The sequence below is a fragment of the Armatimonadota bacterium genome (genome assembly GCA_031081585.1).
GTDB classification, from domain to species: domain Bacteria; phylum Sysuimicrobiota; class Sysuimicrobiia; order Sysuimicrobiales; family Humicultoraceae; genus Geohabitans; species Geohabitans tengchongensis.
The window spans coordinates 1-56,084 of the sequence record JAVHLY010000009.1 but is presented as its reverse complement, the minus strand read 5'-3'; the positions used below and the strand labels follow the sequence as shown (position 1 = coordinate 56,084).

Annotated in this window: 55 protein-coding genes, 1 pseudogene and 1 riboswitch (1 of these 57 running past the window's edge); of the genes and pseudogenes, 6 read left to right on the top strand and 50 right to left on the bottom strand. The window is 72.7% G+C overall.

The genetic code is table 11. From position 1 onward, the window contains the following. The 7 genes from RB146_05150 to RB146_05120 all read right to left on the bottom strand — a co-directional run. Positions 1-339: the 5' portion of a sigma-70 family RNA polymerase sigma factor gene (locus RB146_05150; GenBank protein ID MDQ7828367.1), read on the bottom strand. The gene continues 252 nt to the left of window position 1, outside the view; only the first 339 of its 591 coding nucleotides appear in the window; its start codon is at positions 337-339; the stop codon falls past the left edge of the window. 53 nt (positions 340-392) lie between these two features. Beyond that, a complete protein-coding gene (locus tag RB146_05145; protein ID MDQ7828366.1) occupies positions 393-764 on the bottom strand; it encodes a hypothetical protein in 372 nt (123 codons plus the stop codon). Between the two features lie 111 nt (positions 765-875). Then, positions 876-1,352 (bottom strand): tetratricopeptide repeat protein, encoded by a 477-nt coding sequence (locus RB146_05140; GenBank protein MDQ7828365.1) that lies wholly within the window; start codon positions 1,350-1,352, stop codon positions 876-878. Positions 1,353-1,360: 8 nt separating this feature from the next. Next, positions 1,361-1,666: a hypothetical protein gene (locus RB146_05135; GenBank protein MDQ7828364.1), complete on the bottom strand. Its 306-nt coding sequence runs from the start codon at positions 1,664-1,666 to the stop codon at positions 1,361-1,363. 110 nt (positions 1,667-1,776) lie between these two features. Further along, complete coding sequence (locus RB146_05130) at positions 1,777-3,447, bottom strand: AMIN domain-containing protein (protein ID MDQ7828363.1); 1,671 nt, start codon at positions 3,445-3,447, stop codon at positions 1,777-1,779. Continuing rightward, positions 3,416-4,111, bottom strand: coding sequence for a hypothetical protein (locus tag RB146_05125; GenBank protein MDQ7828362.1), 696 nt, complete (start codon positions 4,109-4,111; stop codon positions 3,416-3,418). Before RB146_05125 ends, RB146_05130 begins: the two co-directional genes overlap by 32 nt. Before the next feature lie 213 nt (positions 4,112-4,324). Continuing rightward, entirely contained in the window at positions 4,325-5,071 is a 747-nt protein-coding gene (locus RB146_05120; protein ID MDQ7828361.1) for a prepilin peptidase, read from the bottom strand. 261 nt (positions 5,072-5,332) lie between these two features. On the opposite strand from RB146_05120, the gene RB146_05115 reads away from it, so the two are divergent. Then, a complete protein-coding gene (locus tag RB146_05115) occupies positions 5,333-5,986 on the top strand; it encodes a hypothetical protein (protein MDQ7828360.1) in 654 nt (217 codons plus the stop codon). Between the two features lie 78 nt (positions 5,987-6,064). On the opposite strand, the gene RB146_05110 is transcribed toward RB146_05115, so the two are convergent. The 13 genes from RB146_05110 to RB146_05050 all read right to left on the bottom strand — a co-directional run bounded on the left by RB146_05110 (position 6,065) and on the right by RB146_05050 (position 20,826). Next, positions 6,065-7,057, bottom strand: a complete 993-nt coding sequence (locus tag RB146_05110) for a sensor domain-containing diguanylate cyclase (GenBank protein MDQ7828359.1) — start codon at positions 7,055-7,057, stop codon at positions 6,065-6,067. Positions 7,058-7,268: 211 nt separating this feature from the next. Further along, complete coding sequence (pilO, locus tag RB146_05105) at positions 7,269-7,907, bottom strand: type 4a pilus biogenesis protein PilO (GenBank protein MDQ7828358.1); 639 nt, start codon at positions 7,905-7,907, stop codon at positions 7,269-7,271. Further along, complete coding sequence (locus RB146_05100) at positions 7,904-8,464, bottom strand: PilN domain-containing protein (GenBank protein ID MDQ7828357.1); 561 nt, start codon at positions 8,462-8,464, stop codon at positions 7,904-7,906. Before RB146_05100 ends, pilO begins: the two co-directional genes overlap by 4 nt. Continuing rightward, positions 8,461-9,546, bottom strand: a complete 1,086-nt coding sequence (pilM, locus tag RB146_05095) for a type IV pilus assembly protein PilM (GenBank protein MDQ7828356.1) — start codon at positions 9,544-9,546, stop codon at positions 8,461-8,463. The genes RB146_05100 and pilM overlap by 4 nt, the downstream gene beginning before the upstream one ends. Positions 9,547-9,847: 301 nt before the next feature. Continuing rightward, positions 9,848-11,830: a hypothetical protein gene (locus tag RB146_05090; protein ID MDQ7828355.1), complete on the bottom strand. Its 1,983-nt coding sequence runs from the start codon at positions 11,828-11,830 to the stop codon at positions 9,848-9,850. Between the two features lie 20 nt (positions 11,831-11,850). Continuing rightward, on the bottom strand, positions 11,851-12,759 hold the full coding sequence (locus RB146_05085) for a prepilin-type N-terminal cleavage/methylation domain-containing protein (GenBank protein MDQ7828354.1): 909 nt from the start codon (positions 12,757-12,759) through the stop codon (positions 11,851-11,853). Positions 12,760-12,770: 11 nt separating this feature from the next. Then, a complete protein-coding gene (locus RB146_05080; protein MDQ7828353.1) occupies positions 12,771-13,340 on the bottom strand; it encodes a prepilin-type N-terminal cleavage/methylation domain-containing protein in 570 nt (189 codons plus the stop codon). A gap of 197 nt (positions 13,341-13,537) precedes the next feature. Beyond that, on the bottom strand, positions 13,538-14,035 hold the full coding sequence (locus RB146_05075) for a GspH/FimT family pseudopilin (GenBank protein MDQ7828352.1): 498 nt from the start codon (positions 14,033-14,035) through the stop codon (positions 13,538-13,540). 36 nt (positions 14,036-14,071) lie between these two features. Beyond that, positions 14,072-16,090: a hypothetical protein gene (locus tag RB146_05070; GenBank protein ID MDQ7828351.1), complete on the bottom strand. Its 2,019-nt coding sequence runs from the start codon at positions 16,088-16,090 to the stop codon at positions 14,072-14,074. A gap of 58 nt (positions 16,091-16,148) precedes the next feature. After that, positions 16,149-17,231 (bottom strand): prepilin-type N-terminal cleavage/methylation domain-containing protein, encoded by a 1,083-nt coding sequence (locus RB146_05065; GenBank protein MDQ7828350.1) that lies wholly within the window; start codon positions 17,229-17,231, stop codon positions 16,149-16,151. Positions 17,232-17,234: 3 nt separating this feature from the next. Then, a complete protein-coding gene (locus RB146_05060; GenBank protein MDQ7828349.1) occupies positions 17,235-17,870 on the bottom strand; it encodes a type II secretion system protein in 636 nt (211 codons plus the stop codon). A 243-nt stretch (positions 17,871-18,113) separates the two neighbouring features. Then, positions 18,114-19,985 (bottom strand): DUF4900 domain-containing protein, encoded by a 1,872-nt coding sequence (locus RB146_05055; GenBank protein ID MDQ7828348.1) that lies wholly within the window; start codon positions 19,983-19,985, stop codon positions 18,114-18,116. 4 nt (positions 19,986-19,989) lie between these two features. Continuing rightward, positions 19,990-20,826 (bottom strand): prepilin-type N-terminal cleavage/methylation domain-containing protein, encoded by an 837-nt coding sequence (locus RB146_05050; protein MDQ7828347.1) that lies wholly within the window; start codon positions 20,824-20,826, stop codon positions 19,990-19,992. A gap of 229 nt (positions 20,827-21,055) precedes the next feature. Between RB146_05050 and RB146_05045 the strand changes: the two genes are divergently transcribed. Both RB146_05045 and RB146_05040 read left to right on the top strand, forming a co-directional pair. Further along, entirely contained in the window at positions 21,056-22,318 is a 1,263-nt protein-coding gene (locus RB146_05045; protein MDQ7828346.1) for a hypothetical protein, read from the top strand. A 2-nt stretch (positions 22,319-22,320) separates the two neighbouring features. After that, positions 22,321-23,616 carry a hypothetical protein gene (locus RB146_05040; protein ID MDQ7828345.1) on the top strand — a complete coding sequence of 432 codons (1,296 nt, stop codon included), beginning with the start codon at positions 22,321-22,323 and terminating at the stop codon, positions 23,614-23,616. On the opposite strand, the gene RB146_05035 is transcribed toward RB146_05040, so the two are convergent. The 4 genes from RB146_05035 to RB146_05020 form a co-directional block, all read right to left on the bottom strand. Further along, a complete protein-coding gene (locus RB146_05035; GenBank protein MDQ7828344.1) occupies positions 23,549-24,295 on the bottom strand; it encodes a glycosyltransferase family 2 protein in 747 nt (248 codons plus the stop codon). The genes RB146_05040 and RB146_05035 overlap by 68 nt on opposite strands. Further along, the gene (locus RB146_05030) at positions 24,286-25,494 is read right to left on the bottom strand and encodes a phospholipid carrier-dependent glycosyltransferase (GenBank protein ID MDQ7828343.1); all 1,209 of its coding nucleotides are present in this window, start codon (positions 25,492-25,494) and stop codon (positions 24,286-24,288) included. The genes RB146_05035 and RB146_05030 overlap by 10 nt, the downstream gene beginning before the upstream one ends. A 36-nt stretch (positions 25,495-25,530) precedes the next feature. Then, positions 25,531-25,791: a hypothetical protein gene (locus RB146_05025; GenBank protein MDQ7828342.1), complete on the bottom strand. Its 261-nt coding sequence runs from the start codon at positions 25,789-25,791 to the stop codon at positions 25,531-25,533. An 82-nt stretch (positions 25,792-25,873) separates the two neighbouring features. After that, positions 25,874-28,474, bottom strand: coding sequence for a transglutaminaseTgpA domain-containing protein (locus tag RB146_05020; GenBank protein MDQ7828341.1), 2,601 nt, complete (start codon positions 28,472-28,474; stop codon positions 25,874-25,876). A 301-nt stretch (positions 28,475-28,775) separates the two neighbouring features. Here RB146_05020 and RB146_05015 point away from each other — a divergent pair, with 301 nt between their 5' ends. Then, entirely contained in the window at positions 28,776-29,354 is a 579-nt protein-coding gene (locus RB146_05015) for a hypothetical protein (GenBank protein MDQ7828340.1), read from the top strand. On the opposite strand, the gene RB146_05010 is transcribed toward RB146_05015, so the two are convergent. From RB146_05010 to RB146_04935, 16 genes are all read right to left on the bottom strand, one after another. Further along, a complete protein-coding gene (locus RB146_05010; GenBank protein MDQ7828339.1) occupies positions 29,351-30,352 on the bottom strand; it encodes a DUF58 domain-containing protein in 1,002 nt (333 codons plus the stop codon). The genes RB146_05015 and RB146_05010 overlap by 4 nt on opposite strands. Beyond that, positions 30,339-31,325 (bottom strand): MoxR family ATPase, encoded by a 987-nt coding sequence (locus RB146_05005; protein ID MDQ7828338.1) that lies wholly within the window; start codon positions 31,323-31,325, stop codon positions 30,339-30,341. Before RB146_05005 ends, RB146_05010 begins: the two co-directional genes overlap by 14 nt. A 76-nt stretch (positions 31,326-31,401) precedes the next feature. Continuing rightward, positions 31,402-31,875, bottom strand: a complete 474-nt coding sequence (locus tag RB146_05000) for a GtrA family protein (GenBank protein ID MDQ7828337.1) — start codon at positions 31,873-31,875, stop codon at positions 31,402-31,404. Between the two features lie 23 nt (positions 31,876-31,898). Further along, positions 31,899-33,293, bottom strand: coding sequence for an O-antigen ligase family protein (locus RB146_04995; protein ID MDQ7828336.1), 1,395 nt, complete (start codon positions 33,291-33,293; stop codon positions 31,899-31,901). Between the two features lie 64 nt (positions 33,294-33,357). Beyond that, positions 33,358-34,122 (bottom strand): glycosyltransferase, encoded by a 765-nt coding sequence (locus tag RB146_04990; GenBank protein ID MDQ7828335.1) that lies wholly within the window; start codon positions 34,120-34,122, stop codon positions 33,358-33,360. Then, positions 34,119-35,672 (bottom strand): glycosyltransferase family 39 protein, encoded by a 1,554-nt coding sequence (locus tag RB146_04985; GenBank protein ID MDQ7828334.1) that lies wholly within the window; start codon positions 35,670-35,672, stop codon positions 34,119-34,121. The genes RB146_04990 and RB146_04985 overlap by 4 nt, the downstream gene beginning before the upstream one ends. Beyond that, positions 35,669-37,318 (bottom strand): glycosyltransferase family 39 protein, encoded by a 1,650-nt coding sequence (locus RB146_04980; GenBank protein MDQ7828333.1) that lies wholly within the window; start codon positions 37,316-37,318, stop codon positions 35,669-35,671. Before RB146_04980 ends, RB146_04985 begins: the two co-directional genes overlap by 4 nt. A 64-nt stretch (positions 37,319-37,382) precedes the next feature. Beyond that, positions 37,383-37,808: a prepilin-type N-terminal cleavage/methylation domain-containing protein gene (locus RB146_04975; GenBank protein MDQ7828332.1), complete on the bottom strand. Its 426-nt coding sequence runs from the start codon at positions 37,806-37,808 to the stop codon at positions 37,383-37,385. A 243-nt stretch (positions 37,809-38,051) separates the two neighbouring features. Next, positions 38,052-39,275, bottom strand: a complete 1,224-nt coding sequence (locus RB146_04970) for a type II secretion system F family protein (GenBank protein MDQ7828331.1) — start codon at positions 39,273-39,275, stop codon at positions 38,052-38,054. A gap of 4 nt (positions 39,276-39,279) precedes the next feature. Next, positions 39,280-39,486 carry a Uma2 family endonuclease gene (locus RB146_04965; protein ID MDQ7828330.1) on the bottom strand — a complete coding sequence of 69 codons (207 nt, stop codon included), beginning with the start codon at positions 39,484-39,486 and terminating at the stop codon, positions 39,280-39,282. Between the two features lie 13 nt (positions 39,487-39,499). Then, positions 39,500-39,685, bottom strand: coding sequence for a hypothetical protein (locus RB146_04960; protein MDQ7828329.1), 186 nt, complete (start codon positions 39,683-39,685; stop codon positions 39,500-39,502). 159 nt (positions 39,686-39,844) lie between these two features. Next, positions 39,845-41,041 (bottom strand): type IV pilus twitching motility protein PilT, encoded by a 1,197-nt coding sequence (locus tag RB146_04955; GenBank protein ID MDQ7828328.1) that lies wholly within the window; start codon positions 41,039-41,041, stop codon positions 39,845-39,847. A gap of 99 nt (positions 41,042-41,140) precedes the next feature. Next, a complete protein-coding gene (gene gspE / locus RB146_04950) occupies positions 41,141-43,033 on the bottom strand; it encodes a type II secretion system ATPase GspE (GenBank protein ID MDQ7828327.1) in 1,893 nt (630 codons plus the stop codon). A gap of 24 nt (positions 43,034-43,057) precedes the next feature. Then, entirely contained in the window at positions 43,058-43,324 is a 267-nt protein-coding gene (locus RB146_04945) for a hypothetical protein (protein MDQ7828326.1), read from the bottom strand. Between the two features lie 64 nt (positions 43,325-43,388). Continuing rightward, complete coding sequence (locus tag RB146_04940) at positions 43,389-43,742, bottom strand: helix-turn-helix domain-containing protein (GenBank protein MDQ7828325.1); 354 nt, start codon at positions 43,740-43,742, stop codon at positions 43,389-43,391. A 44-nt stretch (positions 43,743-43,786) separates the two neighbouring features. Further along, positions 43,787-45,466 (bottom strand): DnaB-like helicase C-terminal domain-containing protein, encoded by a 1,680-nt coding sequence (locus RB146_04935; protein MDQ7828324.1) that lies wholly within the window; start codon positions 45,464-45,466, stop codon positions 43,787-43,789. Between the two features lie 297 nt (positions 45,467-45,763). On the opposite strand from RB146_04935, the pseudogene RB146_04930 reads away from it, so the two are divergent. Then, a pseudogene (locus RB146_04930) lies at positions 45,764-46,138 on the top strand (tetratricopeptide repeat protein). Positions 46,139-46,453: 315 nt separating this feature from the next. Beyond that, complete coding sequence (gene gspE / locus RB146_04925; GenBank protein ID MDQ7828323.1) at positions 46,454-48,169, top strand: type II secretion system ATPase GspE; 1,716 nt, start codon at positions 46,454-46,456, stop codon at positions 48,167-48,169. A 53-nt stretch (positions 48,170-48,222) separates the two neighbouring features. Here gspE (RB146_04925) and RB146_04920 read toward each other — a convergent pair whose 3' ends face one another. From RB146_04920 to RB146_04875, 10 genes are all read right to left on the bottom strand, one after another. Next, positions 48,223-49,509, bottom strand: coding sequence for a hypothetical protein (locus RB146_04920; GenBank protein MDQ7828322.1), 1,287 nt, complete (start codon positions 49,507-49,509; stop codon positions 48,223-48,225). A 65-nt stretch (positions 49,510-49,574) separates the two neighbouring features. Continuing rightward, a complete protein-coding gene (locus tag RB146_04915) occupies positions 49,575-50,243 on the bottom strand; it encodes a hypothetical protein (GenBank protein ID MDQ7828321.1) in 669 nt (222 codons plus the stop codon). 118 nt (positions 50,244-50,361) lie between these two features. Continuing rightward, entirely contained in the window at positions 50,362-50,796 is a 435-nt protein-coding gene (locus RB146_04910; GenBank protein MDQ7828320.1) for a type II secretion system protein, read from the bottom strand. Beyond that, positions 50,796-51,272 carry a GspH/FimT family pseudopilin gene (locus RB146_04905; GenBank protein MDQ7828319.1) on the bottom strand — a complete coding sequence of 159 codons (477 nt, stop codon included), beginning with the start codon at positions 51,270-51,272 and terminating at the stop codon, positions 50,796-50,798. Before RB146_04905 ends, RB146_04910 begins: the two co-directional genes overlap by 1 nt. A 120-nt stretch (positions 51,273-51,392) precedes the next feature. Then, positions 51,393-51,746 carry a roadblock/LC7 domain-containing protein gene (locus RB146_04900; protein MDQ7828318.1) on the bottom strand — a complete coding sequence of 118 codons (354 nt, stop codon included), beginning with the start codon at positions 51,744-51,746 and terminating at the stop codon, positions 51,393-51,395. A gap of 3 nt (positions 51,747-51,749) precedes the next feature. After that, positions 51,750-52,601, bottom strand: a complete 852-nt coding sequence (locus RB146_04895) for a sigma-70 family RNA polymerase sigma factor (GenBank protein MDQ7828317.1) — start codon at positions 52,599-52,601, stop codon at positions 51,750-51,752. A gap of 213 nt (positions 52,602-52,814) precedes the next feature. After that, positions 52,815-52,892, bottom strand: a riboswitch (cyclic di-GMP riboswitch). Between the two features lie 131 nt (positions 52,893-53,023). Further along, positions 53,024-54,076: a hypothetical protein gene (locus RB146_04890; GenBank protein MDQ7828316.1), complete on the bottom strand. Its 1,053-nt coding sequence runs from the start codon at positions 54,074-54,076 to the stop codon at positions 53,024-53,026. Further along, a complete protein-coding gene (locus RB146_04885; protein MDQ7828315.1) occupies positions 54,076-54,849 on the bottom strand; it encodes a hypothetical protein in 774 nt (257 codons plus the stop codon). Before RB146_04885 ends, RB146_04890 begins: the two co-directional genes overlap by 1 nt. A gap of 17 nt (positions 54,850-54,866) precedes the next feature. Continuing rightward, a complete protein-coding gene (locus tag RB146_04880; GenBank protein ID MDQ7828314.1) occupies positions 54,867-55,628 on the bottom strand; it encodes a hypothetical protein in 762 nt (253 codons plus the stop codon). Between the two features lie 41 nt (positions 55,629-55,669). After that, positions 55,670-56,084: TAXI family TRAP transporter solute-binding subunit (locus RB146_04875; GenBank protein ID MDQ7828313.1), on the bottom strand; the 415-nt coding region annotated here is incomplete at its 5' end.

Here is a 56,084-nt window from a genome sequence, read left to right as displayed (position 1 = left end):
GCCGGCCGGCAGCGCGCCCTCCGGCAGGTCGTCCAGGGAGAAGACCTTGCGGCGCTCCCGCCGGGTTCGGTCGAGGAACGTCGTGTAGAGGATGCGCATGAACCAGCGGTCGAACCGCGTGCCCGGCCTGAACCGGCTGAAGGCGAGGAAGGCTTCCTCCGCGGCCTGCTGCATCAGCTCCTCCGCCTCGTCGGCACGCCCGGCCAGCCGGTAGGCGAACCGGTAGGCCTGCGGCCAGTGCCGCGACAGCAGGGCGGCAAAGTCGCGGGGCGTCGCCTCTCCCGCCGCCCCTCCGGCATCCTCCGGCACCGGCCGCGCCCGCGCCCAGGCGTCCTTCACCGACCGCCCACACGAGGGTGGTGGGCGCGGCGGACCCGCGCCCACCCGTCACCTCACTTCAGGATCGTCACCGTCACCGCCTCGAAGCCGGCCGGCTTGTACTCCCCCGCCACCCGGAGGAGCTCTCCGGCCTTCAGCGCGCTCTTGTTCACCGCCTTGCCCTTCAGCAGGAACCGGGTTCGCGCGCGCTCGGTGATGGTGAGGTGGTCCCCCACCTTGACCCCGGTGCCGCCGATGACCTTCGTGACGGTGATCTCGAAGGTGTCCCCGGAGACCTTGACGACCTTGCCCTCGACCACGAAGGACCGGGGCCGGGGCTGCGCGGCCGCCGGGGCCTTGGTGGCCGGGGCGGCGGCCAGGGCGGACGGGACGGCGAGGGCCAGGACAGCCACACCGATCACGGAGAGCACGAGCGCATGCCGCATCGGTCATCCCTCCTCGCAGCAGGGTCTCACCCTGCAAGCGCGCGAGGCGGGCAGGGAGTTCCCGGTGGGAAGGGCGGTGAGGTCGGGTCGAGTCGGCCGGTCGCTGCCCGCTCAGGGCCGTGCGGCCGGACGCGTCCGGTCGAGGTAGGTCTGCAGCACCCTGGCCGCCTCGTCGTGCCGCTCCGCCATGAAGAGGGCGTCGTGGAGGACCAGGTAGGCCGACAGCCAGGCCGGATCGCGCTGCACCGCCTCCCGCAGGGACGCGATCGCCCGGGGGAGGTAGCCGGCGGCGTAGGGAGCGAGGCCGGCCCGCCAGAGGCGGTAGGCGTGGAAGTAGGCCACGCCCAGCCAGTAATGGGCGCGGGCGTTGGCCGGGTTGGCGGTGATGGCCGCCTGGTAGGGCTGGATGGCCTGCTGGAACGCCGCCTCGCTGGCGTAGACGCGGCTGGTGTCGAAAGGCGGCACGGCGGACGGCGCCTGAGCGGCGACCCGCCCGGCGGCGAGGGGAAGGAGCAGCAGCACGAGGAGCGCCGCGTGGGCGGAGCGCACGGGCCGGCGGGTCCCGGGCAGCACGGCGAGTCGCCGCACCGCTCCGTCTACTGCACCGCGAAGGTCCACGACGCGCTCCACTGACGACCCCCGTTGGTGGCCGCCGCGGCCACCCGCCAGCGGTACGAGGTGGCGCAGGCCAGGATGAGCGTCGCCGTGGGCGCGTCGGCATCGGTCTGCGCCGAGGTCACCAGGGCGCCGCTGGTGGCGTTGTAGACCTCGATGACGTAGTGGTTCGCATTGGTCACGGGGCTCCACGAGAAGGCGAACGTCGCGCCACAGGGCAGCGTGGCCCCGCTGGGCGGGGAGATGAGCTGCGGCGCCTCCAGGAGCCACCCGGTGCCGAGTCCCACCAGGCTGCACGCGGAGAGCGTCAGGGCGAGAGTGGCAGAATGAAGGTGTGACGCCAGGAGCTGTGCATGGGTTGAACACCACCTCGGAGAAAGCTCCGGCCACGGCCGCCTCAGGGGCGGGGCGCCGGCGGGTCGACGACCTGCGGGGTGATGATGAAGATCACCTCGGTCTCCGTCCGGTCGGTCGTGGTGCGGCGGAAGAGGGAGCCGATCACCGGGATATCCCCCAGCAGCGGCACCCGCACGATGGTGCGCCGCTCCTGGGCGCTGATCAGGCCGGCGATGACGATGGACTCGCCGCTGCGGGCCTGCACCACCGTATTGGCCCGGCGGGTGGAGAGGCGCGGTACCGGCCCCGCGGCGGTCTGCAGGAACTCGATCACCGAGCTGACCTCCGGCGTGATCTGGGTCGTGATGATCCCGTCGCGTCCCAGCCGCGGCGTGATCTCCAGCACGACCCCCACCGGCTTGAAGGTGAAGGTGATGCGGCCCTGGGCGTCCACCTGGGGGATGGGGATCTCCTCGCCCAGGTTGACCATCCCCTTGTTGCCGTCCAGGACGGCCAGCCGCGGCGCGGTGATCACGCGGGCGCGCCCGTCGCGGATGAGCGCCGTCAACCGGCCGAAGATGTCGAAGGTGGAGACGCCCACCGTGATCTGGTTCGGGAAAACCCCCTGGATCTGGGTGATCGGCACCCCGGTCAGCCCCCAGTCCAGCCCGGCGTCCCGCAGGACGGTCGTGCTGATGTCCACCACGCGGGTCTCGATGAGGATCTGGGCGATCTTGATGTCGAGGCTCTGCAGGATCTTCTGCACCTGCTCCTGCTGGCTCGGGGTCCCGAAGACCACCAGCGCGTTGGTGCGCGGGTCGATGGCCACGCGGATCCCCGGCACCGCCGCGGCCACCGCCGCCCGCGCCTGATCGGCGTTGGCGAAGCCCAGCATGTAGACCACGGGCTCGGGCGCCTCCGGGGGCGGGGCCAGCTTCTCCGCCGACATGACGATGAGGTTGCGTCCCACCCGGCGGAAGCCCAGGTTGTTCGCCTCCAGGATGAAGCGCAGCGCCTCGTCGCAGGTGACCTCGACCAGCCGGACGGTGATGGTTCCGCGCACGGAGGCGTCGGTGACGATGTTGAAGCCGCACAGCTTGGCCAGCGCGGAGAGGACGTCGGCGATCTCGGTGTTGCGCAGGTCGAGGGTGATGCGACCGCCCTGGGCCGGCGGGGGCGGCTGCTGCGCCGGGGCCTGGGCCAGGCGCGGTCCGGACGCCGCGGCCACAGCCTGCCGGGGCGCCGTTGCGAGGGCGGGCGCCCGGGTCCCCGCCGTCGGGCGCGGGACGGCCAGGCGCGCCACCACGAGCCCCGGCCCCAGGGCCCGCACCTCATAGGCGGTGGGCGCGGCCAGGTCGACGGTGATGCGCACCACCGGCGGGGTGCGCTGCCACTGCCCGCTCCGCACCCGCCGCACCGGCCCCTGACCCACCTCGACCACGGCCGGCACGCCGTGGGCCAGGACCGCGCCGGGGAGGTCGACGACCAGGCGGGTGGGGGCGTCGAGCGTGGTGGTCGTGAAGGTCAGCCGCCCCGTGGCGCTCACCGCCACCTGGACGATGCCGGGGAAGGCTTTCACCGTCACCCCGGTGACCCGGGCGGCCGCGGCCTGGGCCGGCCAGGCCGGCGCACCGATCAGCAGCGCCAGCGCCAGGCAGGCCACGGCGAGGCGCGTGCGGTGGCGCGTCGTCAGGAACCCCTTACGAGCCACGGACCAGGGAGTGGGCGACATAGGGTGGGTTCACCTCTTCGGCACGCAGTTCGAAGTTCTCGCCGTCTTCCTGCAGGATGACGATGCCGTTGGTCGCGTCGATCTTGATCACGCGGACGCGGTCCTCGATCAGCTCGCCCACGGACACGATCCACGTGCGGTTGCTCACCCGGATGATGGCCACACCCCCGCCATCCCCCAGCACGCCGACGAGCTCCGCCCCGGCGGCGAGCCGCTGCGGAGACGGCGGGGCAGTGGGAGCCTCAGGGACGGGAGCCGGCGGCGACCCGGGCGCCGCCGGCGGCTCCGGGCTGGGGAAGAGCGGCGGGGGCAGCGGTGCCGGCGGAGGGACCGGTGCCGGTCGCACGGGCGCCGCCGCGGCCGCGGTCTGCGGCTTCACCAGCGGGGCGAAGGGGTCGGCCCGCCCGGCCGCCTGGGGAGGCGGCGGCGGTGGGACGGCCGCCGGTGTAGGCGGCGGCGGCATCACGCCGCCGCCGGGGCCTGGGGAAGCAGCGGCGGGTGCAGGAGCCGGCGCGGGGGAGGGCGCCGAGCCGACCACGGCCGATCCCCCGGTGGGCGGTTGAGCCCCGCCGGTCAGCAACAGGTAGGCGATCCCCACGACGAGCACCCCGATGATGCCCGCCATCGCGGGGTTGCGCCGGACGTAGGAGAGTAGGCGATCCATCAGGCAGGCTCCTCTGTCGACCGAGTGGTCGTGACCCCGGCAGGGGGCTCGGGGCGTCTCCGGCTCTTCGTGACCGGGATCACCCGGCCACCGACAGCCGTGGCGGTCCGTGGCCGTACTCGTTCCCGCGATACCCAAAAGTAATTCGGTCTAGACGCACTGTGATCCTGCATTTGACGCCTCTCCGCACGCGGTTCCCGCTCTTCCGCCGTCTCACCCGAAGTACCACCGGACGAGGGAGGCCCCCCAGAACAGCCCTGCCAGGCTGCCGAGCGCGAGGAAGGGGCCGAAGGGGATGGCGTCCTTCCGCCGGCGTAGTCCCAGCAGGATCAGGGCGATGCCCACGAGCCCCCCGGCGAGGAAGCTGAGGAAGAGGGCAGCGGCGATGGTCGGCCATCCCAGGAAGAGGCCCATCACGGCGGCCAGCTTGACGTCACCGCCGCCCATCCCGCCCCGGCTGACCACAGCGACGGCCAGGAAGAACGCTCCGGCCCCCACGCCGGCCAGGACCCGCTCCGCCAGGGCGGCGGGGCCGTCGGGCAGCGCCAGCAGCAGGCCCGCGGCCATCCCCGGGTAGGTCACGGCGTTGGGGATCAGCCGGTGGTCCAGGTCGACGAACACGACGACCACCAGGATCAGCACGAAGAGGGCGGCGCGCAGGCCCTCCCAGGTGGGGCCGAAGGCCCGCCAGACCGCCACGAAGAGCAGGGCCGTCAGCGCCTCCACCAGCGGGTAGCGCCACGAGATGGCCGTCCCGCAGTGGCGGCAGCGGCCCCGCAGCAGGAGGAAGCTGAGGAGCGGCACGTTGTCCCGCGCGGCGATGGGGTGGCCGCAGGCCGGACAGCGCGAGCGCGGGGCCACCACCGACTCCCGGCGCGGCACCCGATAGATCACCACGTTGGCGAAGGAGCCCACCATGGCTCCCACCACCGCCGCCACCAGCCCCTGCACGGCCGTCATCCGTCCTTCCGGTCCTCCTTTCCCATCGGCCCGCCCGGGCCGGTTTGCGGGTGTCGCCGCGCCCCTCCCGAGCCCGGGCCTCCCCTCCCGCACCGGGGCCTCCGCCAGCCGGAGGGGCAGGAAACCGCCTCAGCCGACACGAAACGGGGCACATACATCGATGGTGCAGGGTACGGGCCCCGGACTCGTGCCCTGTGACGACGGACCGCTCGATCCGCAGCCCGCGCGCGCCGGGCTGCCCGACGCAGAGGAGGCTCACCCGTGCGACTCGCCGCTGTCGGTCTTGCGATCGGAGCGATTCTCGGGGGTTCGCTCCCCCTCCTGGCCCAGCAGCCGCCCGTCGCTCCCTCCCCCGTGCTCATCGTGCCCGGCCACAGCGTGGCCGGCGTCGTCCTGGGCCGCTCGGTGCGGTCGGTGATCGCCCGGCTCGGCCCGCCGGCGGAGATGCGCACGGTGCGGGAGGGGACGCTCCTCCTCTTCACCCGCTTCGGCATCACCGTCTACGCCGACGGGGACACCATCACCGCCGTCTCCGCCTCCAACAGCCTCCTGCGCACCCCGGAGGGGATCGGGCTCGGGGTGAGCGAGGCGGAGGTGCGCCGGGTGTACGGCGCGCAGTTCAGCCCGGCCGTGGTCGAGGGCCTGGCCGGCATCGCCTACGACCACCTGGGCCTGGCCTTCGGCTTCGAGCGGGGCAGCGTAGCCGTCATCCTGGTCTACCCGCCGCGCACCGAGGCGCACGCGGCCTTCGTCTCGCTGCCGCGGGTGGAGACCCTCAAGCCCTTCTCGCCGGAGACGCGGTTCATGTCGCTGGCCGGGTACCTGCGCTACCTGGTCTTCGAGCAGAGCGGCATCTGGCTCTCCTACGCCGAGGCGGGACGGATCATCCGCGAGCAGGCGCAGGTGCGGGGCTGAGCGTCGGGGCCTGGGGGAGCCTCTAAGCCCCGGCAGGCCGCCAGGTTGCTGCGCCGCTCCCGCGGGAGCGGCGCGAGGTTACTCCGCCAACAGGAGGCGTCCGCTGCCTGCGCGCTTCGCCTCGATGAGGGCGGCGTCGGCTTTGCGGATGAGGTCCTCCGGGTCCACCCCGTCCGCCGGGAACTGGGCGATCCCGGCGCAGACGCTCAGGTGGACGGGCATGCCGTTCCGCCCCACGAAGGTCTCGTCGGCCACGGCCCGCTGCAGCCGGGCGATGATCGACGCCGCCGGGCCGGCCGGCGTCTCCGGCAGGATCACCACCACCTCGTCGCCCCCGTAGCGGGCGGCGACGTCCACGGCCCGCAGGTTGCGCTGGATCACCCCCGCCACCTTGGCCAGGACCTCGTCCGCCACCAGCAGCCCGTGGCTGCGGTTGAGCTCCTTGAACCCGTCCAGGTCCAGCATCACCAGCGACAGCGGCTTGTCGTAGCGCAACGCCCGCTGCATCTCCTCACGCAGCCGCAGGAAGAAGTAGCGCCGGTTGTACAGCCCGGTGAGCTCGTCGGTGATGGCCAGCCGCCACATCTTGGACATGAGCTCGAAGTTGGCCAGCAGCCAGGCCAACTGGGCGGCCACCACCGAGATGACCTGGAGGTCTTCGGGGGTGAAGTCGCGGGCGCCCGAGAGCTTCCCCAGGTTGAGCACGCCGATGACGCGCTCCCGGCTGCGGATGGGGATGATCAGCGCCGAGCGGGGCCGTGGGGTCGCCCGCGGCGACGGCAGCTCGCCGTAGAGGAGGCGCGGGGTGCCCTCCGCCGCCACCTCGCCCGCCGGACCCTCCTGCAGGCCGATGCGCATGCCCGGCGTGACCTCGGCGCTGAGGCCCCGGGCGGCCACGAGGGCGAGACCATCCCCGTCCCGCAGGAGGATGGACCCCTGCTCCGCGTCTACCCACTGGAGGAGGCGGTCCAGGTAGCGCTCCAGCGTCTCCTCCAGGTCCTGCCCGGGAGCGACCTCGGCGGCCGTGTCGATCAGCCAGTTCAGGGTGGCGTGCAGGCGCACCGCTTCCATAACCATTTCCCTATGCCCGGGCCCGAGCCGGCTGAGACCGCCCGGCAGGAGGCCGCGGGCGACGGATCGCGGGCCGCGCGCTGGCCTGCCGACGGCGGGACGACCGCTCCCTGAACCGGCGGCCGGGCACCCGCCCGGAGCGCGGACTGACAGAACGGCGCCGGGCGGACCCACCCGGCGCCGTCTCCCCGGGACATCCCGGCCTCCGGCCCTACGGCCGCGCCTCGGGCAGGACGAAGGTGTTGGAGACGACGTTCAGTCGCAGGCGGGGCAGCGGCTGCTGGGGCGAGATGGCGAGCTGGGTCATGGCGATGAAGCGGGGGAAGTTCTCCAGCCGGCGCAGCATGCTGAGCAGCGTGTCGTAGGTCCCCTCGAAGGAGAGCTCCAGCCGGAACTGCTGGTAGGGCGGGGCGGCCGGCTGGGCCTGCTGCCCCTGCCCGGAGGCCGGGGCAGGGGCGGCCGCGGGCGGCTGCCCCTGTCGCGGCCCGGCGCCGGCCTGGCCGGTGGGGGCCTCCAGGGCGCCGGGGCGGATGAGGTTCATCTTCACCCCGACCTCACTGGCCACCGCCTGCATCTGACGCAGCAGCGTGGGGATCTCCCGCGCCGGGGGCAGCTTGGCCTCGATGGCCTGGATGCGGTCCTGCAGGGCCCGGTACTCCCGCTCCAGGTCCTCGCGCTGGGCGGCCAGCTGCTCCATCTCCGCCACCTGCTGCTGCTTCTGGGTGAGCTGCGCGCTGAGGCGGCGGATCTCGTCCTGCTTCCCCGTGTAGACGAAGAAGTAGAACCCGGCCGCCAGCGCCAGCGTGACGAGCACGCTGACGAGGAGTCGCTCGCGTGGGCTGGTCTTCATCGGCTGCTCTCCGGGGTGGCGCCGGGCTTGACCAGGCGTCCGGTCACCTGGAAGCGGACGACCTCGACCTCGCCCACCCGCTCACGCTCGGCGGAGCTCAGGTCGAGGCCGTCGAAGAGGCGGCTGGACTCCAGGTTGTCCATGAGCCGCGCCACCGCCACGAAGCTCATGGCCATCCCGTCGATGGTGAAGGACCCGGTGTCGGGCACGTTCAGGGTAGTCATCCAGACGTCCCGGGGGATGAGCACCCGGATGTTGGCCAGGATGGAGGAGGCGGGGAGCTGGCTGGCCAGCAGCTGCGCCAGCAGGTCCTCCTTGCGCCGGGCCTCCTCGATCTGCCGCTTGAGCGCCTGGACCTCCGCCACCTGCGGTTGCAGCTCGGCGATGCGCGCGTCGGCCCGGCGCAGCTCCCCCTGCAGGGCGGCGAGGCGGGCGGAGAGGCTCAGGTAGACGACGACGAGCACGACGAGCACCGCCACGGGCAGGGCGACCGCCAGGAGCGCCCCGCCGGGCACCTGGCGCCGCGGCCGCCGCGGCAGGAGGTTGATCCGGATCATCGCTCCTCTCCCCCTCTGAGCGCGAGGCCGACGGCCACCGACATCACGGGGCCGGTGGAGGCCAGGACGTCGGGGCCGAAGGCCGCGCCGTTGACCTCCAGGTGGGCGAAGGGGTTGCCGACCTCGACCGGCAGGCCCAGTTCGGCGGCCAGCACGCGGTCGAGGTTGCGCAGCCGGGCCAGCCCGCCGGTGAGCACCACCTGCGAGACCACGGCGGCGCGCGTGCGCGTCTGGTAGTAGTCCAGGGAGCGCCGCACCTCGGTGATCAGGTCGCCCACCTGCGGGGCGATGGCGTCGTGGATGCGCTGCACGGTCAGGTCGTCGGGGATGGCGTTCTCGTCCAGGATCTCCCCGCGCTCCTCCAGCAGCTGCCGGGCCGCCCCCTCGTCCAGGCCCATGGCCTCCTGGACGGCGTGCACGAGCGAAGTGCCGCCGATGGGGATGTTGCGCGTCAGCCGCAGGCGGTCCCCCTCGGTAATGACGATGTCGCTGGCCTCGGCACCCAGGTCGATGAAGACCACGGTGCGCTCCGGCGCCTGGGCGGGGCGCAGGGCCCGCAGCACGGCGAAGGACTCGACGTCCACCACGATGGGGGTGAGGCGGGCCGCCTCCACCGTCTCGATGATGCGCTGGACCACGTCCTGGCGCGTGGCCACCACGACGACGTCCAGCATCTTGCGCCCGTCTTCGGTGGACTCCCCCAGCACCTGGTAGTCCATGTAGACGTCCTGGATGTTGTAAGGGAGGTAGCGCTCCGCCTCGTAGCGGACCGCCGCGGTCAGCTCCTGGGCGGTCATGGGCGGGACGCGCACCTCGCGCACCGTGACGTTCTGGCCGCCGGCGCCCACGACGACGCGGTCGGTGCGGATGCCGGCCTTGTCGAAGAGCGCCCGCACCTGCGCCCCCACCTCGTCGGGGGCGACCGGCACCCCGTCCCGGAAGGCGCCGGCGGGCGAGGGGAGCGTGGCCATGCGGGCCAGCCGGTAGGTGCGGCCGGCCCGGACCAGCTCCACGACCTTCAACCGGTCGCTGCCGATGTCCAGCCCGACCAGGGATCCGGAGGAGAACTTGAACAGGCCCATGTAGACAACCGCCTCTGGTGATCTCGGACGTCCCGGCTCCGCTCCCAGGAGTGTTATCGGCCGGGAGGCGCCGGAGAACAGGGCGGGCCGACGACGTGGCGGCGGCCCGGCCGTCCGCGTATTCGACGCGAGCCCGCCGGGCCCTGCGGCCGGCTGCCTGCCTCGGTGCCCTTATGCCCGTTTGGAGGATCCTTCAGGCGCGCCTCATGCGGGAAGGCGGCAGGCTGCCCGGTGGGGGAGGCGGGGCGACGGCCGGGCCGGGCGGCGCCGGGGCCCCGAGGAGCGGCCGTTCGGGGGCCCCTCAGGGCGCGCCCAGCTCCATCCAGCGGGGGCGGTCGTAGAGCGAGTCCTCCCGGCCCACCCCGGGTCCCCGGCGGGCGGCGTAGACGCCGGTGAGGGGGAAGAAGGGCGGGGAGATGGCCGAGCGCAGGCGCGGGTCGTAGGTGAAGTCGCGGCCGTAGCCCTTCGGGGGTGAGGTGATGGCCCCGAACTCCCCGAACCGAAACTGGACGACGCTGCCGAGGAAGTGTACCGCGCCCTTGTCCGGCACCGTGTCCCACCCCTTCACCCAGAACTGCCCGTTGGGGGCCAGGACGGCCGCATCGACGTACAGGTCGCGCGGCGTGACGAACCCGTCGATGGTGATCCGGCCGCCCAGCGACCACAGGCCCAGGACGTTGCCGGGCAGGTCGAGCGGGTCGGTGACGACGGGCGGGCGCTCGTAGACCAGGTGGTCGGTGATGTGGATGTCGCCGCTCGCGGCGATGGTCAGGCGCGTGTCGCGCTGCACCGTCCCCCACAGGCCGCCGGGGTTGGCGGGATTGGCCGAGTTGCTGCGGATCTGCCCCTCGACGTAGACCATCCCGTTGAAGAGGGCGGTGTAGGTGGTGCAGGTGGCGAACCCCGGCCCCTGGCAGGCCTGGATGCGCGTGCCGGCGGGGTCGAGGACGATCTTCCGCGTGCGGGCGGTACCGCACCCGGCGGTGCAGGCGCTCTCGACGATGATGACCTGCCGCCCGCTCTCGACGCGCAGCTCGAGGGCCTGCACGTCCCCCTGGATGTAGAGGCCCCCGCACCCCAGGCTCCCGCAGGTGTCCATCACGTAGATCCCCGGCGGGGGCGGGCCGCCGACGTCGGGCAGGTCGCTGGTGCCGCGCCGGATGGCCGCGGGGCCCGGCGGACCGCCCCACAGCGGGGTGTCGCCGACCGCGGCCCGGGCCGGGTGGACCGACCCGGGGCCGGTGAGGGTGGGCGGCGCGAGCGGGGCCACCCGGCGGATCACCGCCCCCTGCACGGCGTCGCATGGGGCGCCGCCGCTCGTGCCGCTCGACTGCTGCGGCAGGAGCGTCACCGGGCGGTCCTCGGTGAACCCGCAGTTGTGGTAGCGGATGTCCGCGTCCACCTGGGTGGTGCTCGGGTCGTTGAACGTCGGCCGTCCCCAGATCTGGAAGCGGCTGTTCGTGTGCACCGGTCCGGTGAAGACGCTCGTGGTGTACATCCAGGTGGCCGAGTCGGCCGGGTCGCTGCTGAGGATCCCCAGCGCCCATTCGTGGTAGGCCGCCCGCTCGATCAGCATGGGGAACCCGGTCCCGCTCCCCGTCCATGCCGCGGTGGGGGGCTCCCAGGCGTCGCAGGGGACGGCCCCGGTGGGCGGACCGACCAGGCAGACCGTCCGCTGCGCGTTCCCGGCCGTCCCTGTCGCCACGATCCGGTAGTCGAACCACATCAGGTAGCGCTCGGGGGCGAGCGGGCCGCCGACCTGACAGACCACGCCCGTCCGCCGGGTGGGCCGCAGCGTCACCGTGGCGTGGAAGCGCCCCAGCGAGCGCCCCGCGGGGCTGTCGGTGAGCTGCACGGGAGCCGCGGGCGTCCCCACCGCCAGCCGCACCTCGCGGTTGGCCGCGTCCTCGACCCAGTCCGTGCTGCCCAGCGTGAGCGGGTAGGCGAAGTCCCGCACGATCTGCCAGGCACCGGCCCCCGGAGTGCCGGTCTGTTCGGCCGTGCAGGGGGCGAGGAGCTGGCTCTGAGCGGCACCGGCCACGCGGACGTTGAGATCGACGGCAAAGCGCTGGCGGAGCTCCCCCAGCGCGTAGTAGGCGCCCGCTTCCGCAGCGGCGAGGGCCTGGACGCTGCGGAGCTGGTCTGCGGACATGGTGCGCTCGCCCATGGTGGTGAGGGCCATGACGCCCACGAGCAGCGTGAGCACGAGGATGGTGGCCAGGGCGGCCATGAGCGCCACCCCACGTTCGTCGTCGACCAGGTGCACGAGGAACCGGACCGGCATCGCGCCTCGAACCTCCCTGCTCACCGCGGCGGCGGGGGCGTCGGCGGTGGTGTGGGTGTGGGTGTCGGCGTCCGTGTGGGGGTGGGCGTCGGCGCGGGCGTCGGCGTCCGCGTGGGGGTGGGGGTCGGGGTCGGCGTGGGCGTCGGTCGTGGTGTCGGCGTCGGTGTGGGCGCGGGCGTTGGCGTCGGAGGCGGAGTGGGTCGTGGGGTCGGCGTGGGCGTGGGCACGGGCGTGGGGGTTGGCGTGGGTGTGGGCGGCGCGATCGCCCGCCCGGGCGTCGGGCGCCCCGGGACCGTACCCCCTCCCCCGCTCCCGCCGCCCGCCCCTGTGGGGGCCGAGCGCAGGAACAGGTCGGTGCTCACCCGCCACAGGCCGAACGGCAACCGGGTGGAGCGGCGTACCCCCACGCGGGCCTGCAGCCTGACCACGTCCCCCGGCGCGGGTGAGGCGGTCGGCGTGCACCCCCCGGCCGCGTCGCAGTACTCGACGTGAAACTCCTCGATGCGCGCCGCCAGGACGATGGCCCCGGAGGTCACCGGGCAGCCCGGGCCCGTCCCGTCCACCAGCTCGCGCCGCAACGTCGGCGGCGTGCTCGACCCGTCGTGCCGGAAGCGGACCCGGTAGCGGCACCCCGGGAAGATGGGGTTGTCCGGCGGGACCTCCACCGTGACCCGGTCGGGGCAGAGACTGCCGGTGCACCCCGCATCGGCCACGACCGCTTCGGCCCAGCGGACCTCCTCGGCCAGATGGTCCATCCCCCGGCGCGCAGCCTGCTGCGCCTCAAGGAACTCTCCGCTCACCAGGACCCCTGAGGCAGCGCTCACCGCCATCGCATAGAGCCCCACCGCGGCGATGGCGAGGACCGCCAGGGCCACGACCACCTCCAGCAGGGAGAGGCCGCTGGCCATCAGCCGGCGAGACCTGGACACGCCCACCGCCCTCAACTCCGCCACCACATCCCGCGCAGGATCGCGGAGGAGAGTTCGGCCCGCAGCAGGCCGTCGTGGTAGACCCGCACGGTCACCCACTTGACCAGGTTGCTGTCCGTGGCGGCGTTCCCCGTGATGGGGCACGGGGGCCCGGTCGGGTCGCGGGCCACGCGGCAGGGCACCGGGGCGGACGCCATCGCCACCTGGTCCACCAGGATCTCGTAGGCGTAGGCCCCGAAGGGCGGGGCGAAGGGGGTCGGGCCTTGCGAGGTCAGGGCGTCCCAGGCCGCGGTCCACTGCGCCAGGGTGGGCTGGGCCTCGACGCGCGCCCGCACCTCCTCGAGCGTGCGGGCCGCCAGGTTCGCCGCCACCGTCGCGCTGCCGCTGCGGTTGGTCACGACCAGGATGGTGGCGGCAGCACGCGCCGCAAAGAGCAGCGCCAGTGCCGCCAGCGTGAGGGCCACCACGACTTCCAGCAAGGTGAGGCCGCGCTCGGCCCATCGTCCCTGCCCGCGGCGCGGGATCCGGGTCGGACGCGCACGGCAGGGAGGGTGAGACAGGTTTCCAGGCGGCCAGGGCACGAGACGCCACTCCCTCCACTCGGCCGTGAGTGCTGCAGCGACAAGGGTTGTCGGCTGGTCTGTGAACACGGGCTCATTCGACGCCCCTGGCGCGCGTCCCTCGTTTCGCTACATTTGCTGACATTTGGTCGCAGGGGGATGGACGGGAGCGTGCCGGGAGTTTGGCCTGAACGTCCGGGGAAGTTCTCCCGATCCGGCTATGGGGCGAGCTCGACGCGGCCGCCCACGTTCACCACCACGCGGCGCTGCCCCCCGCCGGGCGTGCGCAGCACCACGGCCCCCGCGTTGGGGTTGCCGAACGGCGAGACGGTCATCGTGTTGCCCGCGAAGGAGGTGCTGGCCAGGTCGATGCGCGAGGGCAGGGTCACGGCCCGCAGCGGCTGCCAGCCGGTGGCCGGGCACCCGGTGGTGACGTCCCACGGATCGGTGGTGAACTGCAGGGTGTAGGCCTCGCCGGCCGGGTCGAAGGTCACCCGCCAGCAGCGCCGCTCGGTGCGGGCCCGCTGCTCCACCAGGCGCAGGTCCCCGACCAGCGTGCGGGCGGCGCCGGCCAGCCGGCGGTCGTCGATGAGGCTGCGGCCCCCCAGGCTCAGCGCCAGGAGGATGCCCAGCAGCACCACCACCACGACCACCTCGACCAGCGAGAGGCCCTGCTGGTCACGGCCCGGTCCAGCGGAGGAGCGTCCCATCGCCATCCCTGTTCCGTCCGCCTCCGCCATGCCCCTGCCGGCCTAGTCGCGCACCAGCTCCTCCCAGATGGGGCGGTCGTAGAGGAGGTCGACGCGATCGCGCGGGTCGGGCATGTTGGGCCACAGCAGCGCGGTGAACTGCGTGGTCAGCGGGATGAACGGGGGGGCCGTGTTGTAGAGGAAGCGCTGGTCGAAGGCCATCTCGCGCCCGTACCCGGTGATGGGATCGAAGCCGCCGAACTCCCCGAAGCGCTTCTGGGTGGCCCCGCCCAGGAAGTGGAGGGTCCCCTTGTCGGGCAGCCTGTTCCACCCCTCCACCCAGAACTGTCCCCACGGCGCGAGCACCCCGGCGTCGATGTAGAGGTCGTTGGGGGTCATGTCCCCCACGACCGTCACGTCCCGGGGACGGATCCGCGGCGCGTCGTCGCGCGGGTTGCTCGCGTCGCAGGAGGACGGGTCGCCGGTGCGGGGGCTGGAGCACCAGGCGTACAGCCCGAGCACGTTGGCCACCGGGTCAGTGGGCCCGGTGGGCGGCTGGGCGTAGACCAGGTGGTTGGTCACGCGGATCTCGCCGTCGGCGGCGATGGTCAGGCGGGTGTCGGGGTGCACGGTGCCGTACAGGCCGGTCCGCGGGTCGCGCGGATCGCTCAGCACGCTGCCGTTCACAAAGAGCATGCCGTTCCACTGCTTCCCCGTGTCGACGCAGGCGGCGTCGTTCCAGGCCACGGCCCCCGGACAGACGCGCACCGCTCCGCCCGGCAGGAGGACGAACTTCTTCGCCGGGACCGCGGGGTCGGCGTGCACGACCACGATCTCCTGCAGGCCGGCGCGGCAAGGCATCGCCGTGCACTGCAGCACCAGGTTGCGGACGTCCCCATGGACGAAGATGCCGCCGCAGGTCGCCGCGGCGCACTCGTCCATGAAGTAGATGCCCGGGGGCAGCCGCACGCCGTTGATCGTCTGGTTGCGGGCGGCGACGTCGATGGCCGGGTCGGTGGTGCGGCTGCGCACCTGGGCTTCACTGGGCTGGAGGGGCCGCGTGGTGGGGGCATCGCCGATGACGGCGCGGAAGGGGCTGTAGTCCCCGGGCGGGTTCAGCACCTGCACGTTGTCGGCCGGCCCGCGCGCCAGCGGCGCGCCCTGGTAGGCCGGCCGGTCGCAGGACGGGTTGCTGTCCGCGGCGAGGAGCTGGGGCGTGCCGCAGTTGCCGAAAAGCACGTTGGACAGGACCTGGCTCACCGTGGAGCGGAACGTCGGGGCCCCCCAGATGGCGAAGCGGCTGTTCGTGTGCACCGGCCCGGAGAAGACCGTCGTGTCCACCAACCAGACCGGGTTGGTCGCGTCGAACGCCGTGTCCAGCGTGGCCGAGGCGAAGCAAACGTAGCAGCGCAGCCCGATAACCAGGGGGAACCCCTGGTCGCTGTCCCATCGCGGGTCGCCCTTGTCGGGGGCGGCCAGCCAGGCGCCGCAGGCGGCGGTGTTGGCCACGGACTTCAGGCAGATGGTGCGGCGAGCCTCCTGGGTGACGCCGGTGGCCACGATGAAGTAGTCGAGCGGCATGCGGAAGTACTGCGGGGGGAAGGGCGGCGGTGGCTGGCAGTCGTTGGACCCCGGCCCCGGGGAGTTGTCGGCCGGCCGCACGTAGACCGTGGCGTACCACGCGCCCACGACGTTCCCCGCCGCGTCGCGGACCTCGATGGGGACGGCCGCGCTCCCCAGCGGGAGCCAGGCGTAGCGCTGCGCGTCGTCCTCCTGCCACTCGCCGGGGTCGCCGGCGAAGGCGGCCACCACCTTCCACGCCTGGCCGCGGTTGGTCTGGCACCAGGTGCGCAGGAGGTTGCCGTCGGCGAAGGTCACGCGGGCGGAGAGCTGGTTGGGGTGGCGCAACCGGTAGCGCAGCTCGGCCAGCGCGCGGTAGGCGCCGGCCTCGGCCAGGTGGAGCGCCTGGGCGCCGCGGCTCTGGGCGTAGGAGAGACCCGTCTCGCTCATCGTGGCCATGGCCAGCGCGGCCACGACGATGGTCAGGACGATGACGGCCAGAACGGCGCTCAACAGGGCCACGCCTGCCTGATCGCGACCGAGGGCCTTCCACATCGTCGAGGTCACCTCTCCTCCTGGCTCAGCGGCCCCGCGGCGTCGGCTTGGGCGTCGGGGTCGGGGTCGGCGTCGGGGTCGGCGTCGGCCGCGGGGTCGGCGTCGGCCGCGGGGTCGGCGCAAGCGTGGGGGTGGGTGTCGGCGCCGGGGTCGGCCTGGGCGTCGGGGTGGGCGTCGGGGTGGGTTTGGGGCTCGGTGACGGGCTCGGTGTCGGCAGCGGGGTCGGTGGTGGCGGTGGCGGCGTGGGTCCCGGCGTGGGCGTCGGGGCCGGGGTGGGCGCCGGCGTCGGCGTCGGCTGGGGGGTCGGCGTGGGACTCGGTCGTGGCGTGGGGGTCGGTGTCGGCGCCGGGGTCGGGGTGGGAGGCGGGGTGGGCGTCGGCGTGGGGGTGGGCGTCGGGGTCGGCGTGGGGGTGGGCGCGCCGGCGCCGAGCGTCACGACCGGGCGCGGCGGCGGCGTGCCCGCCACCGGGGGAACAGGGATCCCGGGCGTGGCCACCGCGCGGCGGAGGAAGACATCGCTCTGCACCGCACCCTCCAGGAGCCCGGCCCCCTGGGCCGGCGCCAGCCCGGCGGGGCGCGTCAGCCGCAGGTCCACCTGGATGCGGACGACGTTCAGGGGGATCGTGGTGGGCGCGTTCGCGGCGTCGAAGTAGCGGAAGACCACGTCGCTGACCTGCGTCGCCAGCACCGTGGTCGTCGTCGCGACGCCGCGCTCCTCCACGCGCTCGAGCTGCTGGCGGGCGGCGTTCAGCCGAAAGGTCACCCGGTAGGCGGTGCGGGTGAGCGGGTTGTCAGCGGGGATGGCGAGGGTGACGCAGTCGGGCGCGAGGGCCGGCGCCGGACAGGCCAGGGTGGCCACGTCCACGCCGGCGGCCCACCGGGCTTCCTGGGCGATGCGCGAGAGGCCGACGCGGGCCTGCTGCTGCACCTCCATGAAGGCCTCGTTCACACTCGCCGAGCGCAGCGACTCGCGCACCATCCCGTACAGCGACCCGACGACGATCACCAGGACGGCGATCCCCACGAGGACTTCGAGCAGGGTGACGCCGCGCGTGGCCCGCGGTGGCGGCCAGCGCCGCAGCGTGGGGATGGGACCGCGCCGGCGCATGGGCTAGCGGTGGTACGCCCCCCGCAGGATGGCCGTCGTCATGCGCACGACGCAGATGGCCTCGTCGGGCAGGGCTGCAGGGTCGAGCTGGCAGGAGACGTGCGGTGGGGGCCGGCGCGTTGTCCCCTCGCCCGGCACGGGACGGGCGCGGAAGTAGACCTCGACCGTCACCCAGCGGACCCGGTCGTCCACCGAGGGGTCCTCGTCGCGCGCGCAGTCCGGGGCGTAGGGGGAGGCGCCCGGGAGGCTCGGCTCGACGTTCCAGGCCGGCAGGAGGAGCGCCTCCTGGCCCGCCCGCGCCGTCACCGCCGCCTCGTTCACCAGGATCCGGTAGCTGTACGCCCCGAAGGGCGCCGCGAATGGGATCGGGGGATCGCTGGGGTTGGGCGGGGTGTTGGCGATGGCGCAGAAGGCGTTCCGCCAGCCCACGCGGGTCGTCTGGGCCTCCACCGACGTGCGCAGCTGCTCCAGTTGACGTGCCGCCAGTCCCGTCGCCACCGTCACGCTCCCGCCCTGGGCGGTGACGCTGAGGATCGTGAGGAAGGCCCGGGTGATCAGGAGGATGACGGCCGCCAGCAGCGACAGCGCCACCAGGATCTCGATGAGCGTAAATCCCCGCTGGCCTCTCATCCGGCCCATCCCGGCTCCCCTCCCGAAGACCGTGCCCCGTTGGCGTGCGCTCCAGACCGTCCCCCGCGCTCCCCGAGGCGACATGCCCGGCCGGGGGAGGCCCGATCCGCACGCCGGCCGGGCTGCCGCCCGGTATGGGAAACGGCCGGTTCCGGTGGATTTTCCGGGGGTGGTCAGGCGTCTGTCCGTCCGCCGGATGGCGGCGCCCCTGGGCCCCACCAGGGCTGGGTGTGGTGACGATCCCCTCCGGCGTCACGGCGACCGCTGGGGCACGGGGATCTCCTGCCAGACCGGCTTGTCGTAGAGACTGTCGGGCGGGCGTCGCACCGCCGCGAAGCGCGCCGACCGCGGCAGGGCCGGGGGGGTCCGGTCCTGCAGCCGCCTGTCGTGGCGGATCACCCGGGCGTACCCCCGCCGCAGGTCCGCCAGGGGGTCGAAGGATCCCACCGGGCCAAAGGTGGCCTGCACGATGCCGCCCAGCAAGTGGAAGGTCCCGCGGTCCTCCACCGTGTCGTGCCCGTCCACGGCGAAGCGGCCACGGGGGGCGAGCACCACCGCATCGACGTAGAGGTCGCGGGGCGCCTCGGCCCCGTCCACCAGCACGCTGCCCGTCGTGCTGTAGAGCGCCAGGAGGTTCACCGCCTCGCCCCCCCGCCCGGGCGGCTCGGCGTAGACCAGGTGGTCCACCAGACGGATGTCGCCCGAGGCGGCGATGGTCAGGACGCTGTCGCGGTGCACCGTTCCCGACAGGCCCCTGATCGCCCCTTCGACGAAGACGACCCCGTTGGGACGGCCCCGGTAGGTGCGGCCGGCCCCGGCGCGCTCGCCCTGGCCGACCCGCACCTCTTCCGCGGCCCAGTCGATCTCCACGCGCCAGACCGGCGACCGTCCCTCGGCCAGCCGCAGCAGGATCACCTGGCGGGGGCCCTCGGCGGCCAGCACCATGCGCTCCACGTCGCCGCGGATGTAGAGCCCGCCCGGCCGCCGCGTGTCCGGGTGACGCACCGAGACGCCGTCGTTGGCCACGAGCACCGCGCCACGCGCGCCGGCCTGGTCGGCGGTCGCGCGCTGGATGTCGGCGTCGACCGGGTCGGGCCCCTCGGGGTCGAGCCCCAGGGCCGCGCGCGCCGGCTTCGGCGGGCTGTCCGGGAAGGCCACGCGCGAGACGCCCAGGTGTGGCTGCCCGCCCCGGTACACCGGGTGGTCGCCCGCACAGCTCCCGCTCCTGGGATTGTCGGCCTGCCGCAGGCTCACCGGCGCGCCGCAGTTGCCGAAGCGGATCGTGGGCGCCGCGCTGCTCACCGGGCCCCCGAAGACCGGCGCCCCCCAGATCCACCACTCCCCGTTGGTGTGCGCGGGGCCGTCCACCACGGTGCCGTCGGTGAGCCAGGTCTCTGAGGTGTCCAGCAGCAGGAGCGCCCACCGCGCCAGGCTGGCCCGCTCCAGTAGGAGTTCCACCGGCCGGTCGGGCGGGCTGCTCAGGCGCACGCCGCGCCGCGCCCCCCCGGCCGACCCCACGGAGAGGACCTCGTAGTGGACGAAGAACCGGTAGCGTTCCTCCGCCTCGGCGCCGGACCGGCATTCCGGCGGTGGCGCGTCACCGCCGGCGGAACGGACCCGGACCGCGGCGGTGAACGTGCCGACCTCTCGCCCGTCCCGGCCCAGCGCCGCGATGGGTCGTCCGCCGCCCAGCGCCAGCACCGCCTCACTGCGGCCGGGATCGGCCCCCCAGTCGCTGGGACCCTCGAAGTGGGCAAACTCCGCCACGACCATGGCGCCCTGGTCGGATGCGCACCACGCCGCCAGTACGTCACCTATCGCCGTGGCCAGACGGGCGTCGAGCTGCACGGCGAGGCGGTGGCGCAGCTCCGCCAGGGCACGGTAGGCCCCGGCCTCGGCCAGGAAGAGGGCCTGGGCCCCGCGCAATTGCCCGCTGGAGAGGGCCGTCTCGCTCATCGTCGCCACCACGAGCGCGCCGACCAGCAGCGTGACGATGAGGATGACCCCCAGCACGGTGACGAAGATGACCCCGTCCTCCCGCCCCAGCGGGCCTCCCCGGCCGGAGGTCAGCCGCATGCGCAGCGCCGCACCTCGCACCGGGGCGGGACGGGTGTGCCGGGGCATGGAATCAGCGCGGGTAGCCGGCGGGCGCGTGGGTGGGGGCGGGGGCGGGTCGCTCCTCCGTGGAAGCGGTCTCGTCCTCCGGCACGGCCTCGCCCGAGCCTGGCGGCCGCTCTCCCCTAGCCCGGGCGGAGGGCTGCGCTCGGTCATCGGCGGTGAGCGCCGTCACGGGCCGAGGGGTGGGCCGCCAGGAGAGATCCCGTCCGGGTTCACCGGCGAGCGGCTCGGTCGGAACGGGCGAGGGGAGCTCCGCCACCCCGACGTTGCGGAGGAGGATGTCGGCCGGTGTGGTCCTGCGCACGCCCCTCCCGCCGGGGGAGGCCGTGGTCACCTCGACCTGCAGGCGGGCCACCTCGCGGGCGTGGGCGGGCTGCCCACCCTGCGCGGTCAGGTACCGGAAGGTGAGCTGGGCGACGCCGGAGGCGAGCACCGCCTCCTGGCCGTCCTGGCGGCGCACCACCTCCTGGCGCCGCGGGTCGTACCGGAACTCCACCCCGTAGGGGCGGCCCGGACGGATGGGATTGGCGGCGGGGATGCGCAGCGCCACCCGGTCGGGGCACAGGCCGGTTGCCCCGCACCCGGCGAGAGGCAGGATCGCTTCCGCCCACCGGACTTCCTCGCCCAGCCGCTCGGCCACGAGGCGCCCCGCCTGCTGGGCATCCAGGGCATCCTCCACCAGTCCAAAGGACTGCATGGCGGTGAGGACCAGGCCGTAGACCCCCGCCAGGGCGACGGCCACGACGGCCAGGCCGACGACGATCTCGATGAGGGTGTAGCCGGCATCGCTCCCGGAGCGCTCGGCGTCGCCTCGGTCGAGTTCGCAGCCCCGGCGCATGGCGGGCATATCCCCTCCTGACGCGGCCGGTCTCTGGGCGCACGCAGGAGCCCGGAGTGGCGGGGATGGGGAACCGTGGAGGGAGCGTAGCACGGGACCTTCCTTAAACCTACTACCGGATCAGCCAGAACCCTCCTCCCCCCCGGCCCCGGTCCTGGCGGAATCCCGGTCCCGTTCCGGCGTATCCTCAGGACAACGGCCTCCGGAGCCGAGCGAGGGACGCGTGGAGGAGGGACGCGTGGAGACCGGCGAGGTCGCGGAGGAGACGAGGGAGGCGCTGAGGGAGCCCTCACACGCGCTCGAACGCAGGAGCCGCGGGCGGCCCGCCGGCTCCGCGGCGCAGGTGGACGCGCGCCGCACAGCGGCAGAAACCTTGCTCGTCTTCGCCGCCGTCCTGGCCGTCTACCTGGCCGCTACGCCCCGGACGAACCAGGCCTACCGCCACTTCGTCTACCAGGCGGACGCCTTCCTCCACGGCCACGTCGACCTGCGCGGCCTCCCGGCGTACTACCACGACGTCGTCCACCTGGATGGGAAGGTCTACGCCCCCTTCCCCCCGGTGCCGGCCGTCCTCCTCCTCCCTCTGGTGGCGGTGGTGGGGACGGACCTGGACCAGGGGCGGGTCGGGCAGGTATTGGCCGCGCTCGCCGTCGCCGTCTTCACGGCGGGGCTGCGCCGGCTGGGACTGCCCCGGGCGGTGCGCCTGTGCACCGCGGCGGCGCTGGCCTTCGGGAGCGTGCTGTGGCCTGCCACGGCCATCGGCACGACCTGGTTCTTCGCCCAGGTGGTCGTGGTGCTGGCGGCGGCGGCGCTGGTCTGGGAGCTGGCCGGGCCGGCTCGAGGCGCGGTGGCAGGTGCACTCCTGGCGGCAGCCTGGCTGAGCCGGGTGAGCCTGCTCCCGGCAGCGCCGGCGGTAGCCCTGTGCCTCTGGACCCGCCACCGCCGGCCTACAGCCCTGTGGGCCTTCGCCGCGGTGCAGGTCGTGGGGCTCCTCATCTATCTGGCCTTCAACCAGGCCCGTTTCGGGGACCCCCTGCAGCTCGGGTACCGCCTCCTCTCGATGGGGGCGCCCAACGCGGAGGCGGTGGCGCGGTGGGGCTTCTTCAACGTGCGCTACATCCCCCACCACCTCTACGCCATGTTCCTCCAGGGGCCGGAACTGATGGAGGGACCTCCCTTCCTCCGCCCCTCCCCATGGGGCCTCGCCTTGATCTTCACGAGCCCGCTCGCGGCGCGGCTCCTCTTCACGCCGCCACCCCCGGAGGTCTGGTGGCCGTGGGGCGCTGTCGTCCTCTCGCTCGTGCTGCCGATGCTGGCCTACTTCTCGGTGGGGTGGGTGCAGTTCGGGTACCGCTACAGTCTGGACTGGTGGGTCTTCCTGCTGGTGCCGCTGGCCTACGCGCTGCGGCCCGCGCCACGCGTGGTGGACTACCTGCTGCTCGCCGCCGGGATCGCCATGAACGCGCTCGGCGTCTACTGGGTGCAACGGCTGGGGTGGTGAGCGTGACCGGGAGTCCGGCCGGCCCCGGCCTCGTGGCGGACCCGCTCCCCGAGCCACCCGAGCGCCTCCCTGCGGCGTCGGCGCAGGCGCGCCGTCTGTGGGTGTGGCTGGCGGTGGCCGCGGCCCTGCGCGTGGCCATCCTGCCGCACGGGGGCTTCCCGTCGGACATCGCCTCCTTCAAGGCGTGGGCGGCCACGCTGGCCGAGCACGGGCCCCGCGGCTTCTACGGCCGGGGGTTTGCCGACTACCTGCCCGGCTACCTGTACGTGCTGTGGGGCGTGGGTGAGCTGACGGCCGCCCTCCGCCTCAACGACGCCGCTGCGCTCGTCCTGCTGAAGCTCCCCGCCGCGCTCGCCGACCTCCTCGGTGCGGCGGTGGTGCTGCGGCTCGCCCGCCGCGTCCTGCCGGAGGCGGGCGCGGTGACCGTGGCCGTCCTCTACCTCCTCCACCCCGCGCTGCTCTTCACGACGGCCTACTGGGGACAGGCCGACAGCGTGGGCGGGCTCCTGGGGGCGGCCGCCCTGTGGCTGGCGCTCCAGGGCCATCTGCTGGCGTGGAGCGTGGCGGCGCTGGCCGTCCTGGCCAAGCCGCAGACCGCACCGCTGCTGGGCGTGATGGGGGTCCTGCTGCTGCGCCGGGCGCTGTGGCCGCCCGAGCGTCCTCCCGCATTCCGGCCGCAGCCCGGCCCCGTCGCCGCGGCCCTCCCCCTCTTCCTGGCCACGGCCGTGCTGGTCGCCGCCCCCTTCGGGGTCGGCCTGCTCGGCCTGCTCCACCTCCTGCGCAGTGCCGCCGAGGTCTACCCCTACGGGAGCGTCATGGCCTTCAACCTGTGGGGGGCCGTGCAGGGGTTCTGGCAGAGCGACCTCGCGCCGGTGGCGGGCTGGCCGCCGCTGCAATGGGGGATCGCGCTCACCGCGGTGGCGCAGGCCGTGGTGCTGTGGGCGGTGTGGCGCCGTCCCGACGAGCGCACCGTGGTGACCGGTGCCGCCACGGCGCTCACGGCCGCCTTCCTCCTCCCCACGCGGATCCACGAGCGCTATCTTCTGCCGGCCCTCCCCTTCCTGCTGGTGGCGGGGGCGGCCGACCGGCGCGTCCGGCTCCCCGCCGGGCTCCTCAGCCTCGTCCTGACGCTGAACCTGCTCTACGCCTACACCCGTCCCTACCTGCAGACGGTGACGCTGCCGGGGTGGCTGGAGGCCACACTCTTCAGCCCGCCGGCCACCCGGGTCCTCAGCGCCCTGGCGGCAGCGACCCTGCCGCTCCTGCTGCGGGCGCTCGTCCTCCCGCCGCGCTCCTGAGCTGCCAGTACAGGCGGAACAGGTCGTAGAAGGCCCGCAGGATCACCCGGAGCCGTCCGCCGGTCTGGCGCCCGGCCCGCCGCGGCCGGTGGGAGACCGGGACCTCGGCGAACCGCGCCCCGGCCCGTCGCGCCCGGGCCAGCAGTTCGGCCGTCATGAAGGCGCCGCGCGACTCCAGCGGCAGCGCGCGCACCAGGTCGCCGCGCAGCAGCTTGAACGCGCAGTTCACGTCCCGCACCCGCACGTCCAGCAGCGCCGCCATGAGCCGCCGCCACAGCGCGGCGAACCAGCGGCGGTGGAGCGGGTCGGCGCGGTGGACGCGGTAGCCCAGGACAAAGTCCGCGCCCTCGCCGGCGGCGGCGAGCAGCCGCGGCAGCTCCGCCGGGACGAACTGCCCGTCGGCGTCCATCAGGAGGATCCAGGTCCCGCGGGAGGCGGCGAAGCCCGTGCGCACCGCCGCACCGTACCCCTGGTTGCGAGCGTGGCGCAGCAGGTGCACCCGCGGGTCAGCGCGCCCCAGGGCCTGGGCCGCGGCCGTCGTCCCGTCGGTGGAGCCGTCGTCGACGATGAGCACCTCGTAGGACCGCCCGGTGGCCGCCAGCGCGGCGGTGAGCTCGCGCACCGTGCGCTCGAGGTTGGCCGCCTCGTTGAAGGCGGGGAGGACGGCGCTCAGATCCACGTCCCGAACCACATCAGCCGCTGGAAGCGCGCCTGGGCCAGGGGCAGTGCCGACAGCAGTGGGTAGTAGGCGACGAACCACAGGGCGGCCGCAGCCAGGTAGAGGCCCACGACGGCCGGTCCGGCCCGCGCGCGCCCGCGGGCCAGGGTCAACGCCAGGGCCAGCACCATGAACGGCAGGGCGGGGAGCATGTGGTAGAGGAAGAGCGCCCGGCCGATGAAGACGTACGGGAGGTAGCTGGCCAGGAATCCGGCCAGGACGAAGGTGCCGGCCGGTGTGCGACGGCGTACCGTCTCCCACCCCAGGAGGAGGAAGGCGGGCAGCGCCGCCCACCACACCACCACGTTGCCGAGCGCGATGATGCCGCGCACCTGCCCGCCGCCCAGGTCCTGGTAGTCGTACCAGATCGGCCGCACCAGCAGGGGCCACGACCACCACGCCGACTGGTACGGGTGCGTGGCGGTGAGCCCGGCGTGGAAGCGGAACATCCAGACGTGGAAGCGCGCCCACTCCCCGAGGTCGTGCCCGCGCAGGAAGTAGGGGGTCCAGGCCAGGAGGTAGACGAGGAGCGGCACAAGGCCGTAGGCCCCGGCCAGGTGGGCCCAGTGCCGCCGTGGCAGGCGCGCCCACCCCTGCCACAGCAGCAGCGCCAGGAAGAGCGGGATCACCCCGAGCGGGGCCGCCCCTGTCCACTTCGTGGCCACGCTCATCCCCGCGGCCGCCCCCGAGAGGTACAGCCACCCGACCCGGCCCGACCGCAGGTAGCGCCAGAACGCCCAGTAGGCGGCGACGAGGAAGGTGACGAGGAAGATGTCCGGCTTGGCGATGCGGCTCTCCACGAAGGCCAGACCGTCCAGGGCCAGCAGCACCGCCGCCATGGCTGCGGTGGACGCGCTGCCGGTGACCTCGCGGGCCAGGAGGAAGACGAGGAGCACGAGCAGGGTCCCGCTCACCGCGGGGGCCAGCCGCCACCCCAGCGACCGGTCGCCGGCCACCGCCATGCCGGCGGCGATGAGGAGCTTGCTCATGGGCGGGTGGGTGATCTCTTCGGTGATCTCCTGCCCGGCCAGGTACTGGCGTGCCGCCTTGGCGTAGTAGATCTCGTCGAAGATCATGGCGGGCGGCTCGGCGAGGCGGAAGGCGCGGACGCCGCCGGCGAAGAGCAAGACGGCGGCGAGCAGGACCAGGGGACGCGACACCGACTTGGGTACGGAGGTGAGCGGCTCGATTGTCCCTCAGGACGGCGGGCTGTCAGGCGGCAGCGCCTGCCCGTGGACGACCCGCCAGACCCCGGCCGCCCGCGCCACGTCGTGCTCGTCCACCACCGCAGAGACTTCGGCCACGAGGTATCCCTCGGCATCCCGCACCCGCAGGCGCCCGCGCACGACCACATCGGCGAACAGCAGGGCCTGGAGGTCGGGGAGGGGCACCTGCCGGCGTTCGGCCTCGTGGGCCAGAGCAGCCTCTAACCTGTCGACACGGGCATCCAGCGCCATGGCGGATCTCCGGGCCCATCCTAGAAGTGGGGGCTGGGGGTGTCAAATGAGCTCGACGATGCGCTATGCGAACCGTCGAGGATCAGGGCCCGACCTTGGTGGAGGAACCGTCGGCGAAGAGCGTCACCAGGATGGACTCGCCGGCGACCAGCCCGCACTTCATCGGCCGGCCCCCGCCGGCCTGACCGGTCGCCCGCATCTGAATCTCTGTGGCGGTGCCACCCGGCGGGACGATCTCGTACGCCCAGCACGAACCGGAGGTCGGGGGTGGCACGAAGCCGAGCTGGGCCGGGTCGGTGATGCCGACCCACGTGTCGTACTCCTGGTAGTGCATCCAGGCGAAGCGCTTCAGCTCGATGAGGACCTGGTGGGCCTCGGCGGCCAGGGCCCCCTCCCGGGCGCCCAGGTACCGCGGCAGGGCCAGTGAGAGCAGGACCCCCAGGATGGCCAGCACCACCACCAGCTCGACCAGGGTGAAGCCGGACGCTGCGGGATCGGGTCCGTCGCGGCCAGGGCCACTCCCCGCAGGCCCGCCCTGTCCCCTGCGCAGCCGCCCGCGCCACCTTGTGACGCCCCGGGCCGTCGCGGCCTTGGCTGCAGCGCGCGCCGTTACCGCGTCGGCCGCGGCGCGGATCGCCTCCAGGTGGTGCGGCGTGATGCGCGGTCCGTAGAGCGCCTCCTCCACCACGGCCGTCATCCTCCTCACCTCCGGCCAGCCCAGCGCGCGCTCGGCCCGCCCGGCGAACTCCCGTGGCGTCTCCGCCTCGCCGCGCGCCAACCCGCGGCGGCGCAGCACGCGCAGGCAGCGCGCATACTCCGCCAGGACGCCGTCCCGCGGGTCGGCCGGCCGTCGACGACGCCCCATCCGGGCCCCGACCAGGATGATGAGGATCAGGAGGAGTGCGGCCTGCGCTGCCGGGGCCCATAGAGGGGATGCCCACCCCGGCCGCCCCGCAGACCCGTCGGGGTGCCCCGGCCAGCGCGTGCGCAGGTAGCGGGCCAGCCCCTCGAAGCCCCACCGCGGCGCCGTCCGGGGCAGCGCCGCCGGCTCGGCGAACCCCGGTGTGGGCTCGAACTCCACCCAGCCGACCTCCGGGAAGAAGACCTCGACCCAGGCGTGCGCGTCGCTGCTGCGCACCTCCAGGAGCCCGGTCAGCGGGTGGAAGGTGCCGGGTGTGTACCCGGTGGCGAGCCGCGCCGGGACCCCCACCAGGCGCAGCAGAACAGCCATGGCGCTGGCGAACTGCTCGCAGTACCCCCGCCGCTCCTCGAAGAGGAAGTAGTCCACCGCGTCCCCCGGCCGGCGCTGCGGCGGGATGGTGAGGTCGTAGCGGTAGTGCGTCCAGAGGTACCGGTTGACCCGCAGGGCCCGCTCGTAGGGGGTGCGCGCGCCCGCCGTGATCGCCTCGGCCAGCCGCCGGACCCGCTGCGGCACTGTGTCGGGCACCTGCAGGTAGCGCGCCAGGAGCTCGTCCGGGTAGCGGTCGCCGGCGGCGGCCAGCCGGGCCGGCGTGGGGTCGACCACGCGCGAGACGACGGTGTAGATCATCCCCGGCTCGAGCACGAAGGGGAGCCGCACCGCCGAGTAGCGGTCGACGAAGACGTGCCGCCCCGGGAAGTAGACCTCCTCCACGCGGGGGGCGGCGAAGGCGACATTGGGCTGTTCGCGCTCGACGTAGAAGGTCTGGATCAGGCGCCGTGCCCCCCGCGACGAGGCGTAGCTGTCGTCGCGGCCGCGGAGGACCTCGATGGGAGGGACGACGGCGGTGTGGCGGCGTACCCGGTCGTCGCCGATGCGCCAACCCGTCCCGGTGTAGACATCGAAGACCAGCGCCCGCCACAGCCGCGGCTCCCCGGCGCGCACGCGCATGACCAGGGCGTCGTTGAGCCGACCGCGCAGCCGCAGCTCCACGGTGGGACTGAAGCCAAAGTACCCGTGCGGGTTGAAGACGGTGGTGCCGCCCGCCGTGCCCGCGGGGTAGGCCGGGTTGACCACCTCGCCGTCCAGCGTCGGTCCCAGCGGGACGCGCGGCGTGAAGGGGAACGAGGTGATGAAGAGGCCGTCCAGGCGCGGGGTGGCCAGGAAGACCACGACGGCGAGGGCCGCCAGCGGCACCGCGGCGCGCACGGCCGAGCTGCCGGTCTCGCGCAGCCCCGCCAGGACCCGCAGGCCGCTCCCCACGCGGCCCCCCTCCGTCGCCCTTTCCGCAGCCGGCGCGGGCCTCCCGCCTCCTGCCGCCTCGCGCGCCGCCTCGGCGGCATTCAGCATCAGCGCCGCGACGGCGGCCACCAGGTAGGGGGTCAGGTAGAGGGCAAAGCGCAGGTCCAAGCTGAAGGCCGCCGCCACGGCCATCAGCACCAGCGAGGTGAGGAGGCTGAAGAGCAAATCGCGCCGGCGCGGCAGGTCGAAGCTGTGCAGCACCTGCAGCCACAGCAAAAAGACGGTGAGGGGGATGCTGGTGTGGTACGGCGCCGCCGCCAGCGCCCGCAGGAAGGCCCACCCGGCGAGGAGGCACCCCAGGGCCAGCGCCGCCTTCAGCCAGGTGTTGCGCCGCCGGCGGCGGTACCAGGAGACGACGAACCCGCAGGTGGCCAGGGCCAGCATCTCCCAGCGCAGAGTCCCGAAGTCCTGGTGCGCGGTGATGGCCAGGATGCTGAGGAGGACGCAGAGGTAGACCCACACGCGCAGCGCCCCTGAGCCCGTGCTGGGAAGATGCGCGTGGTCTGCCGGACCGGCCGGTGCGGTCGGGCTGCCGTTCCGTGCCAGAGAACGCCGCGGCATGGGCTCCACGATGCTCTGGGACTTCCTCTGAGGCCCGCGTTCAGGGGCGGCCGGACCCCTTGCCGGCCCTGGCAAGGGCGTCCGTCGGGACCGGCCGGTCACAGGCCCCCCGAAGTCCATGCCCAACTCGCCGATGGTTTTCTCGAAGTCGCCTTGTCCCGGGTAGGTCTGTGCTACGCTACGCGTGAAGGGAATCTGGACCATGCTCGAGGCCCGTGTGGACAGGCTGGAAGCTGCCCTGCAGCGCCTTGCGGAGGCTCAGGCCCAGCTGACCGCCACCGTCGCCGAGCTCGCCCGGCGCCTGGACCAGCTGACCGCCAGGGTGGATCGGATCGACCAGCGGGTGTCCTGGCTCGTGGGCGACGCGCTGGAACGCCGGTACCGGGAGCGGGCCCACGCATACTTCATGGGGTTCCTAACCCGCCTCGAGGTAGTGACGGGAGACGAGCTGGCCCGCCTCGCCCACGACGCCCAGCGGCGCGGAATCCTCTCCGGGCCCGAGCACCAGGACCTCCTCCTCGCGGATGTGGTGGCGCGAGGGCGCCGCCGCGACCAGGAGACGGACGCCTACCTGCTGGCGGAGGTCTCGGTGGTGATTGACAAGGGAGATGTGGAGCGTGCGGCTCGGCGGGCGGCCCTCTGCAAGCGCGTCGTCGGAGCGCCCGTGCTCGCCGTCGTGGCCGGAGAACAGATCCTCCCGGACGCCGAGCGCGAGGCTACGCTGGCCGGCGTGTGGCGCGTGCTCGACGGACGTGCCGTGAGCCCGGGTGGCAGCGCCTAGCCAGACCGGGCATCCGGAGCCACGACCACCACTTCCTCCACGCCCGTCCCGCCGGGCTCTGTCGCCACGAGGACCAGCGTGCAGTCTCGTGCGATCGCCCGGCCCGCACTCACTGCCACGGAACGGTCCGGCCCCCCTCCCTGCCAGCGCGCCAGGGCGTCCCACTGCCCTTCCCACCGGTCGAGCGCGACCGGCCGTCCCGTGGGACCCGGCAGGATGAGGCGGGCCGGATGGCCGCGCGCCATCGCCGTCCGCAGCAGCGAGGCCGCCGCCCTGGCCGCGGCGTCGAGCGTCTCGCGGGGCGCTGTGGCCGGCGCGTGCAACAGGACAGCCAGCGTGCGCGGCGGAGGAGCTTCCAGCTCCTTCACCATGAGCCGCGCCCGTCGGGCCGTGGCCCGCCAGTGGATCAACCGCGCGGGGTCGCCCGGCCGGTGTTCCCGCACCGTCCCCGGCTCACCCTCCTGGGCCCAGCGCGGTGCGCCTCCCGTACTACCTAACCCTGTCCCTGCCGGCAAGGCCGGGAGGAGGTGAGCCCGTGGCCGCACGACGACCTCGACGTCCACCGGGCAGGCGGTGCGGGCGCGCGCCAGCCCGAGCAGGCCGGGCGAGGCGATGCGGAGGACACGCAGCCGGTGCGCGCCCCGCGGTAGGCCCGAGAAGGAGAGTGACGCCTGTCCATGCCATCCCCGAGGCGTCGAGGGCAGCGCCACCCGCCCCACGCACCCGGCGATGTCCCCCTCGACCAGGAGCGCCCACCCGCGCCCTCGCCTCCTGATCTCGAGCGGGACGGCCACCGGTTCCCCCTCGACCACAGGCGGCACAGCGCGCACCTCGACCACCAGGCCGCGCACGCCGCTCCGCGCACTCCACCACCCCACGACGAGCGCGGCGAGCAGGACCCCCATCAGGAGGAAGAGCCACCCGGCCTGCAGGTTCGTGGCCAGGAAGAAGAAGAACCCGGCCAGGGCGAGGGTGACGGCCCCCTCACGCGTCGGCACGGCGCCGCGCCACGCGCGATTCCTCCGCCGCGGCGGTGTGCAGGGGGACGGGCACGTCTCTGAGGAGACGCTCCACCACACCCGCCCCGGCCGCCTGTCCCTCGCCGGGGCCCTCCTCCCGCAGGACGAGCCGGTGCACCAGGACCGGGACAGCCAGGGCCTTCACGTCGTCGGGGAGGACGAAGCTGCGCCCCTGCAGTGCCGCCCGCGCCTGGGCCGCACGCAGCAGGGCGATCCCCGCCCGCGGGCTGCACCCCAGCACCACTTCCGGTGCAGCACGCGTCCGCCGGACCAGCTCCAGCGCGTAGCGCCGCACCGCCTCGCTGACGTGCACCGTGCGCACCTCGCGCTGCAGCGCCACCACCTGCTCGACGGTCACCACTGGCTCCAGGGTCTCGATGGGGTGGGCGGCGACGTGCGAGGCTAGCATGCGGAGTTCGTCGTCGCCGCTCGGGTACCCCAGCGAGGTGGCCACCATGAAGCGATCGAGCTGCCCTTCGGGCAGGGGGAAGGTGCCGTGGTGCTCGACGGGGTTGAGGGTGGCCAGGAGGAAGAAGGGGCGAGGCAGCGGGTGGCTGCGCCCCTCCACGGTCACCTGACCCTCGTCGAGGGCCTCCAGGAAGGCGGCCTGGGCGCGCGGGGTGGCACGGTTGAGCTCGTCGGCCACCACCACGTGGGCGAAGAGGGGCCCGGGGACGAAGCGCAGCTCCCCGGTGCGCGGGTCCAGGATGGCGCTGCCGGTGATGTCGGCGGGCAGGAGGTCGGGGGTGCACTGCACCCGCGAGACCTCGCCGCCGATAGAGCGGGCCAGCGCCCGCGCCAGCATCGTCTTCCCCACGCCGGGGACGTCCTGCAGCAACGCGTGCCCGCCGGCGAGCAGCGCGATAACCACATGCTCAACGGTCTGGCGCGTACCGAAGATGACGCGCTCGATGTTGGCGACGAGGTTGCTGATGGCCATCTCTTCCGGCATGATTAGGTCTCTGGCGGGCACGAAGGGACCTGCCGGTGGTCTGCCGACAGAGGTCATGCGAAGCCTCCAGGTCTGTTCAACGCCCCTCCGCCGTCCGGGCCAGGCCGTCCCTCCGTCCGGCGGTTCGCTGCCAGGTCCACACATTGTGGACAAGGTAGTTGAAGCCGCCCCCCACGCCGATGGCCAGCATGTTGGCCCCCAGGAGGGGCAGGGGGATCCGGGTCAGGACGGTGAGGGTGCCCAGGTAGATCAGGTTGCCCAGGCCCGTCGTGGCATAGTACCGCAGCAACCGTTTTCCCTTGGCCCTCCATCCCCGAGAGCGGCGGTCCGACCACGTGAAGGCGTCGTTCAGGAGGAAGTTGGTGAAAGTGGACACCACGGCGGCGAGGGCACCTCCGACCGGTGTGGCCAAGGTCCCAACCCCTGTCGCCAGCCAGAGCACCAGCGAGTTCACCCCGATGCCCGTCAACCCGACAAGGAGAAACCGCACGGGACGCACCCGCAGCGTGGGGACGAGCAGCCGTCGGATCGCCGGGAGTGGAGACGCCATCGTGGCCCAGGATACCACCGGGTTCAAGGTCCCCCTCCCCACCCGGGGGTCCCGTCATGAGCTCCTGCTCCTCCCTGAGAGGTATGTTCGCCCCCGGGGAGGTGGCGGACACTCAGCGCCAGCCCTGCGACCGTCCAGAAGACGTTGGCCGGGCCGATGTGACTCCAGGCTGATTGCAACCAGAGGGCATAACCGGCCAGTCCGGCAAGCAGGCCCGTGCCGACGCGTTGGGCCTCCCCTCCGGCCCGTACCGTCGCCAGGAGGGAGCGGAGAACGACGAGCCAGATCCACAGGTAGGCCGCCAGACCGAACAGCCCGGCACTGAAGGCGATGTGCAGCACCTCGTTGTGCGCCGTGTCGATCCCGGACAGCGCGAACCCGTACAGCTCGAAGTACTCACGGGAGCCAAGACCGGGGAGACGCCCGGCCAGGCTGGAGAGGCCCCAGCCAAACAGCGGGCGATCCGCGATAAGAGGAAGGATGTGCTTCCAGACAAAGAGCTTCATCCGCAGGGAGTTGTCCGTGCCGAGGTCTCCAGTAGTCCGCCCGACCAGCTCGCCTCCCGGACCGGTCAGCGTCAGCAGGATCGTGAGGGCCCCGAGGCATGCGCCTACCCCCAGCGCCGGTTTCCGGGGCATCGGGTGGCGGGGCGGGCGGACCACCAACACGAGGACGGCCAGCACGAAGCCGGCAAACGCGGCTCGCGTCCCCGACGCCACCAGGGCGCCGTACACCAGCGCCAGGATCCCAAGGAGGAACGACCGGCGCGCGCGTGCCTCACTGCTGGTCAGGAGGGCTGCCAGCAGCACCGGGATCAGGAGCAGCGTGTACCCGCCCAGGAAGACGGGGTTCCCAAGCGTGGCGAATGCTCGCCAGCCGAAGTAGGGACGTCCCCGTGATGGGTCGGGGATGACCCCAAAGAAGGCGGCGGGGTCCACCGGCCGGAACCCCACCCAGCCCAGCGGGTCCGCTCCATAATATTGTGCCAGCCCGATGGCCCCGATGAGGGCGGCACTGGCCACGATGACTTTCAGCACAGGCTGCAGACGCTGTGGAGGCAGGCGTGTGGCCGTCCAGGCCATGAGGAGGTAAGCGACATAGGTGAGGAAGCCGTCACCGCGGCTCCTGGACGGAAAGAAGCTCAAGAAGGGCCGTGGGGCCAGGAGCGTGGCGAGGGCCATCGCCAGCAGGAACGCCACCAGGGGAAGGTCCAGGCGCGACCGAGAGGCCCGTATCCCTCCGCGCCACAGTCCGTACAGACCGACGAGGCTGAGGAGCGCTGAGAGCAGGGTGAAATCGACTTTGAGGTCATTGGTCGGCATGAGCGGGGCGACCGCGGCGAAGCCGATGAGCCCGGCCTGCACAGCACCCCATCCGACCGCCGCGGCGCGCGCCCGCTCCGTGACACCGTCAGCCATTCGCCCGACCGACGGGGCCGCCCGCAGCCCAGTGCCGACCCACCGGCCGCGCAGCCCTGGGGCATTAGAAACCGGCATGGAACGGCCTCCCGTCACGGTGCAGGACGCCTCGCGGCAGGAGCAGGCGCAGGTACGCCCCGAGCGTCTGACCGAGGCGGATCTTGCTCCGCCCCTGCTTCCGGTCGTACCTCAGGTCCAGCGGGACCTCTCGCACGCGAGGGCGAAACGGTCGAAGCTTCACGAGGAGCTCGGGCATCACGGCAAATCCTCGTGTCTCCACCAGACGGTTCCCGTAGTGCGCCAACGCCTGCCGGAGCAGCCCCGCCCGGCAGGCCCGATACCCTGAGGAGTAGTCCCTGACGCCCGGAAGGCGAAACCGGAGCGTGAGTACAACCCTCGCCTGCCAGCTGAGAAACCGGCGCAGCAGAGGGACCCCGCGCTGCCGACCTCCGGGCGCGTATCGCGAGGCGATCACGACGTCGGCACCGTCCTCAAGGGCCCTGGCCATCGCAGGGAGCAGCCCCGGTGGGTGGGTGTTGTCCGCATCCATCGTGGCGATGACGTCCTGCCGATCTGCCTGGGCCAGGATGTCGCGCAGCCCGGTGAGGAGCGCAGCCGGAAGCCCCCGGTTCTGCTCGTGCCCGAGAACCCGGACCGGCAGACGCGCAGCGGCGGCGAGGGCCACCCGGCGCGTCTCGTCCGTGCTCCCATCGTCGACAACGACGATCCGGTAAGGGATCCCGCTGCCCCGCAGGGCTCGGTCAATCTCCCCGAAGAGCGCGGGGAGGTTGCGGGCTTCGTTGTACGCGGGCAGCAGAACCCAGATCACGACGAGCTCTCCTGGTGCTGGTGGCGGCGCGAGAGCCAGAGGAACAGGTAGACCCGGTGGAAGTCCCGACCCCAGGCTTCGACGAAGTGGGGGGCCAGCGTCTCGCCGAGGCGCCGGCGTGTCGGGTAGCCCAGGGGCAGCGTGGCCACGATCCACAGGCGGGGGTGGCCGGCGGCCAGCGCCTGGACCCGACGCGGCGCCAGGGGACCCCCCGGTCCCGTTGCGGCTGGAGCCAGGACCTCGCCGGGGTCCAAGGCCATCGAAGGGATCCTGCGCGGCAGGTAGTACGTGACGACCTCCGCCCCGGACGCGGGGACGAAGAGCACGATATCACCCGGTCTTAGGTGCGCGTCCAGGTAGCGCGCGGCGGCCCGCCAGTCCCCGTAGCCGGGCACCCGGTAGTACTCGCTCAGGACGGGGACCACACTCGACACCGGGAGCACCAGCAACGCCGCCAGGGCCCGCCGTTTGTCGGCAAACCCGGCCGCCAGTGTCCACATCCCGCCGGCCAGGGCCAGGGCGACCGCCGGCAGCACGAACGAGAAGTAGCGGGAGTAGAAGACGTTCCACCTGAGGGAAACCAGCCCGGCCAGCCCGAGCGGGACGAGCGTGCCGAGGGCCAGGAACCACGCCGAGGATCGGCTCGGGCAGGTGGCGATGCCGTAGGCCGCGAGGAGCGCAAAGGGCAGGAGCAGCGGGGCGGTCAGCACGAACCCGGTCGTCCCGACCGTGTAGTACGTTCCCAGCCCGTAGAGCCGGCCGCCGAAGGCCAGCAATCCGAGCAGGTCGGCGAGGGTCTGCAGCGTGAGCGGAGGTCGGAACGACGGCCATCCGCGCCCGTCGGCCAGCTGCTGCAGCAGCGCGGGCACCCAGGGAAGGTAGAGCACCCCCACCCCCACGGCGCATGCTGCGAACATGGCGAGGCGAGACCGTGACAGCCGGGTGCGGGCGAGGAAGAGCACGTGACCGGGGAGGACGAAGAACGCCAGGTAGTGCGTGTACAGCGCCAGCAGCGTGGACAGGCCGTACGCCAGCAGCCACCGGGCACGTCCCTCCTCGACCCACCGGAAGAGGGCGAGGCCCGCGGTCCAGACCCACACCGCCAGCCAGGGGTACATCCTGGCTTCCTGGCTCGCCTGCACGTGGAACGGCGAGATGGCTAGCAGGAACGCCCCCAGCAGCCCCACTTGAGCGGAGATCAGTCGCGCACCGAGGAGATAGGTGAGCCCGACAGTCAGTAGACCGCCGAGTACGGAGAGGAGCCGCAACCGAAACTCCGTATCGCCCACGAAAGTCATCCATCCGCGTAGCATGAAGTAAAAGAGCGGGGGATGCGCATCCCGCTGGGCGACGAGGGTGATGATCTGCGCCAGGGGATGACGGGCCACGAAGACGCTGTACAGTTCATCGAAGGAGAGGGTCTTGTGGTCGAGGGCGTACAGGCGCACCGCCAGCGCCAGGAGGAGCGCCGCCATCAGCAGGAACGACGTCCGGCGCTCCCCTCCGGTGCGCCACCCCGGCTGCGCGACGCGGACCGCTGGCACCATCATGGCCTCTGGTCCCGCTGCAGAGAGCTGTCCCACCGAAAGAGGTGGAGGTACCCGAAGCCCGCATGGCGGCTCTCCCGGAAGCTGCCCGCTGTCTGGCGCAGGAGGGCGAGGCGGGCCTCCACGCCAATCGGCGCCGCGGCGACGACCCACAGGCGGGTGCGGTGACGCGCGAGCGCCTGCAGGGGGACCGACAGAGCGTCGCCGGTGCGGAAGCCCACCACCCGCCCGCCCTCCACAATCTCCTGAGGATTGGCCGTGAGGATGGTGTGGGGCCTCCGGTAATAGTACTCGAACGGCAACCGCGTGAACGCCGGGATGAAGAGCAACACGTCTCCCGGTCCGGCCTGGAGACGCAGGTAGTCGGCCGCGCCCCGCCAGTCATGGGTGGGAGGCGTCGTGAGGAGGCCGTTCAGGGCGGGGGCGACGTAGAGGGCCGGCACGGCAAGGGTCACCGCCAGGGCCACCGGAAATCGCATCCCGCCGACCGCCCGCGCAACCCTGACCACCCCGGCAGCAAGGAGGATGGCGAAGAACGGGGTGAGGAAGGCAAAGTAGCGCTTCTGGAACAGGTTCCACTCCAGCGACACCACGGTGACCGCGGCGAACGGCAGCAGCCACGTCCAGAGAAGGAGCCGCCGCTCCCCGGTGCGGAGGTGGGTCATCCCTGCCAGGAGGAGCAGGAGAATGGGGAGGAGCGCCACGAGGGGATACGCCGGTTGCGGGAGGCAGACCGACGGCGGCGAAGGGTCGGTGAACCGCAGGGGCACGAGCCTGCACGTCTCCGGGAGGACATTCGCGTAGGCCCCGGCGTGGAGATAGGTGGCCGTGCCGAAGAGACCCCCTCCAAAACTCCAGAGGGCAAAGACGTCGGCGATGTCCGAGGGGCGGAGCGGCGGGCGGATAGACGGCCACGAGCGCACCGTGGCGATCTGTGCGGGCAGGCTGGGCAGCCAGGGCAGGTAGAGGAGCGCCGCAACCACCATGGACGCCAGCCACGCACGGGCGTGAGCCCTACTCCCCACCGACAGAAGGACGTACGCCCCATGGGCCAGGACGACGAGCAGGGCAAAATGGTGGGTGTACAAGGCGAGCCCCTGCAGGGCCGCATAGAGGATCCAGTGCCGGCGGAGGGGATGCTCGAGCGCCAGGCAGAGCGTGTAGGTGGACCCGAGCGCGAACGCCGTCAGCAGGGCGTACATGCGGGCTTCCTGGGAAGCGGCCACCGCATACGGCGACGCGGCCAGGAAGAGCGCCGCCAGGAGACCGTTCATCGAGCCGCCGACTCGACGGCCGAGCAGGAAGGTCAGGGCGATGGCCACCGCCCCGGCGACGAGGGAGGGGAGGCGCAGGACGAGCTCGGACTCGCCGGCAACAGCCATCCACAGGTGCAGGAGGACATAGTAGAAGGGCGGATGGGTATCGTACGAGCGCAGCAGCCGGGGGATCTCGGCGAGGGGCGCCCGGGCGATGAAGACGCTGTAGGTCTCGTCGAACCACAGGCCTCGCGAGAGGCCATAGGCTCGCACGAGCACACCCACGATCACGAGGCAGCCGAGCAGGATTGGCGCGGTGAGCCTCGTGTCCCAGACGGCCCGATGCCAGACCGGGCGAGGAGTGAGCGGCGCGTCGACCAAGCGGATCGTCATGCCGATAAGACATTGGAGGGCGGGGTCAGCCCGCCCTCCACTGTGCACACAACGTAGAGGCTGTTTAGAAGTTGCAGCCCTGAGTGGATGAACCGTCGTTGTTCAGGGTGACGGAACACACGTCGCCGGGCTCGACTGGAGCGCCTCCCGACAAGCCGGACATGTCCCACCGGATGCTGCTGGCTGACCCGCCGCCCGCGCCGATCGTGGGGGTCGTCCAGGCGGTGCCGCCCGGCATGACTAAGCTGATGTCGCCGATGGCCGAGGGGAACTGGCTGTACTCCTGGTAGTAGGCCCAGGAGAGGGTCTTGGCCTCTTGGAGGATGTTGTCCGCCTCAGCCTTGTACGCGCGCTTGCGGGCGCCGAGGTAGCGGGGCACGGCGAGCGCAAGCAGGATGCCCAGGATGGCGAGCACGACGACCAGCTCGATGAGGGTGAAACCGCCCTCAGTGCCGGCCCGCCGCTTCTGCTGCCAGAAGAACCGAAGCAACGATACCGACCTCCCTTCGTGCTTTCGTGAGTCCCCTCTCCCTGCGGCCGGCTCCCTCCGGGGCGCGCCCACAGGGTCCTACCCTCCACTGCGGCCAGGTCCTCCTGGCCCGGCCATCACCTCCCACCCCTCTCGAGACTGTCGGTGGGGGATCCTGCAGCCCACCATGCCCCTATACCCAGGATGGGAGAGGGATAGACGGCCGGGCGGGCCGGGCGCCCGCCGCCCGGCCGCGGGCGCCCCCTACTTGATCCCCCCGCCCGTGGCCAGCGAGAAGATCGGCAGGTAGAGCGAGATGACCATGGCCCCCACGACCACCCCCATGAAGATGATGAGCATGGGCTCCAGCATCGACGTCAGGCTCTGCACCGTCGTCTCGATCTCCACGTCGTAGAAGTCGGCCACCTTCTGCAGCATGCTCTCCAGGGCGCCGGTCTCCTCACCCACCTTGGTCATCTGCACGACCATGGGCGGGAAGACGCCGCTGAACTGCAGGGGGATGGCGATGGACTGCCCCTCCCGGATGCTGTTGCGCACCGCGTCTACCGCCTCGCCGATCACGGTGTTGTCGATGGCCTTGGCCACCACCTCCAGGGCCTGCATGATCGGCACGCCGCTGGCGATGAGCGTCCCCAGCGTCCGGCTGAAGCGGGAGACGACGATCTTGCGGTTCAGGTCGCCCAGCACCGGCAAGCTGAGCTTCAGGCGGTCGTAGCGGGCCCGGCCCGCCGGCGTGCGCAGGTAGCGGCGCAGGCCGTAGACCGCGGCGGCGATGGCCCCGAGGAAGACGTACCAGTAGGTGCGCAGGGTGACGCTCACCGCCATGGCGACCTGCGTGGGCAGGGGCAGGCTGGCGTCCCCGCCCAGCTCCTTGAACAGGTTCTGGAACTGGGGCAGGATGACGATGGTCATGAACATCAACCCGCCCAGCGCCGCCGCGGTCAGCAGCGCCGGGTAGACCATGGCCGCACGGATCTTGCTGCGCAGCTCCTGCTCCTTCTCCAGGAAGGTGGCGATGCGGTTCAGGACCTCGTCCAGCACCCCGCCCGTCTCGCCCGCCTTCACCATGTTCACGTAGAGGCTGCTGAAGACCCGGGGGTGACGCCCCAGGGCCTCCGAGAGCGGCTTGCCCGACTCGACGTCGAGGCGCACCTGGGCGGTGATCTCCCGGAGTTTCTTGTTGGCCGTCTGCTGCTCGAGGATGGACAGCGTGCGCACCAGCGAGAGGCCGGAGTTCACCATGGTGGAGAACTGGCGGCTGAAGATGGCCAGGTCCTTCAGCCCGACCCCGAAGAGCCCCTGCAGGAGGTCCCCCAGCTCGCGCCGCGGGGCCTGCTTCTCCAGGTTCGTGATGAAGAACCCCATGTCGCGCAGGCGCTCGACGACGGCGGCGTCCGAGTCCGCCTCGATGGTGCCGGCGATCACGCGCCCGCTGGGATCCTTGGCGCTGTAGCGGTAGATGGCCATGAGGTCACCTCACGTGGGTCTCGCCAGTCTCTCTGCCCCCGGGAGGCCCGTCGAAGACCTCCTCCACGGGGAGGCGCAGGTCGGGCAGGGCGCCGGGGACCAGGACCGTCCCGGGAGTGGCGTGGTCGACCTCGTGGTACCTGCCCTCCCGCGGGGCCCGGTAGACCTCGACCCGGCGGTGGGGAACGTCGACGATCCACACCTCGGGCACGCCGGCCCGGGGGTCAGCGGGAGAGCCATCTGGCCTCCCCTCTGCCATCGGGGTGGGCGTGTCTCTCCCCGATGGGCGGCATCTCGACCAGGTGCCCCTGCACCAGCTCCAGGCGGTCGTCCTCGTGGAGGATGCCGGCCTGCGTCATCCGCAGGACCTCCTCCCAGGTGAACCGCCGCTGCGCGACCGGGAGCGCCATGCCTCGCCTCTCCCCTCACCCTATCGGAAGATCGATGCCGGTTTCCAGGGGGACACGCCGGTGGCGGGGCCCTGGATGGCGCCGGTCGGATGGCGCCCCTCGGGTGGCACCGGCCGGGTCGCGCCGGTCGGGACGGCGCCGGCCGCGACCGCGGCGGGCCTACCGCCGGGCCGGGCTCGAGGCGCGGATCGTGTACTCGGGGACGTCGCCGCCGGCCTCGGCGATCATCTTGCGCAGCTCCTCGGGGTGGATGGCCCGCCCCATGGCGTCCTCGTAGGTGATGAGCTTGCGCAGGTAGAGGTCCCGCAGCGACTGGTCCATGGTCTGCATCCCGTACTGGCTCCCCGTCTGGATGGCCGTCTCGATCTGGTGGGCCTTGGCCTCGCGGATGAGGTTCCGGATGGCCGGGGTGGCGATCATCACCTCCACGGCGGGCACGCGGCCGATCTCCTCCAGCGAGGGCCACGCGCTGCCCGACGCACTCCCCAGGCGGGAGCGGGCCGGGGTGCGCCGCCCGCCGCCGGCAGGGTTGTAGCGGGCGTTGGGCAGGAGCTGCTGGGAGATGACCGCCTCGATGACCATGGCCAGCTGGATGCGGATCTGCTGCTGCTGGTAGGGCGGGAAGACGTCGATGATGCGGTCGATGGACTGCCCGGCGGTGGCCGTGTGCAGCGTGGCGAAGACCAAATGCCCGGTCTCGGCGATGGTCAGCGCGGCGCTGATGGTCTCCAGGTCGCGCATCTCGCCGATGAGGACGACGTTGGGGTCCTCGCGCAGGACCGCCCGCAGGGCGTTGGGAAAGGACTGGGTGTCGAAGCCCAGCTCGCGCTGGTTGACGATGGACTTCTTGTGCGTGTGCAGGTACTCGATGGGGTCCTCCACCGTGACGATGTGGACGGCCCGCTCGGAGTTGATGAAGTCGATCATGGCCGCCAGCGTGGTGGACTTGCCGTGCCCGGTGGGCCCGGTCACCAGCACCAACCCCCGCGGCTTGCGGGTCAGCTCCTTGAGGATGGGCGGCAGGTTGAGCTGCTCGACACTGGGGATGGTCATGGGGATGACGCGGGCGGCGATGCCCACCGCCCCCCGCTGCCGGTAGATGTTCACCCGGAAGCGCCCCAGCCCCGGGACGCCGTAGGAGAGGTCCAGCTCCCAGAACTTCTCGAACTTCTGCTTCTGGAAGGTGTTGAGCATGCTGTAGCCGAGCTGGAAGGTGTCCTCCGGCGTCAGCACCTCGTAGTGCTCCATCGGCCGCAGCTTGCCCCACACCCGCATCGTCGGCTTGATGCCGGCGGTCAGGTGCAGGTCGGAGCCGTTGGCCTCGACCACCTCGCGGAGCAGGTCGTCGATGTGCATGTCCGCTCGCCTCCACCGCCGCCCCGCGCCTCCGTCCGAGCCCCGAGCGGCCCGGACGGGTTGGGCGGCCAGCCGCCCGGTTGCGGCCGGGCCGCGACGCTAGTCCTCCACGAAGACCACCCGGAGGACCTCCTCCAGGGAGGTGATGCCGCTCAGGACCTTGGCCACGCCGTCCTGCTGCAGCGTACGCATCCCGGCGGCCACGGCCACCTCCTTGATCTGGCTGCTGGGGGCGTGTTTCACCAGCAGCCCCTTGATGCTCTCGTCCACGGGCATGATCTCGAAGATGCCCGTGCGCCCCTTGTACCCGATGTGGTTGCAGAACTCGCACCCCACCGGCTTGTAGAAGGTCGCCCCGCCGTCGGGGTCGAGCCCGACGCGGCGGACCAGCTCGGGCTTGGGGTCGTAGGGCGCCTTGCAGCGCTGGCAGAGTACGCGCACCAGCCGCTGGGCGATCACCCCCACCACCGAGGAGGAGACCAGGAAGGGCTCGATCCCCATGTCGATGAGGCGCGGCAGCGCGCCGGGGGCGTCGTTGGTGTGGATGGTGGAGAGCACCAGGTGCCCCGTCAGCGCCGCGTGGATGGCGATGCGGGCGGTCTCCTCGTCGCGGATCTCGCCCACCATGATGATGTCGGGGTCCTGGCGCAGGAAGGCGCGCAGGCCGCTGGCGAAGGTCAGCCCCGCCTTGGGGTTGATCTGCACCTGGGCGATGCCCGGCAGCTGGTACTCCACCGGATCCTCGATGGTCGTGATGTTCACCTCGGTGCGGTTGAGACGGTTGAGGATGGCATAGAGCGTCGTGGTCTTGCCGCTGCCGGTGGGACCGGTGATGAGAATGATGCCGTAGGGCTTGCTGATGATGGCCTCGAACCGGCGGTGGTCCTCGGGGAGCAGCCCCAGCTTCTCGATGCCGACGAAGGCCCCGCTCTTGTCCAGGATGCGCATGACCACCTTCTCCCCCCATACCGTGGGGATGGTGGAGACGCGCAGGTCGATGTCCTTGTTGTCGACCTTCATCTCGATGCGCCCGTCCTGGGGCAGGCGGCGCTCGGCGATGTTCATGTTCGCCATGATCTTGAAGCGGGAGACCAGCGCCGCCTGGATGTGCTTGGGCGGCGTCATCACCGGGTAGAGGGCGCCGTCGATGCGGTAGCGGATGCGCACCCGGGTCTCCTGCGGCTCCACGTGGATGTCGCTGGCCCCCTGGCGGATGGCCTGGACGATGATGAGGTTGGCCAGGCGGACGATGGGGGCGTCCTCGGCCACCGCCCGCAGCCGGTCGGCGGTCTCCTCGGGCTCGCCCTCGGCCGGCCGGATCTCGGCCAGCATCTGGTCCACCGCGCCCCCCAGCGCCGGGTACTGGGTGATAGCCCGCTGGAAGTCCTCCGGCGTGATGACCGCCGGCTGGATGTCCAGCCCGGTGAAGCGGCGCAGGTCGTCGATGGCGACGATGTCCAGGGGGTCGACCATCCCCAGGACCAGCGTGCCGTTCTCCTCCCGGACGGGGATGACGCTGTGGCGGCGGGCCAGGTGCTCGGGGATGCGGCTGAGGGTCTGCTCGTCGAGGAGGGTGTCGGCCAGGCTGACGAACTCCAGCCCCAGCTGGCGCGAGAGCGCCTGGGCGATGTCGTAGGGGCTGGCCCAGCCCAGGTCAATGATGACCTTGCCCAGCCGCTCGCCGGAGCGCCGCTGCTCCTCCAGGGCCCGGTCGAGCTGGCTGGGCGTGATGAGGCCCGCTTCCACGAGGACCTGGCCGATGAAGACGCGCCGGCGGGTCTGCTGCACCCGGCCTCCCCCGCTCTGGGCTGTGCCCCTAGTATAGGGGGTCGGCGCCGGGCGGTCGGCCGGGACCGCCGGGGCCGGGGGCGCCCCTGCGGCGGCTTCCGCCCGCCCCCGGCCGGCCGGGCGTCGTCCGTGGACCTCGACCACCACGCGCTGGGACGCGCTCTGGCCGAAGCGGTCCCGCACGGTGATGTTGAGGTCCGCCATGGTCTCCCGGGACCGGGGGTGGTCTCAGGGGGCGCGCCAGATGAAGACGTTCGGCTCCGAGGTCGGCTCGATGGTCCCCTCGCTGGCCAGGACCTCGAAGGTCAGCACGTCGTTCTCCGGGTCGCGCGCGATGACCGTCACGCGGGCCTCCCCGCCCGAGGGGACCACCGGCGGGTCCACCACGACCCGCTCGATGATCGGCGGCTCGTCGATGGCGCCCGTCGCCCCCGTGACGGAGACGTTGCCCACCGCATCCCGCACCATGATGTTGAACGTCACGACCTTGGCCATGCCCGTCACCTCATCTTCCGGCCGCGCCGCGCTGGCGGGCGGCCCATCGTCCTGGCGGGGCCCGCTACCCCTGTCCCGTGCGCCGGGCGGTCACCCGGGGAGCCCCCGTCCCGGCCCCGACTGTCCCGGGGGCCCCGCTGGCCGGCTCGGTGCCCCGGCCGTCCGTCGCCACCTCCGCCTGGGCCTGGGCCTGGAGTCGCTGGATGCCCTTGAGGCTCATCCCCCGGTCCACCATCGCCTTGATCCAGCGGATGCGCTCCACGTCCTCCTCGGAGAAGAGCCGGTGCCCGCCCCCGGTGCGTGCGGGGGCGATCAGGTGGTACTGCTCCTCCCAGGCCCGGATGCGCCGCGGGTTCACGCCCGTGAGCTGGGCCACGGTGCGGATGGGATAGATCGGCACTCGCCGGTCGACGATCATCACGCGTTCCTCCTCCGACATGCGTCGCCTCGCCGGTGCGCCGCTCAGCCGATGGACGCGGCGCTGGCAGCGCCCGGTCCGCCACCGCTGGCCGCCCTCGGGACGGCGACCCCGCCCAGGGACGCCAGCGCCGGCGCCGGCGTCCCCGGTTCGCGGGTGGGGATGTACCCCTGCTGTCGCAGGTAGCCGTAGATGTCCTGGATCTTCGTGAAGCCGTGGAAGTCGGGCCGGTACTCCTTCTCCAGCTTGTAGTCCAGCTCGATGAACTTGTTCAGCGTGACGAAGAAGGCGTACTGCACGATGTAGCTGGCCGCCTCGGGCGCGTCCCGGTTCTTGTCCACGAAGAGGTTGACGATGTCCACCCGCGGCATCGCCTGCGGGTCCAACCCCTCCGCGCGCGCCTTCGACTCCAGGAGCTGGTGGAGGTCGTGGGTGGCCTTCCAGTCCTTGGCCAGGACCATGGCCACGTCCAGGTCGTACTCCAGGTCCCCCGACCCCATGCTGTGGTGCATGGTGGGGCGGTGGTAGAGGTCGGTCTCCTGGCTCTCGTCCGCCGGCTTCTCGTCCAGCCGGCACCCCTCCTTGTCCAGGGGGGAGATGGCGAAGATGGGGCAGTTGAGCTCCAGGCTCATCTCCGCCAGCGCGGTGGAGATGGCGTCGGTGCGCGCCCGCGGGTCGTCGACGTACTCCCGCGTGGGGATCTTCTGCAGGTAGTCGAAGAAGATCACCACCTCGTTCGTCTCGAACTCCTGCATGAGGTTGTAGGCGTGGGCGCGGATGCGGTCCAGGGTCTCCCGCCGCCCCGCCTCGACCACGAAGAGGAAGGGGGCGTAGGCGCTCACCATCGTCTGGGCCTCGCGCAGGCGCGAGGCCAGCGAGCGGCCCGCGGGGTCGACGCCCGAGAGGATGAGGGTGGGGTTGATCCCCACCTCCCGGGCCAGCAGCCGGGCCGCCAGCACCCGGCGGGTCTGCTCCCAGGTGTAGTAGAGGACCGGCACGCGGTGGTTGGCGGCGACGTAGGTAGCCAGCTCCAGAGCGAAGTTGGTCTTGCCGCGGCGCGGCGCGCCGGCCAGACCGTAGTAGAACCCCTTGCGCAGCCCGGAGAGGAGGGCGTTGAGCCGCTCGAAGGGGTAGATGGAGTAGCCGAGCTGCCCGCCTCCGCGGCGCTCGGCGTCGTCGACGAGGCTGCCGACCGCCTCCGCTACCGGCAGGACCTGGCGGCGCAGCCGGCGCTTCTGGATGTCCAGGAGCTGGCGGATGGCCTCGGTGGTGAAGGCGACGATGTCCTGGTGGGCGTCGCTGCCCCGGTGGATGAAGGCGCCGAGCTCTTCGTGGAGCCGCAGCAGCAGCTCCCGGCTCTCCCGCGCCCGCAGGATCTCCAGGTAAGCCACCAGCTGGCCGGCGGTGGGCGGGCGCTGGGCCAGCACCGTGGCCAGGTAGCGCGCCATGTCCTCGGAGTAGAGGCCCTGGTCCTCCAGGTAGGCGCGCACCGTCAGGTCGTCCACCGGGCGCCCCGCGCCGTAGAGCTCGGCCACCGCCTTCAGCAGACGTTTGCCGGCGGAGTGGCTGAGCTGGTCGGCGTGGAACCCCTGATTGAGCGCCAGGACGTAGAGCTGCCGGTCCCGGATCAGCCCGCTCAGGAGAGCGGTCTCGATGCGGTGGTACTCCATCACGTCCCCCAGCCCGGCCGTGCCGCGGTCCTCAATCTCCTCGTCTCCGGTCACGCTGGCGTAGCGTCGCCCGTCCCCTGCCTCGCGCCGGCCCTGCCGCCCTCCCCCGGTCGACTCAAGGGGCCGCTGCGGCGTCGCACGGCCCCTGCCGGCCCCCGGGGAGCAGACACGGAGCCGCGCCAAAGTTATGGCAGAGTGCGGCCAAAGCTTCGTGTAGCACGTCTGGATATGCCCAGGAGCTTCAGGGCGTAGTCGTGACGCGCCGTTCCCTGTCGCGCAAGCGGCGGGGGGGACCGGCCCCGGCACGGGCCGCAGGAAACCTGTCTCGATTCGGCGAGGGACGGGCATGTAGTGGTGGTACAGCCGAACGGAGAGCCGGAGCCGGTGAACGGCCAGACGTTGCAGGCCTACAAAGCGGCGTTGGGGCTCGCCCCCGAGGACCTCACCCTCGAGGCCGCCCTGCGCTACCACGACGCCCGCCGCCTCGCCGAGCGCGGGCCCACCGACGAGGCCATCGCCGCCTACAAGCGGCTCCTGGAGCTCGTCGCGGACGAGCCCTGGGTCTACGAAGACCTGGTGGCCCTCTACACCGAGCGCGGGAGCACCCAGGAGGCGGTGGTCGTCCTCCTCACCCTGGCCGACGTCTACCTGCGGCTCGGGCGGACCGACGATGTGCTGCGGGCGTACGAGCAGGCGGCCACGCTGGCCCCCGACGACCCTGAGATCCGGGCGCGGCTGCTCAGCCCGCCGGGGGCCCCGGGATCCCCGACCGAGGCCCCGCCCGCGCCGCGGCGCCCGGCCATGGCTCCGGACACGAGCGGCGCGGGGGCGGCATCCCCCGCCCCGCCGCTGGCGCCGCCGGCCGCCCCGGGCCGGGCCCGCCCCGCTCCCGCGGAGCCACCGGGCCAGGGCGCCGGCCCGCCCCCGGCCGCCGGGACCGCTCCGGAGGACGCACCGCCGGCAGGCGGCAGCGCCCCGACGAGCGGCACCGCCACGCGCGGGCGCCGGGCGGCGGAGCCGGACGTCCAGGGGAAGAACGGTGTGGCCCGGACCCAGCGACTACCCGGCCGCAAGACCGAGTCCCTGGGCGAGACCCTCCTGCAGCTGGGGCTGGTCACGGCGGAGCAGCTGCGCCAGGCGCTGGAGATCCACCAGCGCACGGGGGAGCGGCTGGGCCAGGTCCTGGTGGACATGAAGGTCCTCACCCACCAGCAGCTGGCCATGGCCCTGGGGGTGCAGTGGGGCTACCGCTACGTCAGCCTGCGCGACAGCAAGATCGACGAGGAGGCCAGCCGCCTCCTCCCCCACACGCTGGCCTTGCGCCTGCGGGTCATCCCCATCGGCTGGCAGAACGGGCGGCTGGTCCTGGCGATGATCGACCCGCTCAACGTCATCGCCATCGACGACGTCCGCCTCATCACCGGGCACGAGGTCGAGCCGGTGATCACCACCGAGGAGGAGCTGCTCGGCGCCATCAACCGGGTCTACCAGGTGGACACGGCGCGCAGCGTCTCCGAGGACCTCCTCCGGGAGACCCCCGAGGCCGAGGGGGCGGAGGAGGATGTCTCGGTCGAGCAGCTCAAGGCCCTCGTCGAGGACGCCCCGGTGGTGCGGCTGGTGAACATGATCATCGAGGACGCCGTGCGCGAGCGGGCCAGCGACATCCACATCGAGCCCCAGCGCAGTGGGCTGCTGGTCCGCTACCGCATCGACGGCGTGCTGCACGACGTCATGAAGCCGCCGCTCAACCTGAAGTCGCCGCTGATCTCCCGCGTGAAGATCATGGCCGACATGGACATCGCCGAGCGGCGCAAGCCCCAGGACGGCCGCATCCACCTGCGCACCGCCGGGCGGGCCATCGACCTGCGGGTCTCCACCCTGCCCACGGTCTACGGGGAGAAGGTGGTGATGCGCATCCTCGACCAATCCACGCCGCTCATCGGGCTCAGCCACCTGGGCTTCCACAGCGAGACGCTGAGCCAGTGGGAGGCCGCGGTGAACAAGCCCTACGGGATGATCCTGGTCACCGGCCCCACCGGCAGCGGCAAGTCGACGACGCTCTACGGCACGCTGAACACGCTGAACACGCTGGAGAAGAACATCGTCACCGTGGAGGACCCGGTGGAGTACCAGCTGCCGCGGATCAACCAGGTGCAGGTGAACCCCAAGGCCGGGCTCACCTTCGCCACCGGCCTGCGCAGCATCCTGCGGCAGGACCCGGACATCATCATGGTGGGCGAGATCCGTGACCGGGAGACGGCGGAGATCGCCGTGCAGGCCGCACTCACCGGCCACCTGGTCCTCTCCACCCTTCACACCAACGACGCAGCCAGCGCGGTGAGCCGCCTGGTGGACATGGGCATCGAGCCCTTCCTCGTCTCCTCCTCGGTGATCGCCATCCTGGCGCAGCGGCTGGCCCGGCAGATCTGCTCCGACTGCAAGACCGGCTACTCCCCGCCCCCCGACGCCCTCAAGCGCCTCGGCCTGGACACGGCCGAGGGGGTGACGCTCTACCGCGGGGCCGGGTGCGAGGCCTGCCGCCACACCGGGTACAAGGGGCGCATCGGCGTCTTCGAGCTGCTGGTGGTGACCGACTCGCTGCGGGAGCTGATCGTTCGCCGCGCGCCGGCCGCCGAGCTGAAGGCCCAGGCGGTGCGCGAGGGGATGCGCACGCTGCGCGACGACGGGCTGGAGAAGGTCCTCTCCGGCGTTTCCACCATCGACGAGATCCTGCGCGTGGTCTACGTGGCGGACTGACGCCGCGGCGGTGAACCCCGCAAGGCGGGTCCTAGACGGGCGGGCGACGCCGCCTACTGGTCCTTCCAGGAGCGCAGGCGGTTGAAGTTCCCGAAGGTCGAGGCGCCCAGCGTGGCCGTGGGGTCGTAGGTGAAGACGAAGTCCCGGTCGATCTCCACGTCGTGGGCCAGCACCGCCCCGTAGAACTCACCGGAGCCCGCCGCACCCCGGTCGGTGTCGAAGACCCCGTTGGGGACGTTGAAGGAGCCGGCGATGACGCTGGCCCGGTCGAAGTGCACGGCCGGGTCGGCGGAGGAGCGGATGCTGACGATCAGCCGGCCGGCCGGGGCCGGGGCCGGGGTGCTCCAGGTGTCGGTGCTGAGCATCCCGAAGCGGCTGTACTGGCCGGCGTAGAGGGCCGTGGTGGCCTCCTCGCTGATGCGCAGGTCCACCCGCCCGTCCCCGAGGATCACCAGTCGCCCGCAGCGCCCCAGGGTGAGCTTCCGGATGTTCACCACCGTGGTCGTCCCGGCCGCCCCGGTCTGGATGCGCAGGTCGGTGAAGCCGGTGCTGCACCCGTTGGCGTCCCCCGCGGCGTTGAGGGTGATCTCATCCCAGTCGTAGCCGGTGGTGGCGTCCATGGTCCACCCGGGGGGATTCACCGTGCGGTCGGCGGTGCCGGGCGCGAACGGGGGCAGCGCCACGTCGGTGGGACAGGGGTTGGAGGGGGCGTTGGGCGAGGTGGTGCCGGCCACCTGCACGGCGCAGCTCACCGAGCAGGTGATGCTGCCGGAGGCCCGGGCGCTGCCGGTGTAGTAGCCGTTGTTGGTGTAGGGCGGCGGAGGGTCGTTGTCGATCTTCCCGTAGTTGCTCTCCGGGCCCTGCAGCGAGATGTTGCCGTTGGCCGCCACGTCCCCGTAGACGGTGATGCCCTGGCTGATGGTCACGTTCCCCAGGGCGCAGATGGCGTAGCCGGTCAGCCCGGTGGGGAAGCCCTCCACCACCGCAACCACCGTGCGCCGGGGGCCTCCTGCCGGCAGCACGCCGGTGGCGGCCACCCGGCGGTAGCGCGCATCGCTCCCCGAGCACGGGGGGAGGCTGCCGTCCAGGCACCGTACCGTGATGGTCGCGGTCCCGAGCACCACCCCGCCGTCGCTCACGGTCAGCGTCTCGCCGGCGTAGCTCTCCGCGTTGGCCTCCTGCAGCCGCCCCAGCGCGTAGTGCACCCCTCCCTCGGCGACGTTGAAGGCGCGGACGACCTGCAGCTGGCGCACGCTAGCGGTGAGGTCCGCGATGATGAAGAGGATCACCGCCGAGGTGACGGTGCCCACCAGCGCGCTGATCAGCAGGATGTAGAGCATGATGGCCCCGCGCTCCGCCCGGAGGGGGTGTCCGCCTGCGCCGCCCGTGCATCCGTGGGAAGGGTTCATGGTTCGCTGGGATTCTTCCAGTCGTTCAGGTTGGGCTCCGGGTTCCGCAGCATGACGTCCCGGCTCCAGGTGCGCCGCAGCACGCCGGAGGTGCCCTGGGAGCTCTCGGTCTGCAGGGTGATGCGCACCACGCGGATGCGCTGGATCTCGGAGCGGGTCGTCAGGTCGGTGATGCGCTGCCCGTTGGGGGCGAAGTAGTCGAAGGCCAGCTGGGTCACCCGCACCTGGGGATCGGAGAGGGGCCGGAGCGTGGCAATGGCCCCCGGGGTGCAGTCCTGCCGGTACTCCATGATCACCGGGACGCCGGTCACCGGGTCGTCGCCCACCCGGTAGCCCAGGGTGATGACCTCGTCCCCGGCGATGGTATTGCTGTTCAGCATCTCGCCGCTCACGTGGAGGGCGTTGGCCGTGGGCCGGAGCGCCGCGTCCAGGGCCACGACCATGTCCTGACATCGGGGCTCGGTCTGCTCGGCGGGGCGGAGGTTGAGACCGGCATTCCGCAGCCGCTCCGACATCCACTCCAGGCTGGTCCGGGCCGTCTCGGCATCGATGGTGCGCAGGCCGATCACCTGCTTGCTGCGCACGGCGGCACCGAGCAGCGTCGTCATGGAGGCCGCCAGCGTGACCATGAGCCCGATGGAGACGAGCACCTCCAGGAGGGTCATGCCGCCCTCGCCGACAGCGCGGGCCCGGGGGCGCCGGCCCCGCCCGGGAGCGGCTCCGACGCAGGCGGCCCGCCAGGCGACAGCATCACGACGGCTCACCGGCCCTGTGCGGCGTGCCCTACGGGGTCGCATAGGTGAAGTTGGAGACGTAGGTGCTCAGGATGGTGTAAGGGGGCGAGGAGGCCGTCTCGTAGAGCCGCACGGTGAGGCGGCGGACCGGCGGGGACACGAGGTCTTCGGTCACGATCTCCGCCCGGTCGAACTCCTCCGGCAGCCGTGGCTCCTCCAGGTCACCATAGGCGGTGTACCCGCTCGTCGGGGTCAGCGTCCGGCTGGCGGCCGGGACGGAGTAGCCCTGGATGCGGAGGTAGTCGAGCTCGGCCTGGACCCAGGCCGCTGCGGCGGCCCGCACCTTTCCCCGCCGGGCCTCTTTCAGGGCAAAGAGGAGACCGCCCAGCAGGATCGTCGCCAGCACGCCCACCAGGGCCGTGGCCACGACGATCTCCACCAGGCTGAACCCGCCCTCGTCCTGCCGGATCGCCGCCGGAGGCATCACTGTTCCCGGAACGAGACGCGTCCCGTCCCCTCTTCGATGGTGATGAGGTATCGGGTGGACGTGAGGCTGCTGCGCAGCGTCACGGTCCCCGTGGTGATGGGGATGCCGAATCGGTTGAAGCTGCAGATCCCCCCCGGGCAGGTGCTGCTCAGGGTGACATCCTGGGGGACGGTTGCCTGACGGACGATCCCGCCGTCCACGGCCGCCACCAGGTAGCCGGTGGCGGTGATGGTCACCGCGGCAGTGGTCCGCCGCAGCATCGCCGCCTGCCGCGCCACCCCGATGTCCGCCGTCATGGTCCGCGCCCAGCCCTCCAGGCGCTGCCGCGCCGCCGCCCCCCGCAGGGACGGGACGCTGAGCCCCAGCAACGCGGCCGCCACCGAGGCGACAATGACCAGTTCCAGGGCGCTGGCCCCCCGGGTGCTCCAGGGGCGCCACCGGACGGACGTCTCCGGGGCCTTGAGCGTGCGCATCGCCTGCCGCCTCCTCCACGGGACCGATCGGCGTAACCTAACATGTATACCCAGCCCGGCCCGGGGATAGACCTGCTCCGGCGGGGGGAACGGTGAACGGGCGACCGGCGATGGCCGCGACTAGACCAGCGCGGCGGCCAGCTGGCTGTTGCGCTTCATCTCCAGGCGGATGCGGCCCAGGTTGCAGCGGGCGTTGCCCACGACGACCAGCAGGGCGTCGGGGCCGGCCGGGCCGACCGCCACCGGGCCCTCGTCGAACTCCACCAGCAGCCCGCGGATCATGCCGCGGACCATCTCGTTGCCCATGGTCTCGGCGGCGGCCATGTTGCTGGCCACGATGGCCCCCACCGACTCCAGGTCGACGTCCTCGGTGGTGATCCCCTCGATGACGAAGCCGTCGCGGCCCACCACCAGGGCGGCCAGGACACCCTCCACCTTGGCGAGCTCCGTCAGGACATCCCGAATCTGCGACATAGGCTATCTGGACTCCTTCCCGTCCTCGGCCCCGTCCAGGAGGCCGCGGAGTTTGAGCAGTGCACTGGCGAGGACGCGGGAGACGTGCTTCTGCGAGATGCCGATCCGCTTCGCCGCCTCCATCTGCGTCAGGTCGGTGAAGAACAGGTAGTAGAGGACGCGCCGCTGCAGCGGGTTGAGCTTCTCGATGGCGCCCATGAGCGTGAGCCGGTCCTCGATGGGGATGGGGGTGGCCGGCACGCCCCGGGTGCGCCCGCGGTCGCGGTCGACGCGCAGCTCCCCCGTCTCCTCGTCGGTCTCCAGCGAGATGGTGCGCAGGACCTCGCGGGTCTTCAGCAGCTCCAGCAGGTCCTGCTCCTCGACGTTGAGCTCCGAAGCGAGCTCGTCCATGGCGGGGTACCGCCCCTCCGTGCTGAGGTAGCGCCCCACCGCCTCGTCGATCTGCTGGTTCAGCCCGACGAGCCACCGGGGCTTGCGGATGGTGTCGCGGTGGTCGCGCAGGTAGTGGCGGATCTCGCCGCGGATGAGGTGGCTGGCGTAGGTGGCGAACTTGACGCCGCGGCCGGGGTCGAAGACCTCGATGGCGTTGAGCAGGCCGATGTAGCCGACCTGCATCAGGTCGTCCGTGGGCACCCCGGAGAAGACGAAGTCGCTGACGATGCGCCGCACCAGGGGCGTGCAGGCCTGCACGATGTCGTCGCGCAGGCGCCGGTCGCGCGTCTCCGCGTAGCGGGCGACGAGGACGTCTTCTGAGGCCGGCGGGGCCTCGCCCCCCTCGCGGCCGGCCTCCGGCCGGCTCCCCCGAGCGGTCTGCCGGGCTCCGCCCGGTCGAACGGTCGTGCCACGCACGCCCATGCCGTGTCCCTCCCCGACGATCCGACGGCGAGACACGACGCCATCCCGCCCGGACCGGATGCGTCTCCGCTCTGGCGGCCTCGCCGCGAGAGGCCCTCCCGCGCGGCAGGCATGGGTACGACGAAGGAGTGCGACGGTCGCCCGATGAAGACTGATGATGAAGACCGAACCCCCTCGGTGGCGCCACCGAGGGGGTTCGACGTGTTCCAACCCTTCGGTAGCCCGGCCGACCGACTGCCTGGTCCCGTGGCTTTGCGCCCCCGTCTCGCGACGGGTTTGCCGTTTCGAGGTTTCCCGTATGAACTTGGTAATCGCCAGTATTCTCCGTCGCGGCGTCAACTCCTTCTCACATCGGCCGAGATTCTTCGAAAGCTCCGGGAAGGCGCGCACCGTCCGGCATCGGACCGCCCGGCACCCGGCCTTCAGGTTGACGGCCGCCGTCCCAGGTAGCGGAAGACGAGACGCCGCTCCAGCAGGAAGGCCACCACGCGGTCCACCACCTCCCGTGGCGCGCCCGCCGCCCCCGCCACCTCGTCGACGGTGCGCGTGCCGTCCAGGAGCGGGAGCCACTCCAGGACGCTCCGGCCGAAGCGGGCCGCCACCGCCTCCTCCGTCTCCTCGCAGCGCCCGTCTGCGGCGGGGGCCAGAAGGAAGCGTTCGTCGCCCCGAAATCGACGAGACCCTTCCCCTGTGGGCTCCCCCGCCGCAGCGGACAGCCCGGCAGGGGCGGCGGCCGGAGGCGCCTGCGCAGGAGGCGCGCTCACCGACGGCGGCGGAGGCTCGGCCGCCGGCGTCTCCGCGCCGTTCGGCGCGAGCACGGCGGCGTCGTCCGCCTGGGCGGTGGTCCCGCTGGCCGGTTCCCCGGTGCGGGGACCGGCCGGAGGAGGAGCGGTAGGTGCCGCCCCCAGAGCGCCGTTGCGCTCCCCGGCCGGCGCCAGCGCGGTCACCCGCCCGGCGTAGACGCAGAAGAGCCCGTCCGCCGCAGCGGCTTCCTCGACGCCGTCCGTCTCGGCCGGCACCAGCAGCCCGTCCTGGAAGCGCAGCGCGGTGACGGCCCCGTCGTGCAGGATCCAGGCGCGCGGCTCCTCGTCCAGGAGGAGGGCCAGCCCCTCGAAGCGCTCCAGGCTGGCCCAGGCCAGCCAGGCGTCGGGGCGGATGACCCCGACGGGCACCGCCGGGTGCACCACCGTGAGGTCACGGAGCTGGCGCGCCCACTCCGGCGCCAGGGGGATGCGGCCCCAGCGCGGCGGGACGCGCCCCAGGCGCTGCGCCACCGCCGAGAGGGCGTGGCCGCCGTCCGCCCACCCCTCCCGCTCCCACAGGCGGATCAGCGGCTGGCCCTGGACGAAGAGCAAGACCGCTTCCGCGTCGGGCCAGCGCAGCCACAGCAGCCCGCTCCACTCGTGCCGCTGCCCCACCCAGGCGGCCCACTGGGCCGGGGTGAGGGGAGCGGTGGAGACGGCGGTGCGCGCCATCAGATCACCTCGCTGGCGCGCCGGTGCCAGGCCGCCGCCGCCCCGATGCAGGCGAACCCGCCGATGCGCAGGAGGTTCACCGGGTGGACGTCGGTGTAGAGGTCGAACCAGGTCAGGTAGGCGACGCCGACGCCCCCCACACCCAGGGTGAAGACCCCCACGGCCAGCATCGCCCACACCCCGCCGGCGGCCCCGCCCCGGAAGGCCACGGCCGGCGCCAGGCCCAGCGGGACCAGGAGCAACCCGGCCACCGGGTAGAAGAGGTCGAGCGCCTTCTCCAGCGGGTCCATCGGCGTCAGCGCGATCGGCCACAGCACCGCCACCACGACGACCGCGGCGAGCGCCGCCCCACCGAGGAGCAGCGCCCGACGCTCGCCCGGGGTGAGCATGGCGGCCACGGCCCGCCACTCCCCGACCAGCGCCAGCGCCAGGACCACCACCGCCCCGGCGAAGGCCACGTCGGCGGACGAGGGGTAGGGGCGCGCTCGCCCCGACCACTCCGCGGCCCCGTAGAGGATCAGCCCCCCGGTCCACAGCGCCGCCGCCGCGGTCAGCCCGAACCAGACGACGCGCTCCCGGTCGCGGGGCCCGTAGGTGCGCGTGGCCTGCCAGGCCAGGGCCGCGGCACTCGCCGACGCCAGGAGCTGGATCGTCAGACTGAGGAGGTGCTGGGCCACGCGCGAGGCGGTGGTCGCCGGGCCGGGGACCAGCACGGCCACCCCCGCGGCCAGCAGCGCCAGCGGGAGCATGAGTGGAGCCAGCCCTCGCATCACCGCACCTCGTCGCGCACTCACGTCGCCCGCTCCCGCACCGCCGCCAGGGCCTCCGCACACTCCAGCTCCGCGCCCAGCCGGGCCAGGAGGCGGTCGGTGAACCGCCGACCGGCGAGCTCGTCGAGCGCGCGCACGAGCGCGGCGAGCGCCGCCTCACCGCGCGCTGGGCTGACCGTCCCGTGGACCGCGCTGTGCGTGACGATCGCCTCGGGGTTGAGGATGGCGTTGGCCAGGTCCTCGAGCCGCCGGGCCGCGCGGGCGCCGCGGTGGCGCTGGGCGGCGACCATCACCCCGCCCAGCAGCGCGGCCCAGGGGAGCGCGGTCGCCGGTGGGGACGTGGCAGGCGTCGCCGCTGGCGCCCGGTCGGCGGGAGCCGCCGGTGCGCGCACCGGGGGGGCCGCTGGCGCGGGGGCGCCGCTCGTCCCCGGGGTGGCCCCCGGCGCCGCCCGCGCGGGGACGGTCCGTGGTGGCGTCACGGCGGGGATGGCAGCGGGGCTGGCCGGGTAGACCGTCACGACGGCCTCCTCGTCCGTCCACAGTCGCCGCAGCACCTCGACGGGGTCGTCCCACTGCAGGACCTCGGGGTTGTCCCGCGGCAACAGCCACCCCCCGCGCAGGTGCCCGTGCTGCACCCACACCGCACCCTCCCCGGCGCGTCCCACCGCCGCCACGAGGCCGGAGAAGCCGCGGCGCCGCAACAGGGTGACGAGTGCCTCCAGCCCGGCGAAGGCCGGCCGCAGGTCACGGTACAGCGGCGGCGCCACTCGCGCCGTCGCCACCGCTTGGGCCGCCTGGGCGCGGGTGAGGCCGGCGGTCACGGCTAGCGGATGCCCCGCTCGCGGTAGTAGCGCAGCGCGCCGGCGTGCATGGTGATCGGCATGCCGCGCCGCGCCGTGGCCGGGCTGATGTCCTTGCCCCGCGCGTGCGCCGCCTGCAGGCGGTCGACGTTCTCCCACAGCGCTTTGGTCAGGTTGTAGATGAGGTCCTCGGCCATCTCCTGGCGCGTGACCAGCATGGCCATCACCGCCGCCGTCTCCACCGGCGTGTCCTGCCCCCGGTAGGTGTTGGCGGGGATGGTCACGCTGGTGTAGTAGGGGTAGGGCTCGCGCAGCTGGTCGACGACCTCGCGCGGGATCGGCAGGAGCATCAGGTCGCGCACGGCGGCGATGTCCTGCACCGCCGCGGTGGGGATGCCCGCGGTGATGAAGGCCGCGTCGATCACCCCGTCCTTCAGC

What these genes read in the sequence shown, in the direction of transcription:
- RB146_05090 (MDQ7828355.1), bottom strand. Translation starts at nt 11,830, where the DNA reads ATGCCGGTCCGGTTCCTCGTGCACCTGGTCGACGACGAACGTGGGGTG.
- RB146_04920 (MDQ7828322.1), bottom strand. Translation starts at nt 49,509, where the DNA reads ATGCTCTACATCCTGCTGATCAGCGCGCTGGTGGGCACCGTCACCTCG.
- RB146_05130 (MDQ7828363.1), bottom strand. Translation starts at nt 3,447, where the DNA reads ATGTCGCCCACTCCCTGGTCCGTGGCTCGTAAGGGGTTCCTGACGACG.
- RB146_04955 (MDQ7828328.1), bottom strand. Translation starts at nt 41,041, where the DNA reads ATGCACATCGACGACCTGCTCCGCGAGGTGGTCGAGGCCAACGGCTCC.
- RB146_04910 (MDQ7828320.1), bottom strand. Translation starts at nt 50,796, where the DNA reads ATGCCTCCGGCGGCGATCCGGCAGGACGAGGGCGGGTTCAGCCTGGTG.
- RB146_04915 (MDQ7828321.1), bottom strand. Translation starts at nt 50,243, where the DNA reads ATGACCCTCCTGGAGGTGCTCGTCTCCATCGGGCTCATGGTCACGCTG.
- RB146_04905 (MDQ7828319.1), bottom strand. Translation starts at nt 51,272, where the DNA reads ATGCGCACGCTCAAGGCCCCGGAGACGTCCGTCCGGTGGCGCCCCTGG.
- RB146_05065 (MDQ7828350.1), bottom strand. Translation starts at nt 17,231, where the DNA reads ATGCGCCGGCGCGGTCCCATCCCCACGCTGCGGCGCTGGCCGCCACCG.
- RB146_04960 (MDQ7828329.1), bottom strand. Translation starts at nt 39,685, where the DNA reads ATGGCGCTCCCGGTCGCGCAGCGGCGGTTCACCTGGGAGGAGGTCCTG.
- RB146_05050 (MDQ7828347.1), bottom strand. Translation starts at nt 20,826, where the DNA reads ATGCCCGCCATGCGCCGGGGCTGCGAACTCGACCGAGGCGACGCCGAG.
- RB146_04890 (MDQ7828316.1), bottom strand. Translation starts at nt 54,076, where the DNA reads ATGGCGCGCACCGCCGTCTCCACCGCTCCCCTCACCCCGGCCCAGTGG.
- RB146_05075 (MDQ7828352.1), bottom strand. Translation starts at nt 14,035, where the DNA reads ATGGCGATGGGACGCTCCTCCGCTGGACCGGGCCGTGACCAGCAGGGC.
- RB146_04945 (MDQ7828326.1), bottom strand. Translation starts at nt 43,324, where the DNA reads ATGGCCAAGGTCGTGACGTTCAACATCATGGTGCGGGATGCGGTGGGC.
- pilO (MDQ7828358.1), bottom strand. Translation starts at nt 7,907, where the DNA reads ATGAAGACCAGCCCACGCGAGCGACTCCTCGTCAGCGTGCTCGTCACG.
- RB146_05125 (MDQ7828362.1), bottom strand. Translation starts at nt 4,111, where the DNA reads ATGGATCGCCTACTCTCCTACGTCCGGCGCAACCCCGCGATGGCGGGC.
- RB146_05110 (MDQ7828359.1), bottom strand. Translation starts at nt 7,057, where the DNA reads ATGGAAGCGGTGCGCCTGCACGCCACCCTGAACTGGCTGATCGACACG.
- RB146_05120 (MDQ7828361.1), bottom strand. Translation starts at nt 5,071, where the DNA reads ATGACGGCCGTGCAGGGGCTGGTGGCGGCGGTGGTGGGAGCCATGGTG.
- RB146_04940 (MDQ7828325.1), bottom strand. Translation starts at nt 43,742, where the DNA reads ATGATCGTCGACCGGCGAGTGCCGATCTATCCCATCCGCACCGTGGCC.
- RB146_05025 (MDQ7828342.1), bottom strand. Translation starts at nt 25,791, where the DNA reads ATGGCGCTGGATGCCCGTGTCGACAGGTTAGAGGCTGCTCTGGCCCAC.
- RB146_04980 (MDQ7828333.1), bottom strand. Translation starts at nt 37,318, where the DNA reads ATGACGATCCGCTTGGTCGACGCGCCGCTCACTCCTCGCCCGGTCTGG.
- RB146_05060 (MDQ7828349.1), bottom strand. Translation starts at nt 17,870, where the DNA reads ATGGGCCGGATGAGAGGCCAGCGGGGATTTACGCTCATCGAGATCCTG.
- RB146_05145 (MDQ7828366.1), bottom strand. Translation starts at nt 764, where the DNA reads ATGCGGCATGCGCTCGTGCTCTCCGTGATCGGTGTGGCTGTCCTGGCC.
- RB146_04985 (MDQ7828334.1), bottom strand. Translation starts at nt 35,672, where the DNA reads ATGATGGTGCCAGCGGTCCGCGTCGCGCAGCCGGGGTGGCGCACCGGA.
- RB146_05005 (MDQ7828338.1), bottom strand. Translation starts at nt 31,325, where the DNA reads ATGCCGGAAGAGATGGCCATCAGCAACCTCGTCGCCAACATCGAGCGC.
- RB146_04895 (MDQ7828317.1), bottom strand. Translation starts at nt 52,601, where the DNA reads ATGGGCGTGCGTGGCACGACCGTTCGACCGGGCGGAGCCCGGCAGACC.
- RB146_04995 (MDQ7828336.1), bottom strand. Translation starts at nt 33,293, where the DNA reads ATGGCTGACGGTGTCACGGAGCGGGCGCGCGCCGCGGCGGTCGGATGG.
- RB146_04970 (MDQ7828331.1), bottom strand. Translation starts at nt 39,275, where the DNA reads ATGGCCATCTACCGCTACAGCGCCAAGGATCCCAGCGGGCGCGTGATC.
- RB146_04900 (MDQ7828318.1), bottom strand. Translation starts at nt 51,746, where the DNA reads ATGTCGCAGATTCGGGATGTCCTGACGGAGCTCGCCAAGGTGGAGGGT.
- pilM (MDQ7828356.1), bottom strand. Translation starts at nt 9,546, where the DNA reads ATGGGCCTGTTCAAGTTCTCCTCCGGATCCCTGGTCGGGCTGGACATC.
- RB146_05055 (MDQ7828348.1), bottom strand. Translation starts at nt 19,985, where the DNA reads ATGCCCCGGCACACCCGTCCCGCCCCGGTGCGAGGTGCGGCGCTGCGC.
- RB146_05000 (MDQ7828337.1), bottom strand. Translation starts at nt 31,875, where the DNA reads ATGGCGTCTCCACTCCCGGCGATCCGACGGCTGCTCGTCCCCACGCTG.
- RB146_05100 (MDQ7828357.1), bottom strand. Translation starts at nt 8,464, where the DNA reads ATGATCCGGATCAACCTCCTGCCGCGGCGGCCGCGGCGCCAGGTGCCC.
- gspE (MDQ7828327.1), bottom strand. Translation starts at nt 43,033, where the DNA reads ATGGCGGACCTCAACATCACCGTGCGGGACCGCTTCGGCCAGAGCGCG.
- RB146_05015 (MDQ7828340.1), top strand. Translation starts at nt 28,776, where the DNA reads ATGCTCGAGGCCCGTGTGGACAGGCTGGAAGCTGCCCTGCAGCGCCTT.